The sequence below is a fragment of the Actinokineospora sp. genome, assembly GCF_052390155.1.
Classification (GTDB): domain Bacteria; phylum Actinomycetota; class Actinomycetes; order Mycobacteriales; family Pseudonocardiaceae; genus Actinokineospora.
This window is the reverse complement of the sequence record NZ_JBQTHF010000021.1, coordinates 1-57,472: the sequence shown is the minus strand read 5'-3', so window position 1 is coordinate 57,472 and position 57,472 is coordinate 1. Positions and strand designations below refer to the sequence as shown.

The 57,472-nt window shown below is 72.1% G+C and carries 52 protein-coding genes, 1 tRNA gene and 1 pseudogene (1 of these 54 cut by a window edge); 45 read left to right on the top strand and 9 right to left on the bottom strand.

Translation table 11 applies throughout. From position 1 onward, the window contains the following. From ACT4N7_RS08080 to ACT4N7_RS07980, 21 genes are all read left to right on the top strand, one after another. A protein-coding gene (locus tag ACT4N7_RS08080; protein WP_444827980.1) for an HAD-IIA family hydrolase crosses the window boundary here: on the top strand, positions 1-952 show its 3' portion. It extends 44 nt beyond the left edge of the window; only the last 952 of its 996 coding nucleotides appear in the window; the start codon falls outside the window, past its left edge; its stop codon occupies positions 950-952. A gap of 36 nt (positions 953-988) precedes the next feature. After that, positions 989-1,156, top strand: coding sequence for a hypothetical protein (locus tag ACT4N7_RS08075; protein ID WP_444827979.1), 168 nt, complete (start codon positions 989-991; stop codon positions 1,154-1,156). A 3-nt stretch (positions 1,157-1,159) separates the two neighbouring features. Next, a complete protein-coding gene (locus tag ACT4N7_RS08070; RefSeq protein ID WP_444827978.1) occupies positions 1,160-1,966 on the top strand; it encodes a TlyA family RNA methyltransferase in 807 nt (268 codons plus the stop codon). After that, positions 1,963-2,853 (top strand): NAD kinase, encoded by an 891-nt coding sequence (locus ACT4N7_RS08065; RefSeq protein ID WP_444827977.1) that lies wholly within the window; start codon positions 1,963-1,965, stop codon positions 2,851-2,853. The genes ACT4N7_RS08070 and ACT4N7_RS08065 overlap by 4 nt, the downstream gene beginning before the upstream one ends. A gap of 52 nt (positions 2,854-2,905) precedes the next feature. Continuing rightward, positions 2,906-4,693 (top strand): DNA repair protein RecN, encoded by a 1,788-nt coding sequence (recN, locus tag ACT4N7_RS08060; protein WP_444827976.1) that lies wholly within the window; start codon positions 2,906-2,908, stop codon positions 4,691-4,693. Between the two features lie 179 nt (positions 4,694-4,872). Next, positions 4,873-6,057: a putative cytokinetic ring protein SteA gene (steA, locus tag ACT4N7_RS08055; protein WP_444827975.1), complete on the top strand. Its 1,185-nt coding sequence runs from the start codon at positions 4,873-4,875 to the stop codon at positions 6,055-6,057. Continuing rightward, complete coding sequence (locus tag ACT4N7_RS08050; RefSeq protein ID WP_444827974.1) at positions 6,054-6,995, top strand: copper transporter; 942 nt, start codon at positions 6,054-6,056, stop codon at positions 6,993-6,995. The genes steA and ACT4N7_RS08050 overlap by 4 nt, the downstream gene beginning before the upstream one ends. A 156-nt stretch (positions 6,996-7,151) precedes the next feature. Further along, positions 7,152-7,814, top strand: coding sequence for a hypothetical protein (locus ACT4N7_RS08045; RefSeq protein WP_444827973.1), 663 nt, complete (start codon positions 7,152-7,154; stop codon positions 7,812-7,814). Positions 7,815-7,953: 139 nt separating this feature from the next. Beyond that, on the top strand, positions 7,954-9,657 hold the full coding sequence (locus ACT4N7_RS08040) for a CTP synthase (protein WP_444827984.1): 1,704 nt from the start codon (positions 7,954-7,956) through the stop codon (positions 9,655-9,657). Further along, positions 9,654-10,322 carry an NUDIX domain-containing protein gene (locus ACT4N7_RS08035; RefSeq protein ID WP_444827972.1) on the top strand — a complete coding sequence of 223 codons (669 nt, stop codon included), beginning with the start codon at positions 9,654-9,656 and terminating at the stop codon, positions 10,320-10,322. The genes ACT4N7_RS08040 and ACT4N7_RS08035 overlap by 4 nt, the downstream gene beginning before the upstream one ends. 71 nt (positions 10,323-10,393) lie before the next feature. After that, positions 10,394-11,518, top strand: coding sequence for an alanine dehydrogenase (ald, locus tag ACT4N7_RS08030; RefSeq protein WP_444827971.1), 1,125 nt, complete (start codon positions 10,394-10,396; stop codon positions 11,516-11,518). A gap of 17 nt (positions 11,519-11,535) precedes the next feature. Next, a complete protein-coding gene (gene xerD / locus ACT4N7_RS08025; protein WP_444827970.1) occupies positions 11,536-12,435 on the top strand; it encodes a site-specific tyrosine recombinase XerD in 900 nt (299 codons plus the stop codon). A 9-nt stretch (positions 12,436-12,444) separates the two neighbouring features. After that, positions 12,445-13,446, top strand: coding sequence for a Gfo/Idh/MocA family protein (locus ACT4N7_RS08020; RefSeq protein ID WP_444827969.1), 1,002 nt, complete (start codon positions 12,445-12,447; stop codon positions 13,444-13,446). 52 nt (positions 13,447-13,498) lie between these two features. Next, positions 13,499-13,813 carry an ArsR/SmtB family transcription factor gene (locus ACT4N7_RS08015; RefSeq protein WP_444827968.1) on the top strand — a complete coding sequence of 105 codons (315 nt, stop codon included), beginning with the start codon at positions 13,499-13,501 and terminating at the stop codon, positions 13,811-13,813. Positions 13,814-13,902: 89 nt separating this feature from the next. Further along, positions 13,903-14,841 carry a ParA family protein gene (locus ACT4N7_RS08010; protein ID WP_444827967.1) on the top strand — a complete coding sequence of 313 codons (939 nt, stop codon included), beginning with the start codon at positions 13,903-13,905 and terminating at the stop codon, positions 14,839-14,841. An 11-nt stretch (positions 14,842-14,852) separates the two neighbouring features. Next, positions 14,853-15,146, top strand: a complete 294-nt coding sequence (locus tag ACT4N7_RS08005) for a hypothetical protein (RefSeq protein ID WP_444827983.1) — start codon at positions 14,853-14,855, stop codon at positions 15,144-15,146. After that, positions 15,143-15,973, top strand: coding sequence for a segregation and condensation protein A (locus tag ACT4N7_RS08000; RefSeq protein ID WP_444827966.1), 831 nt, complete (start codon positions 15,143-15,145; stop codon positions 15,971-15,973). The genes ACT4N7_RS08005 and ACT4N7_RS08000 overlap by 4 nt, the downstream gene beginning before the upstream one ends. A gap of 396 nt (positions 15,974-16,369) precedes the next feature. After that, the gene (scpB, locus tag ACT4N7_RS07995; RefSeq protein WP_444827965.1) at positions 16,370-17,017 is read left to right on the top strand and encodes an SMC-Scp complex subunit ScpB; all 648 of its coding nucleotides are present in this window, start codon (positions 16,370-16,372) and stop codon (positions 17,015-17,017) included. Further along, positions 17,007-17,744, top strand: coding sequence for a pseudouridine synthase (locus tag ACT4N7_RS07990; RefSeq protein WP_444827964.1), 738 nt, complete (start codon positions 17,007-17,009; stop codon positions 17,742-17,744). The genes scpB and ACT4N7_RS07990 overlap by 11 nt, the downstream gene beginning before the upstream one ends. Before the next feature lie 2 nt (positions 17,745-17,746). Next, a complete protein-coding gene (locus ACT4N7_RS07985; protein ID WP_444827963.1) occupies positions 17,747-18,187 on the top strand; it encodes a hypothetical protein in 441 nt (146 codons plus the stop codon). After that, positions 18,180-19,376: a DUF1015 family protein gene (locus ACT4N7_RS07980; RefSeq protein WP_444827962.1), complete on the top strand. Its 1,197-nt coding sequence runs from the start codon at positions 18,180-18,182 to the stop codon at positions 19,374-19,376. Before ACT4N7_RS07985 ends, ACT4N7_RS07980 begins: the two co-directional genes overlap by 8 nt. A 15-nt stretch (positions 19,377-19,391) precedes the next feature. On the opposite strand, the gene ACT4N7_RS07975 is transcribed toward ACT4N7_RS07980, so the two are convergent. Together ACT4N7_RS07975 and ACT4N7_RS07970 are read right to left on the bottom strand one after the other, a co-directional pair. Beyond that, entirely contained in the window at positions 19,392-20,576 is a 1,185-nt protein-coding gene (locus ACT4N7_RS07975; protein ID WP_444827961.1) for a cation:proton antiporter, read from the bottom strand. Between the two features lie 10 nt (positions 20,577-20,586). After that, positions 20,587-21,069, bottom strand: a complete 483-nt coding sequence (locus ACT4N7_RS07970) for a cation:proton antiporter regulatory subunit (protein WP_444827960.1) — start codon at positions 21,067-21,069, stop codon at positions 20,587-20,589. Between the two features lie 91 nt (positions 21,070-21,160). Between ACT4N7_RS07970 and ACT4N7_RS07965 the strand changes: the two genes are divergently transcribed. Further along, positions 21,161-22,522, top strand: coding sequence for a TrpB-like pyridoxal phosphate-dependent enzyme (locus ACT4N7_RS07965; protein WP_444827959.1), 1,362 nt, complete (start codon positions 21,161-21,163; stop codon positions 22,520-22,522). Here the strand turns inward: ACT4N7_RS07965 and ACT4N7_RS07960 are convergent. Further along, positions 22,462-23,079, bottom strand: a complete 618-nt coding sequence (locus ACT4N7_RS07960) for a DUF4240 domain-containing protein (protein WP_444827958.1) — start codon at positions 23,077-23,079, stop codon at positions 22,462-22,464. The genes ACT4N7_RS07965 and ACT4N7_RS07960 overlap by 61 nt on opposite strands. Before the next feature lie 113 nt (positions 23,080-23,192). Between ACT4N7_RS07960 and ACT4N7_RS07955 the strand changes: the two genes are divergently transcribed. From ACT4N7_RS07955 to ACT4N7_RS07945, 3 genes and pseudogenes are all read left to right on the top strand, one after another. Further along, entirely contained in the window at positions 23,193-23,996 is an 804-nt protein-coding gene (locus ACT4N7_RS07955; RefSeq protein ID WP_444827957.1) for a tryptophan 2,3-dioxygenase, read from the top strand. Next, positions 23,993-25,150, top strand: a pseudogene (locus ACT4N7_RS07950) (kynureninase); the annotation flags it as partial. The gene ACT4N7_RS07955 and the pseudogene ACT4N7_RS07950, both read left to right, overlap by 4 nt. A 426-nt stretch (positions 25,151-25,576) precedes the next feature. Further along, positions 25,577-25,699, top strand: a complete 123-nt coding sequence (locus ACT4N7_RS07945) for a hypothetical protein (RefSeq protein ID WP_444827956.1) — start codon at positions 25,577-25,579, stop codon at positions 25,697-25,699. A 162-nt stretch (positions 25,700-25,861) separates the two neighbouring features. On the opposite strand, the gene ACT4N7_RS07940 is transcribed toward ACT4N7_RS07945, so the two are convergent. Next, positions 25,862-26,302 carry a nitroreductase family deazaflavin-dependent oxidoreductase gene (locus tag ACT4N7_RS07940; RefSeq protein WP_444827955.1) on the bottom strand — a complete coding sequence of 147 codons (441 nt, stop codon included), beginning with the start codon at positions 26,300-26,302 and terminating at the stop codon, positions 25,862-25,864. 130 nt (positions 26,303-26,432) lie between these two features. Here ACT4N7_RS07940 and cmk point away from each other — a divergent pair, with 130 nt between their 5' ends. The 3 genes from cmk to der are packed head-to-tail and all read left to right on the top strand — an operon-like array spanning position 26,433 to position 29,225. After that, positions 26,433-27,161 (top strand): (d)CMP kinase, encoded by a 729-nt coding sequence (gene cmk / locus ACT4N7_RS07935; protein ID WP_444827954.1) that lies wholly within the window; start codon positions 26,433-26,435, stop codon positions 27,159-27,161. A gap of 4 nt (positions 27,162-27,165) precedes the next feature. Beyond that, entirely contained in the window at positions 27,166-27,819 is a 654-nt protein-coding gene (locus ACT4N7_RS07930) for a lysophospholipid acyltransferase family protein (protein ID WP_444827953.1), read from the top strand. After that, on the top strand, positions 27,816-29,225 hold the full coding sequence (gene der, locus ACT4N7_RS07925) for a ribosome biogenesis GTPase Der (RefSeq protein ID WP_444827952.1): 1,410 nt from the start codon (positions 27,816-27,818) through the stop codon (positions 29,223-29,225). The genes ACT4N7_RS07930 and der overlap by 4 nt, the downstream gene beginning before the upstream one ends. On the opposite strand, the gene ACT4N7_RS07920 is transcribed toward der, so the two are convergent. Continuing rightward, the gene (locus tag ACT4N7_RS07920) at positions 29,222-30,016 is read right to left on the bottom strand and encodes an alpha/beta fold hydrolase (protein ID WP_444827951.1); all 795 of its coding nucleotides are present in this window, start codon (positions 30,014-30,016) and stop codon (positions 29,222-29,224) included. The genes der and ACT4N7_RS07920 overlap by 4 nt on opposite strands. Before the next feature lie 87 nt (positions 30,017-30,103). On the opposite strand from ACT4N7_RS07920, the gene ACT4N7_RS07915 reads away from it, so the two are divergent. The 8 genes from ACT4N7_RS07915 to ACT4N7_RS07880 all read left to right on the top strand — a co-directional run bounded on the left by ACT4N7_RS07915 (position 30,104) and on the right by ACT4N7_RS07880 (position 35,581). Continuing rightward, entirely contained in the window at positions 30,104-30,763 is a 660-nt protein-coding gene (locus ACT4N7_RS07915; RefSeq protein WP_444827950.1) for a response regulator, read from the top strand. A gap of 27 nt (positions 30,764-30,790) precedes the next feature. After that, positions 30,791-31,927, top strand: coding sequence for a sensor histidine kinase (locus ACT4N7_RS07910; RefSeq protein ID WP_444827949.1), 1,137 nt, complete (start codon positions 30,791-30,793; stop codon positions 31,925-31,927). Between the two features lie 146 nt (positions 31,928-32,073). After that, positions 32,074-32,147, top strand: a tRNA-Pro gene (locus ACT4N7_RS07905). 101 nt (positions 32,148-32,248) lie between these two features. Then, complete coding sequence (locus tag ACT4N7_RS07900; RefSeq protein ID WP_444827948.1) at positions 32,249-32,455, top strand: hypothetical protein; 207 nt, start codon at positions 32,249-32,251, stop codon at positions 32,453-32,455. A 71-nt stretch (positions 32,456-32,526) separates the two neighbouring features. After that, entirely contained in the window at positions 32,527-33,288 is a 762-nt protein-coding gene (locus tag ACT4N7_RS07895; protein ID WP_444827947.1) for a helix-turn-helix transcriptional regulator, read from the top strand. A gap of 52 nt (positions 33,289-33,340) precedes the next feature. After that, complete coding sequence (locus tag ACT4N7_RS07890) at positions 33,341-34,285, top strand: sterol desaturase family protein (protein WP_444827946.1); 945 nt, start codon at positions 33,341-33,343, stop codon at positions 34,283-34,285. A gap of 47 nt (positions 34,286-34,332) precedes the next feature. After that, positions 34,333-34,977 carry an alpha/beta hydrolase gene (locus tag ACT4N7_RS07885; protein WP_444827945.1) on the top strand — a complete coding sequence of 215 codons (645 nt, stop codon included), beginning with the start codon at positions 34,333-34,335 and terminating at the stop codon, positions 34,975-34,977. Between the two features lie 223 nt (positions 34,978-35,200). Continuing rightward, complete coding sequence (locus ACT4N7_RS07880) at positions 35,201-35,581, top strand: hypothetical protein (protein ID WP_444827944.1); 381 nt, start codon at positions 35,201-35,203, stop codon at positions 35,579-35,581. Between the two features lie 118 nt (positions 35,582-35,699). Here ACT4N7_RS07880 and ACT4N7_RS07875 read toward each other — a convergent pair whose 3' ends face one another. Beyond that, complete coding sequence (locus ACT4N7_RS07875; RefSeq protein ID WP_444827943.1) at positions 35,700-36,365, bottom strand: TetR/AcrR family transcriptional regulator; 666 nt, start codon at positions 36,363-36,365, stop codon at positions 35,700-35,702. 137 nt (positions 36,366-36,502) lie between these two features. Here ACT4N7_RS07875 and ACT4N7_RS07870 point away from each other — a divergent pair, with 137 nt between their 5' ends. From ACT4N7_RS07870 to ACT4N7_RS07845, 6 genes are all read left to right on the top strand, one after another. Then, the gene (locus ACT4N7_RS07870) at positions 36,503-37,474 is read left to right on the top strand and encodes an NAD(P)-dependent alcohol dehydrogenase (RefSeq protein WP_444827982.1); all 972 of its coding nucleotides are present in this window, start codon (positions 36,503-36,505) and stop codon (positions 37,472-37,474) included. A gap of 37 nt (positions 37,475-37,511) precedes the next feature. After that, entirely contained in the window at positions 37,512-38,120 is a 609-nt protein-coding gene (locus ACT4N7_RS07865; protein ID WP_444827942.1) for a DUF4389 domain-containing protein, read from the top strand. A 444-nt stretch (positions 38,121-38,564) separates the two neighbouring features. Next, complete coding sequence (locus tag ACT4N7_RS07860; protein ID WP_444827941.1) at positions 38,565-39,494, top strand: ATP-grasp domain-containing protein; 930 nt, start codon at positions 38,565-38,567, stop codon at positions 39,492-39,494. Between the two features lie 33 nt (positions 39,495-39,527). Further along, positions 39,528-40,352, top strand: a complete 825-nt coding sequence (locus ACT4N7_RS07855; protein ID WP_444827940.1) for an ABC transporter ATP-binding protein — start codon at positions 39,528-39,530, stop codon at positions 40,350-40,352. Positions 40,353-40,426: 74 nt separating this feature from the next. Then, on the top strand, positions 40,427-41,188 hold the full coding sequence (locus ACT4N7_RS07850; RefSeq protein ID WP_444827939.1) for a TetR/AcrR family transcriptional regulator: 762 nt from the start codon (positions 40,427-40,429) through the stop codon (positions 41,186-41,188). A gap of 112 nt (positions 41,189-41,300) precedes the next feature. Then, complete coding sequence (locus ACT4N7_RS07845) at positions 41,301-42,116, top strand: class I SAM-dependent methyltransferase (RefSeq protein WP_444827938.1); 816 nt, start codon at positions 41,301-41,303, stop codon at positions 42,114-42,116. A gap of 5 nt (positions 42,117-42,121) precedes the next feature. On the opposite strand, the gene ACT4N7_RS07840 is transcribed toward ACT4N7_RS07845, so the two are convergent. Next, entirely contained in the window at positions 42,122-42,316 is a 195-nt protein-coding gene (locus tag ACT4N7_RS07840; RefSeq protein ID WP_444827937.1) for a ferredoxin, read from the bottom strand. 200 nt (positions 42,317-42,516) lie between these two features. On the opposite strand from ACT4N7_RS07840, the gene ACT4N7_RS07835 reads away from it, so the two are divergent. After that, complete coding sequence (locus tag ACT4N7_RS07835) at positions 42,517-43,923, top strand: class I adenylate-forming enzyme family protein (protein ID WP_444827936.1); 1,407 nt, start codon at positions 42,517-42,519, stop codon at positions 43,921-43,923. Next, positions 43,920-44,846, top strand: coding sequence for an ACP S-malonyltransferase (locus ACT4N7_RS07830; RefSeq protein WP_444827935.1), 927 nt, complete (start codon positions 43,920-43,922; stop codon positions 44,844-44,846). Before ACT4N7_RS07835 ends, ACT4N7_RS07830 begins: the two co-directional genes overlap by 4 nt. Before the next feature lie 15 nt (positions 44,847-44,861). Here ACT4N7_RS07830 and ACT4N7_RS07825 read toward each other — a convergent pair whose 3' ends face one another. Beyond that, positions 44,862-46,511 (bottom strand): flavin monoamine oxidase family protein, encoded by a 1,650-nt coding sequence (locus tag ACT4N7_RS07825; RefSeq protein ID WP_444827934.1) that lies wholly within the window; start codon positions 46,509-46,511, stop codon positions 44,862-44,864. Continuing rightward, positions 46,508-47,320, bottom strand: coding sequence for a carbon-nitrogen hydrolase family protein (locus ACT4N7_RS07820; RefSeq protein ID WP_444827933.1), 813 nt, complete (start codon positions 47,318-47,320; stop codon positions 46,508-46,510). Before ACT4N7_RS07820 ends, ACT4N7_RS07825 begins: the two co-directional genes overlap by 4 nt. Before the next feature lie 210 nt (positions 47,321-47,530). Between ACT4N7_RS07820 and ACT4N7_RS07815 the strand changes: the two genes are divergently transcribed. Continuing rightward, the coding region (locus ACT4N7_RS07815) for an SDR family NAD(P)-dependent oxidoreductase (protein ID WP_444827932.1) at positions 47,531-57,472 on the top strand (9,942 nt) is incomplete at its 3' end.

Below are 57,472 nucleotides of genomic sequence, written 5' to 3'. Positions count from 1 at the left end.
CCTCGACGGCACCGTCTACCGGGGTGGTGCGGCCGTCCCGGGTGCCACCGAGGCGATCGCCGCGGCCCGGGAGCACGGGGTGGCGGTCCGCTTCGTCACCAACAACGCGTCCCGTGCGCCCATCGACGTGGCGCGGCAGCTCACCGGGCTCGGTATCGCCGCCGAACCCGGTGACGTGCGCACCAGCGCGCAGGCGGGCGCGGCCGTTCTCGCCGAGCGGCTCGAACCCGGCGGCGAAGTCCTCGTCGTGGGGACGCGGGCGTTGGTTGACGAGGTCCACGCCGTGGGGCTCACGCCGGTCCGCGTCGCCGGGCCGGACACCGTGGCCGTCGTGCAGGGGTTGGCGCCGGAGACGAGTTGGGGCGACCTGGCCGAGGCGTGCGTCGCGATTCGGGCGGGCGCGCTCTGGGTGGCCTGCAACGTCGACCGCACCCTGCCCACCGACCGGGGTCTGCTCCCCGGCAACGGCGCGATGGTCCAGGCACTCCGCGCGGCGACCGACCGGGAACCCGTGGTGGCGGGCAAACCCGCGCTGCCCCTGATGAGGCAGTCCATCGGGTCGGCCAACTCGCCGCTGGTGGTGGGTGATCGGCTCGACACCGACATCGAGGGCGCGGTGGCCGCCGGCATCGGCTCCCTGCTCGTGCTTACCGGCGTCACGACTACGCGGGACGTGCTGGCCGCCGGTCGGCAGGCGCGGCCGACCTACCTTGCCGCCGACCTGTCCGGCGTCACCGAGACTATCCGAACGCTGGAGATCACCGCCAAGGCCGGGTGGGACGTCCGGCTCACCGCCGACGGCATCGAGGCAGGCGGCCACGGCGACCCCCTCGACCTGCTGCGCACCCTGTGCGCGTGCCGCTGGACCACGGCGGGCCCGACCGACGTCCGGCCGACCGACGATGCCGCCGCGGCTGCCCTGACCGCACTCGGACTCACCGACCCGCACTGACGCGGTCCGGCGTCCCCGATCGGATAGCGTGGAGGCGTGCAGGTGGACTTCGACGCAACGGAACCAACACAGGACGCCGCGATCGATGCGGCCCTGGCCGGTCTAGACGGCCTGGCCGGGTTGCCCGTCGGTGCGCATGTGGAGCGGTTCGACACCGTGCACATCGCGTTGACGGCGGCGCTAGCCTGCATCGACAAGGTCTGACCGATGCCCAGAAGGGCGCGGCTCGACGCCGAACTGGTCCGCCGCGGCCTCGCACGCTCCCGTGACCACGCCACCCAGTTGATCGACGACGGCCGCGTCACCGTGCGCGGGACCGTCGCCACCAAGTCCGCCACAGCCGTCGAGGCCGACGCCCCGGTCGTGGTCCGCGACGACACCGACGACCCGAACTGGGCCTCGCGCGGCGCGCACAAGCTCATCGGCGCGCTCGACGCGTTCGGCCTGGACGTCACCGGCAAACGGTGCCTCGACGCGGGCGCGTCCACTGGCGGCTTCACCGACGTGCTGCTGCGCCGCGGCGCCGCGCAGGTGGTCGCGGCCGACGTCGGGCGCGGGCTGCTGGTGTGGCGGTTGCGGACCGACGATCGGGTGCTCGTGCACGACAAGACCAACGTCCGCGCCCTGACGCCGGACCAGATCGGCGGCCCGGTCGACCTCGTCGTCGCCGACCTGTCGTTCATCTCGCTCGGCCTGGTCCTGCCCGCGCTGCTGGCCTGTGCCACCCCCGACGCGGACCTGGTGCCGATGATCAAGCCGCAGTTCGAGGTCGGCAAGGACCGGCTTGGCTCCGGCGGCGTCGTCCGCGATTCCGTACTGCGGGCCGACGCGGTGCTGGAAGTGCTGCGGAGCGCGAGCGAACTCGGGCTGCGCGCCCACGGCGTGGTGGCGAGCCCGCTGCCCGGGCCCGCCGGGAACGTCGAGTACTTCACCTGGCTGCGCCGGGGCGACCCGCGGGCCGACGACGACGTGGCCGCGCTGGTCGAGACCGCCGTGCGAGAGGGACCGCGATGAACTCGGATCGGGAGATCCTGCTGGTCGTCCACACCGGGCGGGTCGAGAATCGGCGTACCGCGGAGAAGGTCGCGGGCTGGTTCGCCGCGGCGGGCGTGCGGCTGCGCGTGCTCGACGACGAGGCGCCCGACCTCGACTCGTCCTGCTACGGCGCCGTCGTGCGGCGCGGGCCCTCGGCCGCGGCGGGCACCGAGCTGGTGTTCGTGCTCGGCGGCGACGGCACCCTGCTGCGGGCGGCCGAGCTGGCCCGGCCCGCGGGCGTGCCGGTGCTCGGGGTGAACCTCGGGCGGGTCGGGTTCCTCGCCGAGGCCGAGTCCGAGGCGCTGGAGGAGGCTGTCGCGCTGGTGGTGAAGCAGGGCTACCGGGTGGAGGAGCGGATGACGGTCGACGTCACCGCCACCCTCGACGGGGTGGTCATCGCGGACACGTGGGCGCTGAACGAGGCGAGTCTGGAGAAGAGCAGCCGCGAGCGCATCCTGGACGTCCTGATCGAGGTCGACGGCCGCCCCGTGTCGTCCTTCGGCTGCGACGGCGTGCTGTGCGCCACCCCGACCGGTTCGACGGCCTACGCCTACTCGGCGGGCGGCCCGATCGTCTGGCCCGACGTGCACGCCATGCTCGTGGTGCCGAGCAACGCGCACGCCATGTTCTCCCGGCCGATGGTGGTCTCGCCGCACTCGGTGGTGTCGGTCGAGGTCGACCCGGACGGCCACCCGGCCGTGCTGTGCTGCGACGGCCGCCGCACCTTCGACGTCCCGCCGGGGTCGCGGGTCGAGATCGTCGGCGGTTCGCTGCCGATCAGGCTGGTCAGACTGCGCGACGAGCCGTTCACCGACCGCCTGGTCGACAAGTTCGACCTGCCGGTGCAGGGCTGGCGATCACGGTGACGCTGTGGACGGCGTCGCCCGAGTGTCGGTGGGAGCCGCTAGGGTTCGCCCTGTGCTAGCCGAGATGCGCATCCAGGACCTCGGCGTCATCGACGAGGCCACCCTTGAGCTCCACGCCGGGTTCACCGTGGTCACCGGCGAGACCGGGGCGGGCAAGACGATGGTCGTCACCGGGTTGCACCTGCTCTCCGGGGGCAGGGGCGAGGCGTCCAGGGTCCGCAGCGGGAGTTCCAAGGCGGTGGTCGAGGGCCGGTTCGAGGGCCTGTCCGGGACCAACGCCGCCGCCGTGGCGACCGAGGCGGGCGCCGAGCCGGACGACGACGGCAGCCTGATCGCGCTGCGCAGCGTGAGCACGGACGGCCGTTCCCGCGCGCACCTGGGCGGGCGGTCGGTGCCGGTCGGTGTGCTGTCCGACCTGGCAGAGCAGTTGATCGCGGTGCACGGGCAGAACGACCAGCTCCGCCTGCTGCGCCCGGCCGAGCAGCGCGGCGTCCTCGACCGGTTCGCGGGCGACACCGTCGCCGACGTCCTGACCCGCTACCGCGAGGTCCGCGACGAATGGATCGCGGTCACCACGGAGCTGACGGATCGGACCCGCCGCGCCAAGGAGATGGCCCGCGAGGCCGACATCCTGCGGATGGGCCTGGATGAGATCAGCGCGGTCGACCCGCGGCCCGGCGAGGACGTCGACCTGGTCGACCGCGCCCGCAGGCTCGCCGACGCCGACCAACTCCGCGAGGCCGCGTCCGGCGCGAGCTACGCCGTCACCGGTTCACCGGACGGCGACGCGGACGCCCCCGGCGCCCTCGGCCTGCTCGGCGAGGCCCAGCGCAGACTCGGCGCCGCCGATGATCCACGGCTGCGCGAACTGGAGCCGAGGCTGGCCGAAGCGGCGGTCTTGCTGACCGACGTCGGCGCCGAACTCAGCGCGTACCTGGATTCGCTCGACGCCGACCCCGCGGTGCTGGAGCAAGTGCTCGCGCGGCAGGCCGAACTGAAGGCGATCACCCGCAAGTACGCCGCCGATGTGGACGGAGTGCTCGTCTGGGCCCGCGCGGCCGTCGACAAGCTCGCGGGCCTCGACACGTCCGAGGAAGCACTGGCCGAGTTGGCCGCCCGCAAGATCGCGCTGGCCGAGCAGCTCGCGGGCATCGCCGTGACGCTCACCGCCGCGCGTGCCGAAGCGGCCGACGAACTGGCCAAAGCCGTCACCGATGAGCTGAGCGGCCTGGCCATGGGTCAGTCCAGCCTGCAGATCACCGTGCGGCCCCGCCCCGCCGAGGCTGATGACGTGGTGGTTCTGGCCGTCGCGGGCCAGTCGCTGCACGCGGGCCCCGACGGCGTCGACGAGGTGGAACTGCTGCTGGTGGCCCATGACGGCGCCCACCCGCTCCCGATCCACAAGGGCGCCTCCGGCGGTGAGCTGTCCCGGGTGATGCTGGCGATCGAGGTCGTCCTCGCGCACTCCGACCCCGTGCCGACCCTGGTATTCGACGAGGTCGACGCGGGGGTGGGCGGCCGCGCGGCCGTGGAGATCGGCCGCCGACTCGCCCGGCTCGCGCGTAGCCACCAGGTCATCGTGGTCACCCACCTCGCCCAGGTGGCCGCCTTCGCCGACCGCCACCTGATAGTCGACAAAAGCGCCCAAGGCGGCGTAACCCGCAGCGACGTACGCACCCTGGACGATGGCGACCGGGTGATCGAGCTGGCCCGGATGCTCGCGGGCATGGACTCCACCGAAACCGGCCGCGCCCACGCTGAGGAACTACTGGCCGTGGTGGAGGGCGAGAAACACGATTGGGAACTGAGCGGCCGCCCCCGCCCGAAACGCCGCCGCTGACGCCCTTGGTGGGAGTGGGGACGAGCAGTGGCGGCCGGTTCGGTAGCCACCACGAGCGCCAGGCAACCACCCTTCGGCTTTACCTGGAACCCCAAAGAGCCAAGATCCACAAGTCCCCGTTCGCACTACTCCGGCGTGGCGAACGGACTACCCGCCGTACTTTTGTCACCATCTCGGCCATGAAGCTTCCCGGTCTGCTCAGCCGATCCCACCACTCCCATCCCGGGGTGACCGGCATCGCCCGGGTCGACCGACGCACCGGCGACCTTCTCCGCCGGGTCTCCCACGGCGACATAGTCGTCCTGGACCAGCTCGACCTGGATCGCGCCACCGCCGACGCGCTGGTCCGCGCCGATGTCGCGGGCGTCATCAACGCCTCCCCTTCGATCTCCGGCCGATTTCCCAACCTCGGCCCCGAAATCCTGGTCGGCGCGGGCATTCCCCTGATCGACGGTGTCGGGCAGGACGCCCTGCGCGGGATCAGGGAAGGCAGCAGGCTGCGCCTCAACGACGGCGCGGTGTTCGTCGGGGAGAAAGCGGTCGCGCAAGGCGTTCGGCAGACGCCGGAGTCCATCGCGGATCAGATGATCGAGGCCAAGGCCGGTATGTCGGCCCAGTTGGAGGCGTTCTCCGCCAACACCATCGAGTTCCTGCGGCGCGAGCGGACGATGATCCTCGACGGCGTCGGCGTGCCCGAGTTGCGCACGCCGATGCGGGGGCGCCAGGTCGTGGTCGTGGCGCCCGGCCATGAGCACGTCGCGGACCTCAAGCGGCTCAAGCGCTACATCGGCGAGCACCGCCCGGTGTTGGTCGGTGTGGAGTCCGGGGCGGACAGTCTGCGCGCGGCGGGCCACAAGCCCGACGTGATCGTCGGCGACCCCGACGGCATCTCCACCGAAACCCTGCGCGGCGGCGCCGAGGTGGTCGTGCCCGCCCAGCACGACGGCCACGCGCCCGGCCTGGAGCGCATCCAGGACCTCGGCATCGGCGCGGTCACCTTCCCGGCGTCGGGCAACGCCGAGGATCTGGCGCTGCTGCTGGCCGACACGCACGAGGCGAGCCTGGTGGTCACCGTCGGGTTCCAGGCCACGCTGCGCGAATTCCTCGACCGCGGCCGATCGGGCTCGAATCCGTCGACCTTCCTCACCCGGCTCAAGCTCGGCAGCAAGCTGGTCGACGGCAAGGCCGTGGCGACGCTGCACCGCAGCCGGGTGTCGGTGTTCGCGGTGGTGCTGCTGGTGGTCGCGGCGATGGCCGCGATCACCGCCGCCATCGCGGTGTCCGGTGTCGGCGGCGTCTACGGCGACTGGGTCGTGGACACCTGGACCTCGTTCGTCGGCTGGCTCAAGGGGTTGTTCGCGTGATCTCGCTGCGCTACCACATCGTTTCGATCGCCGCGGTCTTCCTCGCGCTGGCCGTGGGCGTCGTGCTCGGGTCGACCACGCTGAGCCGCACGCTGCTCTCGGGCCTCAACGACGAGAACAGCGACCTCGGCGGCCAGGTCGCCCAACTCCAGGCGCAGCGCAACGCGCTCGACGCCCGGCTCGCGGCCGCGGACTCGTTCGCCGCGACCATCGGCCCGATGGCCGTCAAGGGCGTGCTCGACAAGCGCACCGTCGTGCTGGTCACCACCGCCGACGCCCGCCCGGCCGACCGGGACGCGCTCAAGGGCCTGATCGCCAACGCGGGCGCCACGGTCACCGGCGAACTCCAGCTCACCGACGCCTTCGCCGACCAGGCCCGCGCCGACCAGCTCAAGGACATCGTCACCCGGCTGCTGCCCGCGGGCGTGCAGCTGCCCACCGTGGCCGATCCCGGCACCCTCGCGGGTGGCCTGCTCGGCCCGCTGCTGCTGATCAACAAGGCCGACAACAAGCCGCAGGCGTCGCCCGAGGAGACCGCGGCCGCGCTGGCCGGGCTCACCGACGGCGGGTTCGTCACAGCGTCCCCGGACCTCAAGCCCGCCCAGCTCGCCATCGTGTTGACCGGCGGTGCGGCCAAGGGTGACGGCGCGGGCGACCGCGCGGCCACCGTCGCCCGGTTCGCCGCGCAGGTCGACCGGTCCGGTGCGGGCACCGTGTTGGCGGGCGGCGCGGGCTCGGCCGACGGCACCGGCGCGGTCGGCGTGGTGCGCGCGGACACCGCCGCAACCTCCATCCTGTCCACTGTGGACAACGCGGACAGCCCGGCAGGGCAGATCGTCACCGTGCTGGCGCTCGTGGAGCAGTTGGAGGGCGCTTCCGGGCGCTACGGCAGCGCCGGCAACGCCCAGGCGCCCGCCCCGGGCGCCCCCGCCGAGTAGCGGTGACACAGCGTGAGTAGGAGACTACCGGATCTCACGGACGGCTGAAAGCCGCCTCCCGGACGGGTGAGAGGCCCGCTGACCTGCTAATTCCCCGCCGCTCCCACCGATGTTGTCGGTGACGGATCACGTCGAGTCCGGCAGAGGGAGCGAGACATGGCACACATCAGGGGCGCGCGGATCGGGTTCTGCGCGGTGGCCGCGGCGGCGGGACTGCTCGTCGGCGCGACGCCCGCGCTGGCGGCCAACCCGCCGGGCGTGGCGGCGCTGGGTTCGGCGAGCTTCGTCAAGGGCGGCGTGACGACCAACGTGCCGATGGCAGCACAGTGCACTGTCGACGGCACGACGACGGCCACGTCGACCGGGATCACCGCGGCCGGGGTGAAGTTCGGCGGCGGCAGGTCGACCTGCGCGACGACCGTGGTCGACCCGGATACCGAGACGACCACCACCAAGTCGGAATCGCTCGGTGAGCGCTTCGAGCTGTCCGCGCTGGTGTCGGCGGGCGGGCCGCGGCTGCGCATCGCGGGCTACCGGGTCACCTGCGCGGCGACCCAGGGCGGCACCAACGCGAGCTGGTCGTTCACCGGGCTCACCGGCATCCCCGCGCTGCCCACCCCGTTGCCTGCCAACTACGTCCACCAGCTCAAGAAGTCGAACGGGACGGTGCTGGCCACCGCGACGTTCAACGAGCTGACCCTGCCCGTCCCGAACGACGGCAGTATCGCGCTCGCCATGCTGCACATCCGGTTCCTGCCCGCGTCCGGCGTCGCCGGTGAGGTGATCGTCGGCGCGACAGCCTGTTCGCCGACGCCTTGACGCCGATGGTCCCGCCGTGTCGCGACACGGCGGGACCGCCGGGGCGCGATGGCCACCTGGTGTTATCGTGAGGTCCCGTGGACCGGCAGGCGGGACTCCCGCCGCCGAAGATTCCAGATCGACCACGGGAGCCTCGTTGGTGTTGCACGCTCGGACGACCAAGCACGTGTTCGTCACGGGAGGCGTCGCCTCCTCACTGGGTAAGGGGCTCACGGCGTCCAGCCTCGGCCAGCTCCTCACCGCCCGCGGCCTGCGGGTCACCATGCAGAAGCTGGACCCGTATCTCAACGTCGATCCCGGCACGATGAACCCGTTCCAGCACGGCGAGGTGTTCGTGACCGAGGACGGCGCCGAGACCGACCTCGACATCGGCCACTACGAGCGGTTCCTCGACCGCAGCCTGTCCGGCACGGCCAACGTGACCACCGGGCAGGTGTACTCGACGGTCATCGCCAAGGAGCGGCGCGGCGAGTACCTGGGCGACACGGTGCAGGTCATCCCGCACATCACCGACGAGATCAAGGCCCGCATCCGCGCCATGGCCGAGCCGGACGAGAGCGGCCGCGCGCCGGACGTGGTGATCACCGAGGTCGGCGGCACGGTCGGCGACATCGAGTCGCTGCCGTTCCTGGAGGCCGCGCGGCAGGTCCGCCACGACGTCGGCCGCGACAACGTGTTCTTCCTGCACGTGTCGCTGGTGCCCTACCTGGCGCCGTCGGGCGAGCTGAAGACCAAGCCGACGCAGCACTCGGTGGCCGCGCTGCGCAACATCGGCATCCAGCCCGACGCGATCGTCTGCCGCGCCGACCGGGAGATCCCGGACGGGCTCAAGCGCAAGATCGCGCTCATGTGCGATGTGGACACCGAAGCGGTGGTGGCCGCGCCGGACGCACCGTCCATCTACGACATCCCGCGCGTGCTGCACGGCGAGGGCCTCGACGCCTATGTCGTGCGCCGCCTCGACCTGCCCTTCCGCGACGTCGACTGGGCGGTGTGGGGCGACTTGCTCGACCGGGTGCACAAGCCCAAGGAGACGGTCCGCATCGCGCTGGTCGGCAAGTACGTCGACCTGCCGGACGCCTACCTCTCGGTCACCGAGGCGCTGCGCGCGGGCGGATTCGCCCACCGCGCCAAGGTCGAGGTCGTCTGGGTGCCGTCGGATGCCTGCGAGACCCCGGCCGGGGCGGCCGCCGCACTGTCCGGTGTGGACGGTGTGCTGGTGCCGGGCGGGTTCGGTGTGCGGGGCATCGAGGGCAAGATCGGCGCGATCGGCCATGCCCGCACCCACGGCATCCCGACGCTGGGGCTGTGCCTCGGCCTGCAGTGCATGGTCATCGAGACCGCCCGCGCCCTGGCAGGCATCGCGGGCGCGAACTCCGCGGAGTTCGACGAGACCACCGAGCACGCGGTCATCAGCACGATGGCCGACCAGCAGGACGTCGTCGCGGGCGAGCGCGACATGGGCGGCACCATGCGCCTGGGCTCCTACCCGGCGCACCTGGCCGCGGGCTCCGTCGTCGCCGGGGTCTACGGCGGGCGCGAGGTGAGCGAGCGCCACCGGCACCGCTACGAGGTCAACAACGCCTACCGCGACCGGCTCACCGCGGCGGGCGTGGTCTTCTCGGGCACGTCGCCGGACGGCCGCCTGGTCGAGTTCGTGGAGCTGCCCGCCAAAGTCCACCCGTTCTTCGTCGGCACCCAGGCCCACCCGGAACTCAAGAGCCGCCCGACCCGGCCGCACCCGCTGTTCGCCGGGTTCGTCAAAGCCGCCATGACCTACCTGCTGGCCGAGCGGCTGCCGGTGGAGTTGGACGAGGAGCCGGTTCCGGTGGCTGTTCCGTGAGCGAGACATCGCCCCGGACTGTCGACCCCGAGCTGGACGACAGCACCCGGCACGCCTTCGACGTGGTGTCCACTCGCGACCTGCACGTGGGCCGCATCCTGGCCCTGCGCCTGGACGAGGTCCTGATGCCCGGCGGGTCGACGGCGTCGCGCGAGGTGGTCGAGCACCTCGGCGCGGTGGGTGTGGCCGCCCTGGACGACGACGGCGACCTGGTGCTGATCCGCCAGTACCGCCACCCGGTCGGCAAGCGCCTGTGGGAACTCCCGGCGGGCCTGATCGACCACGCGGAGGAAGACCCGCTGGCGGCGGCGAAACGGGAACTGGTCGAGGAAGTCGGGCTGGTCGCCGAGGACTGGTCGGTGCTGGTCGACGCCGCCGCGTCGCCGGGCTTCACCGACGAGGTGATCAGGATCTACCTGGCCACCGGCCTGTCCACTGTGGAGCGGGAGACACTGGGCGATGAGGAGGCCGACCTGGTCGCCCGGCGCGTCCCGCTCGCCGAAGCGGTGCGGATGGCGTTGGCGGGGGAGATCGTGAACGCGGCGTCGGTCGCGGGCGTGCTGGCCGCGTACGCGGTCGACTCGGGCGCGGCCCCGGCCAGGGCGGCCGACGCCCCGTGGCCGGACCGGCCGACCCGGTTCGCCGCGCGGCGCGTCGGGCGCTGACCGCGGCGCGTCACCACCGCGCCACCGTCCACTGAGCACTACCCTCGGGACGACCGAGGAAGGGATCGCCAGTGCTGGTAGGCGTGCCGCGCGAGGTGAAGAACCACGAGTACCGGGTGGCCATCACGCCCGCGGGCGTCGGCGAGCTGACCGACCGGGGGCACCGGGTGGTCATCGAGGCGGGCGCGGGCGACGGATCGACGTTCCCCGACGCGGACTTCCGCGCCGCGGGCGCCGAGATCGCGCCAACGGCCGACGACGTGTGGGCCGCGGCCGAGCTGGTGCTCAAGGTCAAGGAGCCCGTCCCCGCGGAGTTCCACCGGCTGCGCCGTGGGCAGATCCTGTTCACCTACCTGCACCTGGCCGCGGACGTGGACTGCACCCGCGCCCTGGTCGACGCGGGCACCACGGCGATCGCCTACGAGACCGTCCAACTCGCCGACGGGTCGCTGCCGCTGCTCGCGCCGATGAGCGAGGTGGCGGGCCGGATGGCGCCGCAGGTCGGCGCGCACTGCCTGGAACGCGCCAACGGTGGGCGCGGCGTGCTGCTCGGCGGCGTGTCCGGGGTCGCGGCTGGCAAGGTCGTGGTGATCGGCGCCGGGGTGTCCGGGATGAACGCGGCGACCATCGCGCTGGGCATGCAGGCCGAGGTCGTGCTGCTCGACACGAACGTCAACCGGCTGCGGCAGATCGACTTCACCTACCGCGGCCACCTGCAGACCATCGCCAGCAACGGCTACGAGATCGACAAGGCGTGCCGCTGGGCCGACCTGGTCATCGGCGCGGTCCTCGTGCCCGGGGCGAAGGCGCCCAAGCTGGTGTCCAACGACCTGGTCGCGCGGATGCGGCCCGGCTCGGTGCTGGTCGACATCGCCATCGACCAGGGTGGTTGCTTCGCGGATTCACGGCCGACCACGCACGCCGACCCGACGTTCACCGTGCACGAGTCCGTCTTCTACTGCGTGGCCAACATGCCCGGCGCGGTGCCGAACACCTCGACCCGCGCGCTGGCCAACGTCACCCTGCCCTACGTGCTGGCCCTGGCCGACCGGGGCGTGGCCGAGGCCGTCGCGGCCGACCCGGCGCTGGCCCGCGGGGTCAACGTCGCGGGCGGCGCGGTGGTGCTGGCCGAGGTCGCCGCGGCGCACGGCCTGGCGCACGTCCCGCTCGCCGACGCGCTGGGAGGTGTGCGCTGACCGCGGTCGCCGACGTCGTGCGCGGCTATCTCGACCATCTTGCCGTCGAGCGGGGCACCTCGCCCAACACCCTCGACGGCTACACCCGCGACCTGCGCCGCTACCTCGATCACCTTGCCGCCCAAGGGATCGGCGACCTGGCCGGGGTGGGGGAGCGGCACGTGTCCTGGTTTCTCGCCGGGCTGCGCGAGGGCGGTGCCGACCACCCGCCGCTGGCCGCGGCGTCGGCCGCGCGGGCGCTGGTCGCGGTGCGGGGTCTGCACCGGTTCGCCGTGCGGGAAGGGCTGATCGACCACGACGCGGCGCGCACGGTGAAGCCGCCGACGCCGCCGCGGCGACTGCCCAAGGCGCTGCCGGTCGACGACGTACTGCGGCTGCTCGACACCCCGACCGGCGAGGGCCCCGGCGTGCTGCGCGACCGCGCGCTGCTGGAGGTGCTCTACTCGACCGGCGCCCGCATCTCCGAGGCTGTCGGCCTGGACTTGGACGACATCGACGCGGTCGACCGCACGGTGCTGCTCGACGGCAAGGGCGGCAAGCAGCGGCTGGTCCCGATCGGCAGGCCCGCGCTCGACGCCCTCGACGCCTACCTCGTGCGCGCCCGGCCCGGGCTCGCCGCCCGCGGGCGCGGCACCCCGGCGGTGTTCCTCAACGTGCGCGGCGGCAGGCTCTCGCGGCAGAGCGCGTGGAACGCGCTCAAGGTTGCCGCCGAGGTGGCAGGCATCGGCGTCCCGGTGTCGCCGCACACCCTGCGGCACTCGTTCGCCACGCACCTGCTCGAAGGCGGCGCGGACGTGCGCGTCGTGCAGGAACTGCTCGGGCACGCGTCGGTGACCACCACGCAGATCTACACCCTGGTCACGGTGAACACGCTGCGCGAGGTCTACGCCACCGCTCACCCGCGGGCCCTGGGCTAGGGTCGTCGGGTGCCGGCCGCTCTCCCCGTCGATCGGCCCGTGCGCTGGGGAATCCTTGGTGCGGGCCGGATCGCGGCCGTGGTCGGCGCCGACATCCAGGCGTCCCCCGACAGCGAGGTGGTGGCCGTCGGCGCCCGTGACGCCGGTCGCGCTCGCGTGTTCGCCGACGCGCTGGGCGTGCCGCGGTCGTACGGCTCCTACGCCGACCTCGTCGCCGACCCGGACCTCGACGTCGTCTACATCGCCACCACCCACGCCCAGCACCACGAGCACGCCCTGCTCGCGATCGAGGCGGGCAAGGCGGTGCTGGTGGAGAAGGCGTTCACGCTGACCGCCGCGCAGGCCCGCGAGGTGGTGGCCGCCGCGGCCGCGCGGGACGTGTTCTGCATGGAGGCCATGTGGATGCGGATGAACCCGCTGGTCCGGCGCGGTCTGGAGATCGCGGCGGGCGGGCGGATCGGCACGGTGCGCAGTGTGACCGCCGACCTCGGCGCCCGGTTCCCGTTCGACCCGGGCCACCGGCTGTTCGACCTCGCCGCGGGCGGCGGCGCGCTGCTCGACCTCGGCGTCTACCCGGCGACCTTCGCGTGGCTGTTCCTCGGCGCACCCCAGGGCGTCGCCACCACCGGGACGCTCTCGCCCACCGGTTCGGACGCGACGCTCGCCATGCAGTGGTCCTACCCCGACGACCGCTTCGCCCACGTCTCCTGCACCACGGAGGCGACGACGCCGCGCACCGCGCTGGTCGTCGGCAGCGCGGGCTGGCTGGCGTTCGCCACGCCGCTCTACCAGCCGCGCACGCTCACCGTATGGACCCCGGAGGGCACCGATACGCACGACGGAGCGCTCGCGGGCAACGGCTACGGCCCGCAGGTCGCCGAGGTCGAGCGGTGCCTGCGCGCGGGTCTGGCGCAGAGCCCGCTCGTCCCGCTCGCCGACACCGTGGCGATCATGGCGCTGATGGACGGCGCCCGGCACGCGCTCGGGGTGCGCTACCCGGCGGACGGATGAGTACCGCCAACCGGACACTCTGGCCTACCCTGTGCGCCCGGGAGGTGCGCCGATGGGCGAACTGGACGAACCGACCACCGCGGAGCTGACCTTGCCCGCGGTGCTGCACGCCCTCAGCGACCCCACCCGGCTCGCCGTGGTCGGCCAGCTCGCCGCCGCGGGCGAGCTGGCCTGCGGAAACCTGGCCGTCTCGGTCGCCAAGTCGACGTTGTCGCAGCATCTGCGCGTGCTGCGCGAGTCCGGTGTCACCCACACCCGTCCCGACGGCAACCAGCGCTGGCTGTCGGTCCGCCGCGACGACCTCGACCTGGCCTTCCCCGGTCTGCTGGACTCCGTGCTCGGCGCGGCGACCCGCGCGCAGACCTGAGCGCGCTGCGGCGAGCCGCGTTGGTGGGCGCGGCGGCCCCCCTTACGCTGCGCTTGTCAGGATCGCAGGCGACAAGGAGCTAGATCGCCATGTCGACACTCCCGCCCTCGGAGCAGCGGCGCGGCGGTGCGGTGGAGTTGAGCATCGCACCGCCCACCAGGGCCGCCGACGACGACCAGTCCGACGACGTGACCGGCAACGGTGTCGGTCCCGGCGGCCGGGCGCGGCGGCACATCCCCGAGCCCGCGCTGCTCAGCACGCACGGGCCCGCGCGGGTGCTGGCCATCTGCAACCAGAAGGGCGGCGTGGGCAAGACCACCTCGACCATCAACCTGGGCGCCGCGCTCACCGAGTTCGGCAGGCGCGTGCTGCTGGTGGACTTCGACCCGCAGGGCGCGCTGTCGGTCGGCCTGGGCATCCCCGCGCACCAGCTCGACCGCACCATCTACAACGTGCTCATCGAGCGGTCGGTCAGCATCGGCGACGTCGTCATCCGCACGTGCGTGGACAACATGGACCTGCTGCCGAGCAACATCGACCTGTCGGCGGCCGAGGTGCAACTCGTCACCGAGGTCGGCCGCGAGCACACCCTGCTGCGCACGCTGCGCCCGATGCTCGCCGAGTACGACTTCATCCTGGTCGACTGCCAGCCCTCGCTCGGCCTGCTCACCGTCAACGCGCTCGCCGCCGCCGACGGGGTGCTCATCCCGCTGGAGTGCGAGTTCTTCAGCCTGCGCGGGGTGGCGCTGCTGATCGACACCATCGAGAAGGTGCGCGAGCGGCTCAACCCGAAGCTGGAGATCACCGGCATCCTGGCCACCATGTTCGACCCGCGCACCCTGCACTCGCGCGAGGTCATGGCCCGCGTGGTCGAGGCGTTCGGCGAGACCGTCTTCGACGCGGTGATCAACCGCACGGTCCGGTTCCCGGAGACCACGGTCGCGGGTGAGCCGATCACCACCTGGGCGCCGCGCTCGACCGGCGCGAAGGCGTACCGCCAGCTCGCCCGTGAGGTGATCGCCCGGTGACCTCGCCGGAGCTGTTCCGCCCGCAGGCGGGGGCCGACTGGTTCGATCCGGGTGCGGCCCCGCGCCGCCCGGCGCCGCCGCCCACGCCCCGGCAGAAGCACAGTGCCAAGATCACCGTCTATGTCTCCGACGAGGAACTGCTCGCCCTCGAACACGCCCGCCTCGACCTGCGGGCCAGCCACGGCCTCGCCGTCGACCGCGGCCGCGTCGTGCGGGAGGCGGTCGCGGTGATCCTGGCCGACCTGGCGGCGCACGGCGAGGAGTCCGTGCTGGTGCGGCGGCTGCGCCAGGACAGCGGGCCGTGACCGCGGTGGCCGACCTGCCCGTGGGCGCGGAGCCGGTGCCGGGCGGGCGGTTCACCGTCCGGCTGGCCAACTTCGAGGGCCCGTTCGACCTGCTGCTGCAGTTGATCTCGCAGCACCAGATGGACGTCACCGAGGTGGCACTGCACCGCGTCACGGACGACTTCATCGCCCACATCCGCTCCCTCGGCGACGACTGGAACCTGGACGAGACCACCGAGTTCCTCGTCGTCGCCGCGACCCTGCTCGACCTCAAAGCCGCCAGACTGCTCCCCGCGGGCGACGTCGAGGACGAGGACGACCTCGCGCTGCTGGAGGCCAAGGACCTGCTGTTCGCCCGGTTGCTGCAGTATCGGGCGTACAAGCAGGTCGCGGCGCTGTTCGCGGAACTGGAGGCGGTGGCGCTGCGGCGCTACCCGCGGTCGGTGGCCCTGGAGGACCGCTTCGCCGACCTGCTCCCCGAAGTCATGCTCGGCGTCGACCCGCAACGCTTCGCCGAGATCGCCGCCGCCGTGTTCCGGCCGAAGCCGCCGCCGTCGGTGTCGCTGGACCACCTGCACATGGGCGCGGTGTCGATCCGCGAGACCGCAGCCTTGCTGCGCGTGAAGCTCGCGGAGGCGGGCCGGGCCAGTTTCGGTGAGCTGATCGCGGGCTGCGAGCACACGTACGAGGTGGTGGCGCGGTTCCTCGCGTTGTTGGAGCTGTATCGCGAGGACACGGTCCTGTTCGAACAGCCCGAACCGCTGGGCGAACTGCTTGTGGAGTGGACTGGCGGCGCGGTCGAGGCCGCCGCGGTGCCCGCGGCTGCCGAGGATGAGGACTACGGGTGACCCCACGCACACGGACCAACGCCCGGAAGGACGTCCCGGATGAGATCGGCGCGCCCCGATCGGTGGCCACACCCGACCCCACCATGAGCCACCCCGGATGGCCCCGTCCCCGAACCGGACCACCAGAACCGCCCGAAAACAACACTCTTGGCCCAAAACGACCCCGTGACACGTCCCCGCCCACCCTAGGGGGCCTGCCCTGCTCCAGTCTATCGGTAGTGGGGGCGGGATGGGGTGGGGTCGGTTTGGCTGTGGATGGATGAGGTGCATGTGGACAGTGACGTGAGTGGGTCCGGGTCGGTGCCGGGTGCGGCTGGGCGGGAACCGGGTGGGTCCGCGTCGATGGAGTGGGGTGTCGACCAGGAGTCCGTGGAGCGTGGGGGTGCCCAGCAGGAGATGGGTTTCGCAGGGGAGGTGGAGTGCAGCGGTGCGGCCGACCAGCCCGACACCGACGACTTGGTGGTCGAGGAGGGTGACGGAAGTACTCGGTTTCCCGATCTCACCGACGACGCCGATCTCGACTCGGCGCTGGAGGCGGTGCTGCTCGTGGTCGACGCGCCCGCCGAAGACGAGGTGCTGGCCACCGCCGTCGACCAGAGTGTCGCGCGGGTGCGGTCGGCGCTGCGCAGGCTCGCGGCCCGCTACACCGAGCAGGGCAGCGGAATCGACCTGCGTCGCGCGGGTGACGGGTGGCGGTTCTACACTCGGGACCGGTACGCGCCGGTCGTCGAGAAGTTGTTGCTCGACGGGCAGCGGGCGAAGCTCACCCGGGCGGCGCTGGAAACCCTCGCGGTCATCGCCTACCGGCAGCCGGTCACCCGGTCGCGGGTGGCGGCGGTGCGCGGTGTGAACGTCGACGGCGTGATTCGGACCCTCGTGGTCCGCGGTCTCATCGAGGAGACCGGCACCGACACCGAGACGGGTGGGATCCTGTACCGGACCACCGAGTTGTTCCTGGAGCGGTTGGGACTGTCCGCGTTGACGGACCTGCCCCCGATCGCTCCGCTGTTGCCAGAAGTGGATGCGATTGACGATGTCCAGTAGCCCGGAAGGCATCCGGCTGCAAAAGGTCCTCTCCAGTGCGGGAGTGGCCTCGCGGCGGGCGGCCGAGGATCTGATCGATCAAGGCCGGGTGAGTGTCGACGGCGAGGTCGTGCGCGAGCAAGGCAAGCGCGTCGATCCCGAGAACGCGGTCATTCACGTCGACGGGGTTCGCGTGGTGGTCCGCGAGGACCGCGTGTACCTCGCGTTGAACAAGCCTCGCGGCGTGCACAGCACCATGGACGACGACCGCGGCCGCCCCTGCGTGGGCGACTACGTGCGCGACCGCGCCGACCGGCTCTTCCACGTCGGCCGCCTCGACGCCGAGACCGAGGGCCTGCTGTTGCTCACCAACGACGGCGACCTGGCCCACCGGCTCATGCACCCGTCCTACGGCGTGCTCAAGACCTACCTGGCCGAGGTGTCCGGCCCGGTCGCCCGCGACGTCGGCCGCAGGCTCCGCGACGGCGTCGAACTCGAAGACGGCCCCGCCCGGGCCGACTCGTTCAAGCTGGTCGACAACTACGCGGGCAAGGCGCTGGTCGAGATCGTGCTGCACGAGGGCCGCAAGCACATCGTGCGGCGCCTGCTGGAGGAAGTCGGCCACCCGGTGCTCAAACTGGTGCGCACCCAGATCGGCGAGGTCCGGCTCGGCAACCAGCGGCCCGGCTCGATTCGCGCGCTCAACCGGCCGGAGGTCGGCACCCTCTACGGCGCCGTGGGTCTGTAGCCGTGCGCGCGTTGCTCGTGGTGGTGGTGGCGCTGCTGCTCGCGGGGTGCGCGCCCCCCGGCCAGCCCGTCACCCTGGGTGACCGGCCGCGCGAGGTGTCGCTGGTCGAGGTGGGCAAGGTCGCCGACCTGACCTTCCCGCCGGAGGCCGAGCTGCTGGCGGGCTGGTACTCGTACTTCCAGGAGTGGCACCTCGCCGCCCGGGTCCGGTTGCCCCGCGCCGCGCTGCCCGCGTTCCGCACGACCAACGGACTGCCCGAACCGACACGGGCGAGCGGCGAGTTCCGCAACCCGGCGAGCGACGCCGACCAGGGTTGGCGCCCCGCCGACGGCGAGGTCACCGGCGTGCCCAAAGCCACGCTCCCCGACGCCACCCGGTCGCTGCGCTTCCAGCCGGGGGACGGCGACACGGTCGTCGTCTACCTGCTGGCAGCCGATGTCTGACCGCGGTGCCGCGGGGTGGGTGCGGCCGATCAGCCGCGGGTGGGTCGTCCGCACCGAGGTGCCGGGCCCCGACGTCGACGAGTTCGCCGAACCCCGGCAGGTGACCGACGCGCTGGCCCGCCCCGGCGCGGCCCGCGAGACGCTGCTGGCCGTGCAACACCCGCATCGCACGCCCGCCGCGCTGGCCGACGGACTCAGCCTCACCGACGCGCTGCCCGCCGCCCGCCGCACCCTGCTCGACCTGGTGCGGGTGGCATACCGGCCGGTCGCCGACATCGTCGCACCGTACGAAGTGGACGGTCCAGACGGCGCGGCGACCGGGCTGCTGTGCATGGTCGACCCGGCCGCGGTCGGCGCCGACGGGCGCAACCGCGTCCGGCACAGCGAACAGGTCTACCCCGACGTGGTCGCCGAACGGGCCAGGGTGCTGGCCGGACTCGGCTGCGCCACCAGCGCGGCGCTGCTGGTCCCGGTCGCAGGCGGGGACCGGCTGACCGACGCGGTCCGCGAGGCCATCGCGGGCGCCGGCGCACCCGCGGTGTCCACTGTGGACTCCTCGGGCAGGCGGCACCGCGTGTGGCTGCTCGGCCCGGGCTTGGTGCGCGACACCCTGCTGACCGTCGCGGCGGCCCATCCGCTGCTGGTCGCGGACGGCAACCACCGGGTCGCGGCCGCCGCCGAGGCCGATCTCGACGGACTGCTCGCGCTGATCACCGCCGGACCGGGCCTGCGCATCGGTGCTTTCCACCGCGTGCTCACCGGCACCGGCCTGGACGCCAACGCACTGCGCGCGGCGTGGCACCGCGTCGGCCTCGACATCCGCGACGCGCCGGACACGACCGCGCCCACGGTGCCCGGCTCGGTCGTCGTTGAGTGCGGGGCGCGGCGGTTCGCGGTGGTGCTGCCGCCGCCGGATGATCACGAATCGCGGCCCCGGATCGATCACGCCGTGGTGGAGAACCTGTTGCTGCACAAGGCACTCGGGCTCGACCCGGAGGGCCCCCAGGTGCGCGCCCTGCCCGATGGCCGCGACCCGGGCGCCGGCGCGGACGCGGTCCTGCGGCTCGCCCCGGTGCCGCTCGCGGACGTCTTGGCGGTCCATGCGGCGGGCAGGCGGATGCCGCGCAAGAGCACGTACTTCACGCCGAAACCGCGCAGTGGGCTGCTACTGGCCGACCTCGGTAGTTGACTTCCGGCGCCGGAGTCAGGTCGCTGACTCCGCGGGCCGGACCTTGCGTTGCAGCGCCCGGGCCACCGGCTCGACCACGCGGGCCGCGACCGGGCCGAGGATGGCCATCAGCAGCACATAGGCGGTGGCCAGCGCCGCGAGTTGGCTGTCGACCGCACCCGCGCCGACCGCGAGGCCCGCGATGACGATGGAGAACTCGCCGCGGGCCACCAGGGCGGCGCCCGCGCGGGCCCGGCCCATCCGGGCGATGCCCTGCTGTCGCGCGGCCCACCAGCCGGTCGCGACCTTGGTGATCGTGGTGACGACAGCCAGTGCGATCGCATAGCCGAGCACCGACGGGATCGTCGACGGATCGGTGTTCAGCCCGAACACCACGAAGAACATCGCCGCGAACAGGTCGCGTAGCGGCTCCAGCAGCTTGGTCGCGTTCTCCGCGGTGGACCCGGAGATCGCGATGCCGAGCAGGAACGCGCCGACCGCCGCGGACACCTGCAACTGCGAGGCGACCCCGGCCACCAGCAGCGCCGCGCCGAGCACGCGCAGCAGGAACACCTCCGGCTCCGGGCTGTCCACCACCATCGACACGAACCGGCCGAACCGCAGCGCCACCACCAGCACCACCGTGATCACGACCATCGAGATGCCCACCGCGGTAAGCCCGCCGAGCAGTGTCGCGCCCGCCAGCAGCGCGGTGAGGATCGGCAGGTAGACCGCCATCGCCAAGTCCTCGAACACCAGGATCGACAGCACCACCGGGGTCTCCCGGTTGCCCAGCCTGCCCAGGTCGCCGAGGACTTTCGCGATGATGCCGGACGACGAGATGTAGGTGACCCCGGCCATGGCGAGCGCGCCGACCGGGCCCCAGCCCAGGATCAGCGCCACCGCCGCGCCCGGCAGGGCGTTGAGCACGAGGTCCAGCAGCCCGGCCATCCACGACCGGCGCAGGCCGGTGACCAGCTCGGCGGCCGAGTACTCCAGGCCGAGCAGCAGGAGCAGCAGGACGACGCCGATCTCACCCGCGATCTCGGTGAACCCCTCGATTCCCGCCAGCGGGATGACACCGCCCGCGCCGAACGCGAGTCCGCCCACCAGGTACAGCGGGATGGGGGAGATGCCGATCCGCCACGCGAGCCTGCCGAGCAGGCCGAGACCGAAGAAGACCGCTCCCAGCTCGATGAGAGCGACCGCCGTGGTGTGCACGCGCGCGGACTCAGCCGTGTTCGAGGACGTCGACGGCGCGCGCCAAACCGTCCGCCGTGCCGACCGTGACCAGCATGTCGCCGCCGCTCAGCGCGAAGTCCGGGCGGGGCGAGGGATGCACGGTGCCACCGCGCACCACCGCGACGACCGACACCGCCGTGCGCGTGCGCAGCGCCGTGTCGCCCAGCGTGCGTCCGTCGAACGGCGAGCGCGGGGCGAGCGGGAGCTGCCGGGTGGTCACGCCCGTGACCTCGCGGTGCGCCTCCTCCAACTGGGCGACGAGGTGGGGGGCCCCGAGCAGGTTGGCCAGCGCGCCGGACTCCTCGACCGTCAGCGGGATCGACGCCACGCACGAATCCGGGTCGTCCGGTTTCGACACGATCAGGTCGAAGTGCCCATCGCGGTAGGTGATCACCCCGATCCGCCGCCCCGACCGCGAGACGAAGTCCTGGCGCGTGCCGATCCCGGGCAGTGGGGTCACCTCGACGTTCACCCCACCACCGTAACAACCTGCCCACTGGCCGCGTGGGTCCCGCGGTCCTAGCGTTGCTGGCGTCGCGCCCACTGCTGCTCGGGAGGCCGCCATGGCCGGTCGGACCAAGTTCCTGCTCGACGAGTCGGACATGCCGACCCAGTGGTACAACGTCATTCCCGACCTGCCCGAGCCGCCGCCCCCGCCGCTGCACCCCGGCACCGGGCAGCCCATCGGGCCGAGCGACCTGGCGCCGCTGTTCCCGCAGGCGCTGATCGCCCAGGAGGTGTCCGGGGAGAGCTACATCGACATCCCCGACGAGGTGCTCGACGTCTACCGGCTGTGGCGCCCGTCGCCGCTGTTCCGCGCGCACCGGCTGGAGCGCGCGCTCGGCACGCCCGCGCGGATCTACTACAAGTACGAGGGCGTCAGCCCGGTCGGCTCGCACAAGCCGAACACCGCGGTGCCGCAAGCGTTCTACAACGCGCGCGAGGGCGTCACGAAGCTGACGACCGAGACCGGCGCGGGCCAGTGGGGCAGCGCGATCGCGTTCGCCTGCTCGGTGTTCGGCCTGGAGTGCGAGGTCTGGCAGGTGCGGGCGTCGTTCGACCAGAAGCCGTACCGGAAGCTGATGATGGAGACCTACGGGGCCACCGTGCATCCGAGCCCGTCGGAGCTGACCGCCGCGGGCCGCGCCGTGCTCGCCGAGCACCCCGACTCCACCGGCAGCCTCGGCATCGCGATCAGCGAGGCCGTCGAGATGGCCGCCGCCGACCCGGACGCGAAGTACGCGCTGGGCAGCGTGCTCAACCACGTGCTGCTGCACCAGACCGTGATCGGCGAGGAGGCCATCAAGCAGTTCGCCCTGGCGGGGGACGCCCCGGACGTGATCGTCGGCTGCACGGGCGGCGGCTCCAACTTCGGCGGCCTCGTCTTCCCGTTCCTGCGGGAGAAGCTGGCGGGCCGGATGGCGCCCGCGATCCGCGCGGTCGAGCCCGCCGCCTGCCCGTCGCTCACCCGCGGCGTCTACGCCTACGACTTCGGCGACACCGCCGGGCTCACGCCACTGCTCAAGATGCACACCCTGGGACACGGGTTCATCCCCGACCCGATCCACGCGGGCGGACTGCGCTACCACGGCATGTCGCCGCTGCTCTCGCACATCTACGAACTCGGCCTGATCGACGCGGTCGCGATCGGACAGTCGGAGTGCTTCGCCGCGGGAGTGCGGTTCGCGCGGGCGGAGGGGATCATCCCGGCGCCGGAGCCGACCCACGCGTTGGCGGAATGCGTGCGGGAAGCGTTGCGGTGCAAGGAATCGGGGGAGGAGAAGGTGATCCTGACCGCGCTGTGCGGGCACGCGCACCTGGACCTGCCCGCTTACGGCGCCTACCTGGCGGGGGAGATGGTGGATCACGAGCCCGCCGACAGCGAGATCGAGAGGGCACTGTCCGAACTGCCGTCACTCACCTGACGGCCGGAGAACAGCGCGGTCAACCGGGGCAGGCGGCGCGCGACCTCCTCCGGGTCTGCCGCGTCCCAGTCCTCGCCTGCTGGGTCCGGGGCGACCGGGAGTTCCGCGCCCAGCGCCTCGTCCAGGCCGCAGTCGCGCCCGGTGACCTCCTGGTGTGCCTCGTGCGCGGCGAAGTCGAGGCTTTCCCACTCGGGCCAGTCCTGGTCCGACCAGGCGTTCATCGGCTTGCGCGCGAGCGCCCGCACCGCATCGACCTCGGCGAGGGCGTCCGGCTCGGCCACGACGCGCTCGAAGGTGGCCCGGCCCAGGCTCAGCAGCCAGAGCTGGAAGTACCAGAAGCCGTCGTCCGAGCAGCCGTCCTGGATCAGCCCGGCCGCGGCCCACAGGGTCCAGGTGTCGGCGCGCAGCCGCACACTCGACAGCTTGCGGGCGAAGTCGACGATCTGCGGCACCGGCAGCCGCGTCAGCTCCTCGGCGAGCCACTCGGTGCGCTCGTCGAGGTCGCCAGGCTGCTCGGCGGCTCGCTCGATCAGCCGCCAGAAGGCTTCGTCGGTCATGGCGGGGATCTTCGCAGCGACCACCGACAATTCTCGGCCGCGCAGTAGGCTCGTCCGCGTCACATACACTTCGCCGCGCGTGCGATCCCGTAGTCCAACGGAGTGATGATTCTGTGACCGAGCCATCGGCGGACACCACCGCCGCGCTGACCTACACCTCATACCTCGCCCTCGACGACGTGCTCGACGCCCAGCACCCTCGCTCCGACGAGCACGACGAACTGCTGTTCATCGTCATCCACCAGGTCTACGAGTTGTGGTTCAAGCAGCTCCTGCACGAACTGGCGCACCTGCAGGTCAAGCTGGTCGACGGCGACACCGCGCACGCCGTGCGCACGCTGCGCCGGGTGCTGACGATCTTCAAGGTCGTGGTCGCGCAGATCGACGTGCTGGAGACCATGACCCCGCGCCAGTTCACCAGCTTCCGGCTCCGGCTGGAGGCGTCCAGCGGCTTCCAGTCCGCGCAGTTCCGCGAGCTGGAGGCGGTGCTCGGCAGGCGCGACGAGCACGCGTTCGCGCACTACCCCGAAGGCGGCGAGCAGCGGACCCGGATCGCGGGCGCCATGGCCCGCCCCTCGGTGTTCGATGCCTTCCTCGCCTATCTCGCCGTGCACGGCTATGCCGTCCCGACAGCCCTGCTGGAGCGCGATGTGACCAAGCCCGCCGAACCCTCCCTCGAACTGCAGCGAGTGCTGCTCGCCGTCTACGCCGACGACTCCGGCCCGTCCACGGTCGTCGAGCACCTGGTCGACCTGGACGAGGGCCTGCAGGAGTGGCGCTACCGACACGTGAAGATGGTGGAGCGCACCATCGGCGCCAAGATCGGCACCGGCGGCTCGCCGGGCGCGGCCTACCTGCGCGGCACGCTGTTCACGCCTGCCTTCCCCGACCTGTGGGCCGTGCGGGGCGAGCTGTGAGGCCCGCGGAGCTGGCCCAGCACTACACGCGGTTCCGGGTGGCCGAGCGGCTGCTGCTGACCGGGCACTCCCACCAGGCGTGGCCGGACGTCGCCAGGGAAGGCCAGGTCGAGGCGTTCGACGACGCCGCGGCCACCGTGGACGAGAAGTGGGAGCGCGCGTTCGCCAAGGCCGACCGGGTGCGCTCGGCCTACCGCGCGCTGCTCGGCGACCGGGACGGCGACATCGCCCTGGGAGCCAACACCCACGAGCTGGTGATCCGCTTCCTGTCCGCTGTGGACCTCGCCGCCCGGCCCCGGCTGGTGACCACCGACGGCGAATTCCACACCCTACGCAGGCAACTCGCCCGACTCGCCGAGGACGTGGTCGAGGTCGTGCGGGTGCCCGCGCTGCCCGCGGCCACCCTCGCCGAGCGGCTCGCGTCCGAAGTGGACGACCGCACGGCCGCGGTACTGGTGTCGTCGGTGCTGTTCGAGACGTCGTGGATCGTGCCGAATCTCGGTGAGCTGGCCGCCGCGTGCGCCCGCGCGGGCACGGAACTGCTGGTCGACGCCTACCACGCGCTCGGCGTCGTTCCCGTGTCGCTGTCGGACTCGGGTCTGGCCGACGCTTGGGTCGTCGGCGGCGGGTACAAGTATCTGCAGCTCGGCGAGGGCAACTGCTTCCTGCGGCTGCCCCCGCACGCCCAGCGGATGCGGCCGGTCATCACGGGGTGGTTCGCCGAATTCGCCGCCCTCGCCGACGAGAAGGACCCCGATCTCGTCGCCTACGGTCCCGGCGCAACCCGGTTCGCGGGCGCCACCTACGACCCGGCCAGCCACTACCGCGCCGCGCGGGTGATCGACTTCTTCGCCGAACACGGGCTCACGCCCGCAGTGCTCCGTGCGACCTCCCTGCACCAGAACGACGTCCTGCTCGCCGCGTTCGACGACCTCGACCTGCCCCCGGCGGTCGTCACCCGCGACCGCGGCGTCACCCGCACGGCTTTCGGCGGCTTCCTGTCGCTGCGCTCGCCCCGGGCGGCCGAGTTCCAGCGCGCCCTCGCCGACCGCGGCGTCTCGACCGACAGCCGAGGCGAGTACCTGCGCTTCGGCCCCGCGCCTTACCTGAGCGATGACCAGCTTCGCGCGGCGATCGCGGCGCTCGGGGAGGTGGCAGTGGCGGCCACTCCCGCCAGTGTCGCGGTGCAGGCCGAGCCTGGCGGCGTTGCCGCGCTCGGCGAAGTTGCAGAGTCTGGCGACGTTGCCGAGGTCGGCGACGTTGCTGGGTCTGGCGGTGTTGCCGAGGTCGGCGAAGTTGCTGGGTCTGGCGGTGTTGCCGAGCTTGACGACGACATTGCCGAGCCCGGCCGGTTTGCCGTGCCTGGCGAGCCCGCAGAGTCTGGCGAGCCTGCCGAGACCGTGGTGCCTGGCGGGCCTACGCGGCGTGGCGGTCCCAGTGTGCCAGCCGAGGTCGCGGTGTCCGGCGAACCCGGTCACTGATCGAGTCGCCGTCGGGCGGGTGTGGGCGCATGTTCCTCGTGTGACCCGTCCGGCGGAGGGAGCCGCGATGACGAGAGCCTGTTCGTCACCGCGCGCACGATGCGCGACGTCGACCTCGACCTCGGCTCGCTGCCCATCCGCGGCAACGACAACCGGCCGCGCGGCGTCATCACCGACCCGCGTGACGTGATCGGATCGCGTGACCGTGGCTGGATCCCGTGATTCGGCGGCACCGCCGACCTAGGTGGATCGCCCGCCCGACCGGGTTGGATCGCCGACCGGGTTGGATCGCCCGACCAGGTTGGACCGCCGACCGGTTGGATCGCCCGATCCGGCTGCTCCGATTCGACGCAGCCGCCTAGTCGAGCAAACAGCAGCGCCTGATCATCTCGACGAGTTGGCGGAGCGGGTCAGCACCACCACCGGGATCTCGCGGTCCGCTTTGCGCTGGTAGGAGGCATAGGTCGGGAACACCCGCACCATCTCCGCCCACAGCGCGGGCTTCGCCGCCTGCTCCGCCGTCACCGCTCGCGCGGTGAACACGTCCCCGAGGACCTGGACGCCCACCCGCGGCTCGGCGAGCAGGTTCAGGTACCACGCCGGATGCGCGGCCGCACCGCCGTTCGACGCGACCAGCAGGTAGTCCTCGCCGCTGCGGCCGTAGATCAGTGGCGTGCACCGCCGCACGCCCGAGCGCCTGCCCAGCGTGGTCAACAGCAGCGTCGGATAGCCGTTGAACAGGTGGCCATCCGCGCCGTCGGAGGCCAGGTAGCGGGCGGTGTGGTGGGCTACCCAGTCGGTGGGGCTGTGGGCGATCTCGGTCATGCCGCGACGGTAGCCGCACCCACCGACAGAAAGTGGCGCCCGTCACCGACGTCGGCCGGCCGGAGGTCCGCGGAGGCCGCCAGGCAGAATGGACCGCTGGTACAGGCATCCGCAAGAGGAGGCAGTCGCGGTGGGACAGGGTGAGCTTCGTGGTGTCGTCGCGCTGGACGGACCCTCGGGCACCGGCAAGTCCACCGTCGCCCGCAGGCTCGCGGCCACGCTGCGCTCCGGCTACCTCGACACGGGCGCGATGTACCGCGCGATCACCCTCGCCGTACTGCGGGACGGCGTCGACCCGGCCGACGGCGCGGCCGTGCTCCGGGTCGCCGAGCAGGCCGAGTTGCACATCGGGACCGACCCGAACCACGCGGACGTGCGCCTGGCCGGGGAGGACGTCGCCGCGGAGATTCGGGGGCGGAAGGTGACGCTCGCGGTGTCCGCGGTGTCGGCCGTGCCGCGGGTGCGCGAGCTGCTGGTGGCCCGCCAGCGGCAGCTCATCAGCGAGGCCAGGGCCCGGATCGGCGGCATCGTGGTCGAGGGCCGCGACATCGGCACCGTCGTGGTGCCCGACGCGGGCCTCAAGGTCTACCTCACCGCATCGGCCGACGCCCGCGCGTCGCGGCGGACCAAACAGGACAGTCGCGAAGGCCGTACGTCCACAGTGGACGCCACGCTGGCCGACGTGGAACGTCGTGACCGGCTCGACTCCACCCGCGCGGCCTCGCCGCTGCGCCCGGCCGTCGACGCGGTGGAGATCGACACCACCGACCTGGACATCCGGGCCGTGCTCGACCGGCTGCTCGACATCGTCCGCGACCGGGGACTGCGCGGCACCGCCGCGCGGTCGGCGGGACGGTGAGCGCGTGACCGGTCTGCCCGAGGGCGCCCTGCCCTGGCTGCACGACACGTGCCGGGTCATCGGCCGCTGGTGCTTCCGCCCCGCGTACCGGGTCCGGGTGCGCGGACTGCACCACGTGCCCCGCACCGGCCCGGTGGTGCTCGTGGCCAACCACAGCTCGATGATCGAGCCGCAGCTCATCTTCGGAATGCTGCCGCGCCGCTCGGTGTTCCTGGTCAAGCGGGAGATGTTCCGCGGCCTCGCGGGCCGGGGCCTGCGCGCCATCGGGCAGATCGGCGTCCGGCGCGGCGAGCCCGACCGCACGCCGCTGCTCGCCGCGGTGGGCGTGCTGCGCGACGGCGGTCTCGTCAGCGTGTTTCCCGAGGGCACGCGCGGTACGGGCGACGTCGCCGCGGCCGAGCCGGGCGCGGCCTGGCTGGTCCGCTCGTCCGGCGCGCTGGTGCTGCCCGTCGCCACCCGCGGCACGCGGCGGCCCGACGGCAGCGGCAGGCGCTGGCGTCCCGTCGTCGACGTGCTTGTCGGCGAGCCGTTCGAGCTGCGGGTCGGCCGCGGCCGACCCGGCCTCGCGGACGCCACCGAACAGATCCGGGTCCGGCTCGCCGACCTGGTCCACGAACTCGACGAGCAGCGTGCGCTGCACACGAAAGCGGAGTCATGACTGAGCTGGATGGCACTTGGGCCGACGAGTCCGAGTGGGACGCGATCGCCGACGGATTCGGCGACGACGATGACGGCGGCGCCACACCGCAACCGGTGCTGGCCATCGTCGGCAGGCCCAACGTGGGCAAGTCGACGCTGGTCAACCGCATCCTGGGCCGCCGCGAGGCGGTCGTGCAGGACATCCCCGGCGTCACCCGCGACCGCGTCGCCTACGACGCGCTGTGGAACGGCCGCCGGTTCACCGTGCTCGACACCGGCGGCTGGGAGCCCGGCCTGGACGGCCTGGCGGGCGCCGTCGCCGCGCAGGCCGAGTACGCGATGGCGCACGCGGACGCCGTGGTCGTCGTGGTGGACGCCACCGTCGGCGCCACGGCCACCGACGAGGCCGTCGCGAAGGTGCTGCGCCGCTCGAAGAGTCCGGTGATCCTGGTCGCGAACAAGGTCGACGACGAGCGCCTGCTCGCCGACACCGCCGCGCTCTGGTCGCTCGGCCTCGGCGAGCCGTTCCCGGTCAGCGCGCTGCACGGCCGCAACTCCGGCGACCTGCTCGACGCCATCCTCGCCGCGCTGCCCGCGACCCCGAAGGAGACCTTCGGCGCCAAGGGCGGCCCCCGCCGAGTCGCGCTGATCGGCAAGCCCAACGTCGGCAAGTCGAGCCTGCTCAACCGGCTCAGCGGCGAGGACCGCGCGGTGGTCGACGCGGTCGCGGGCACCACCGTCGACCCGGTCGACTCGCTGGTCGAGCTGGACGGGCAGGTGTGGCGCTTCGTCGACACCGCGGGTCTGCGCAAGCGGGTCAACTTCGCCAGCGGCACCGAGTACTACGCCTCGCTGCGCACCAAGGCGGCCATCGAGTCCGCCGAGGTCGCCATCGTCCTGCTCGACGCCAGCGAGCCGATCGCCGAGCAGGACCTGCGGGTGCTCACCATGGTCGTGGAGTCCGGGCGCGCCTGCGTGCTCGCGTTCAACAAGTGGGACCTGGTCGACGAGGACCGCAGGCACCAGTTGGAACGCGAACTCGACCGCGGCCTGGTCCGCGTGCCGTGGGCGGAGAAGGTCAACGTCTCCGCGCTCACCGGCCGCGCCGTGCGCAAGCTCGCGCCCGCCCTGCGCACCGCGCTCGACTCCTGGGACCAGCGGGTGTCCACCGGCCAGCTCAACGGCTGGCTGGCCGACCTCGTCGCCGCGACACCCCCGCCGGTGCGCGGCGGCAAGCAGCCGAAGATCCTCTTCGCCACCCAGGCGCAGACCCGCCCGCCGACAATCGTGCTGTTCACCAGCGGGTTCCTGGAGGCGGGCTACCGGCGGTTCGTCGAGCGCAAGTTCCGCGAGCAGTTCGGCTTCACCGGCAGCCCGGTGCGGATCTCGGTCCGCGTGCGGGAGAAGAAACAGCGCAAGAGCTAGCCGAGGGCGTGCTCGCGCACCAGCTTCGCGCTGAGTTCGGGCCGCTCCCACCAGAACAGGTGCCCGACGCCGTCGAGCATCTCCAGGCGCGCGCCGGGCACCAGCCCGGCGATGTGCGCGCCGTTCATCGGCGTGATCATCTCGTCCTCGGTGCCGTGTACGACGAGCGTGGGGATGGCCAGTTTCCGCAGCCCGCGCACCGCGTCGTGCGCCAGGGCGGCCTGGAACTGCAGCAGCACCACCGGCCCCGGCACCCGCTCGGCCAGCGTCACGTCCAGGAACTCGGCGTAGCGGGACTCGTCGGCGCGGAAGCCGGGGGAGAGGTTCGCCTCGTAGCCCGCGCGCAGCGACTTCCGGGCGTCGCCGGTGTTCATCGCGGCCAGCATGCGGGCGGGTCCGGGCGCGTCGAGGGCGCCGCCGTCCGGGCCCGCGTAGGTGCAGCCGAGGACGAGCGTGCGGACCTGGTCGGGGTGGGCCACCGCCAGCTCCTGCGCCACCATCCCGCCCAGTGAGATCCCCAGCACGTGCGCGTCCGACCAGCCCACCGCCCCGAGTACGCGCGCCGCGTCGTCGGCCAGCCCGGCCACGGTGAACGGGCCCTCCGCCCAACTGCTCTCGCCGATGCCGCGGTGGTTGTACGCGACCACGTCGAAATCGCGTTCCAGCAGGGCGAGGAACGGCTCGCCCCAGAGCCGGTCGTGGCCCGCCATGCCCTGGATGAGCAGCAGCGGGGCGCCCTGGCCGCGGCGGACGTAGTGCAGTCGACGGTCACCAAGGTCGGCGATCGGCACAGTTGGCTCTCCTGTCGGGGGCGCGGCTCTGACCAGGCCAAGGTTAGGCTTGCGCAACGGGAGCCGGGAGGTCGGGCGTTGGGGATCATGCCTGTACGCGTCGTGCTGGCGGACGACGAGGCGCTGCTGCGCCACGGTCTGAGCGTGTTGCTGCAGGCGGGCGGCCACATCGAGGTCGTCGCCGAGGCCGCGGACGGCGCCTCCGCCGTCGACGCCGTCCGCCGCCACCGCCCCGACGTCGTGCTGTTGGACGTCCAGATGCCCGGCGTCGACGGTCTGGCGGCGCTGCGGATGCTGGCGGCGATGCCGAACGCCCCAGCCGCCGCCGTGCTCACCACCTTCGACCTGGACGACTACGTCGCCCGCGCGCTCGAACTCGGCGCCCAGGGATTCCTGCTCAAGGACGCGGAGCCGGACATGCTTGTCCGCGCTGTCCTCGACCTGGCCGCGGGCGGCGCCGTCCTCGACCCGCGGATCACCGCCCGCCTCCTGCCCCGCCTGCGCGGCGCGGGCGTCGCCCTGCACCGGGCCCAGGCCATCGCCACGCTGAGCGCCCGCGAACGCCAGGTCCTCGACCTGCTCGCCGACGGCAGGCCGAATGCGGCCATCGGCTCCGCCCTGGGTCTTACCGAGGCCACGGTGAAGAGCTATGTGTCCGCGCTGATGACCAAGCTTGGTGTGCAGAACCGGGTGCAGGCCGCGCTGCTCCTGCATGGGGTGGACGTGGTGTCCGAGGGCAGGTCGTGACCGTGTTCCCGATCGGAGGTGTCCGGTATGCCGCGTCTCGCGCGCGTCCTGGGAGGTGAACTGCTCGTGGTCGGCATCCCGCTGGCAGCGGTGCTGCTGTCGCATCCGACCGCCTTCGCCTTCGCCGTACCCACCGCCGTGATCGCCTGCCTGGCGCTGCCGCTACGGCTGCGCCTGCCGTGGCTCGTGATGCTGGTGTGCCTGCCCGCGCTCGTCGGCGGCCTGGGCTGGCCGCCCGCGATCGTCGCCCTGTTCCGCATCGGGCGAACGGCACCCCGCATCCGCGCCGCCGCCGTGTGGGTGGTGGTCGGGTTCCTCGCGATCGCGATCCCGGTCCAGTTCAGCGTGGTCATGCCGGTGGCGGATCGAATCATGAGCCTCATGTTCGCGCTGGTCGCGATCGGCTGCCCGGCGGCGCTGGGTGTCCTCGTCCGCCTCCGCGGCGACCTCGCCGCCAGCCTGGCCGAGGTCGAGCGCGCCCGAAAGGCCGAGCTGGAGGCGCGCCTCGACCGCGCCCGCGCCGAGGAACGCAACCGCATCGCCCGCGAGATCCACGATGCCGTCGGCCATCACGCCACCCTCATCGCCGTCCAGGCCGCGGCGCTGTCCGCGACCACCGACGATCCGCGTGCCAAGGAGACCGCCGACCGGCTGCGTGAACTCGCCAAACAGTCCCTCGCCGAGATGCGCGCCGCCCTCGGCCTCGCCGCCGTCGACCAGCGCGGCATCGCCGACCTCCCCGACCTCGTCACCCGTGCCCGAGGCGCGGGCCTCGCCGTCACCTTCGCCGAAGAGCCCGCCGCCGACTCCAGCACCCCGGCAGTCGGCCGCGCCGTCTACCGCGTGGTCCAGGAAGCCCTCACGAACACCGTCAAACATGCCCCCGGCGCCCCCGTGGACATCCGCCTGGTCCGCGATGCGCAGCGGATCATCGTCTCCGTGGTCAACGGCGCTCCCCGCCACCCCGCCGATACCGTCGATTCCGGCGGCACCGGCCTCGAAGGACTCATCGAACGCGTCCACAACGTCGGCGGCACCTTCCGCGCCGAACCACTCCCGAACGGCGGCTTCTCCGTCCTGGCCGACCTTCCGGCACTACCGACGAAAGTCGGTCCGAACCCCTCGACTTCCGGCGGTGGCAGCCCACTGCGCGCCGGGCGATAGTCGACCTGGTGCCGGCGCCGTTGGGGAATGGTGAAGGACCGAGGGGATCACGCGGGGACTCGCCACTGGCGGGTCCCCGCACCCGTGTCCGGGTGTTGGGCGGCCGTGCGCTAGGCTTGCGCAGCACTCGTGAGAGCGGATGTGGCCGGGCTGTGGCGCAGTTTGGTAGCGCACTTGACTGGGGGTCAAGGGGTCGCAGGTTCGAATCCTGTCAGCCCGACAGGTGATCAAAGCCCTCTGAACTGGTTGTTTGCCCAGTTCAGAGGGCTTTGGGTTGCTTCGACGCTGACGGGTGAGGTGGAGTCGGCCTACCCTGCGTCCATGGGAACCCTCCTGGACGGCGACGTCCGCGCGGAGACTGTCGAACGTTGCCTGCTGGTTCGCCGCGCGGGCGCGCGTCGGTTCGGCAGGCGCGGCGTGGCCACCACCGCGAGTTTCCTTCGCGATGTCCGAGACCACCCGATGTTGCGCAGCGGAAAGCACAGCACCTTGCTTGTCGACGTGATGCGCGAGCAGGACTCCGCCTGAGCGAGTGTCGGTTCAGCCCACCCCGCCACGTGATCACCAACACCGCCCGACCGTCCACACAGGAGTTGACGATGTGGCAGGGAACAGTGGCTCTCCAGCCCGGGCGGTTGATCTACGCCGGTCAGCTGGGCGTCGCGCATCGGCACCGGCATGCCGCGGTGCAACTCGTGCTCGCCATTGCCGAGCCGGTGCGGCTGCGCGACGAGTCCGGCACTGAATGGCAGGGCCGCGCGGCGGTCATTCCGCCTGGCGCGGAACACGAACTGGCAGGCGGCTCGGCGGGGCTCATGGCGTGGATCGACGCCGACGGACTGTTCGGTCAGGCATTGACCGCGCGGGTGCGGCGCACGCGACTGCCCGTCGATTCCGTCGCCGCGTGGGCCGCGGCGGCGCGGCCGCTGCTCGACGACATCCTGGACGGCAACCTGGACCACATCCCAAGCGCCTGCCAGGTTCTCGGCAAGCTCGCCGACGCAGGCCCGCCCAACGAGACGCCGTTGCACCCTGCGCTGCGGCGGGCGGTCGCCGTGCTGCCCGCCATGCTGGACCACACTGTCCACCTGGGACAGCTCGCGGCGGCGGCCGGAATCTCGGCCAGCAGGCTCGGTCACCTGTTCGCCGACGAACTCGGTCTACCGTTCCGTGCCTACGTGCGGTGGGCGCGTCTGCGGCGCGCGATCGACCACGCTCGGCACGGCGGGACCCTCACCGATGCGGCGCACGCCGCCGGGTTCGCCGACAGCGCGCACCTCACCCGCGTCTGCCACGAGATGTTCGGTCTCGCCCCTTCGCTGCTGGCACGCGCCGTGGACTGGCACGAACCGGTGCCATGAGTCAGCGAGTCTGTTCAAGCCCGAACGCTGGTCGACCCGCAGGCTCAAGGACATGCGCACACTCGTCCGGTACGGCTACGCGCCGTTCATGCTCTTGGCCATCAACGGCACCGGGATCGCCATCGTCGCCGCAGGCGGCGCCAAGCTCTGGTTGCTCACCCTGCTGCTGCTCGCCATCGCGGCGTCGTTCGCCGCCGAACGCGTCCTGCCTTACCGAGAGGAGTGGAACACCCCGCGCGATGACGATCGGCGCGACGCCGCCCACGCCGCGGTGAACGAGACCCTCACCCTTGCCTGCGTCGCCGCGCTGCCCGTGCTCACCGCCGTCGCTTCGATCGACGGCGTCTGGCCCCATGGCTGGCCGTTCGTGCTCCAGGTGCTCGCCGCGGTGCTCGTGGCCGACCTCGGCATCACGCTGGTCCACCTGGCCAGCCACCGAGTCCCGGCGCTGTGGCGGCTGCACGCGGTGCACCACAGCGTCACCCGCGCCTACGGCTTCAACGGCCTGATGAAGCACCCGCTCCATCAGACCCTGGAAACCGCGGGCGGGGTCGCACCCCTGGTGCTGCTCGGCTTGCCGACCAGCGTGGCCTACGCACTCGCCCTCTGCGTCGCCGTCCAACTCCTTCTCCAGCATTCCAATGTGGACTATCGGGTGGGGCGGCTGCGCGCTGTGCTAGCGCTCAACCAGGCCCACCGGTTCCACCACCTGAAGTGGGCCGGTATCGGGGATGTCAACTTCGGACTGTTCACCCTGATCTGGGACCATCTTCTCGGCACCTACACCTACGATCCCAACCGTCGGTTCGACAGCGGCGACCTCGGGATGGCAGCCAAACCCCATTACCCCAACGGGTATCTCGCCCAGCTCGCCGAGCCCTTCCGACCCAGCGGTGCCTGCGCAGCGGACGAACGAGCGTCCCGCCGCGTGCGCCAGGATGTCCGGCCGCCTGATCAGCAGCCGCGTGTGGCGGACGCCCGCCGTGTGGATCCCTGAAGTCGGATAGTGATGATCTTCGCTTTCAGCGCAAGGGAGTCCATGGCTTGACGACACTGCTGCTCATCCACGGCGGCCTCTGGGAACAGATGGACGCCGAGCGGTTCTGGCACCAACCGGGCGTCGTGACCGGCCTGCAACAGCGTGGCTTCGGTGTGCTGGCCCCCAATCGACCGGTTCGACCATCCACCTGGACCGCCGAAGTCGACCACCTCGCGGCGGCACTACCCAATCAGCCGATCACCGTCATGGCAGGCTCGAATGGCTGTTCCCCGGCGGTTCGGCTCGCCTTGACCTTTCCGCACTTCGTCGCACGGCTGGTGCTGGCCTGGCCTGCGACCGCCTGCGATCCCGATATCGATGCCCGTGCCCGCCACCGCCTCACCGAGCAAGGCGCCTCACCCACGGCCATCAATGCACTGCTGGCCGGCAGAACACTGCGCGGCGTCACCGACGACGAGATCTCCGCCCTGCGCACACCGGTCGGAGTGCTCCCCTCGGTTCCAGACAATCCGACCCACCAGCGCCACACCGTCGACGCGTTGCTCAGCCTGCTGCCACAAGCCGAAGAGTTGCCCGGCTGCCCCGAGCCACCCCATCCCGACTTCCACCACCACGCGACACGGTTCCTGGACACGATCACCCTTTTCGCGAAGTGGTCACCGACTCCTTCAGGTAGATGCGATGTCTGACGTCGCCGGAGGCCGTGCACCACGAGGACGTCCTGCGCTACCGGGTGGCGGCGAGCGGGCTTCCCGGCGTGACCAAGGGCATGACCAACGCGAAGTGCGGCAGGCATACCGCCCGAAGCCCGCTCGACACGTGTCTTGGTCGACTTGTTTGCGTGAGCAATGCCGTTCTCCGGTCGTGCACGGGTTGGGGTCCGGCGGTCGGGCCGGGCTGCACGCTGGGGCAGTGGTGAATCAACGACGGACCTGGCGGCCGGAGCCGCTGGGGCGCGGCATTGTCCGGGTCGGCGCGGAGTTGGCTGTCCCCGCGGCCGGGATCGTGGTCTTCGTGCTGGGGCGCGTCTTCGGGGAGGACACGGTGGGGCGGGATTTCTGGGCGGGCGTGCTCGCCATGGCGGGCACGTTGGGGCTGCTGCATCCCCGCGTGCTCTTCGGCTGGGAAACGCCGCGGTGGCGGTTTGCCGGAAGTCGGCCGGAGCCGTCGGCGGCTTGCCTGTGGTCCACGCGGATCGGGGGCGCGGTGGCGCTGGTGGCAAGCATTCTGGTCGTGCTGTTCGTGTCCGAGCCGGTCGATCCGGTGGTGCCCGCACCGTACTCGTCCTGGTGACTCGGATTGCCGCTGGACGAAGCGACGTCGGGCAGGATCACCAGTCTCGTTGCCGTGGCAGACTTCGGCTTGGTTGCGGAGCCGGGGTGGCTGGTGTCCTTCGCGCCCGGAAAGCGGGTCACACGGGGTGGCGGGCCCGTTCGAGGCCGTCGAGGATCAGGTCGAGGCCGAACTCGAACTCGTCGCCGTAGTTGTAGCCGGGTTGCATGACGTGCTCGACGGCCATCTCGGTGAGGTGCGGATACTCGCCGGAGGCGAATCGGGCCATGATCATCTGGGTGACCTGGCTCGTCTCGTCCGCGTTGTCGAACGGCAGGCTCGCCTCCTGCAGGGCGAATCCGTAGATATAGCTGTCCAGGGCGGAGTACGCGTGGGCGGCCAACTCCACCGTGAAGCCCGCTGTCCGCAGTATTCCGAGCACCGCGTCGTGGTGTCGCAACGTCGCGGGACCGGGTGAGGTCCGCGACTCCATCAGCCCCGTCGCCCATCGGTGCCGCGACAGGACCTCGCGGGCCGACGTCGCGCGCCTGTGCATGGTCGATCGCCAGTCGGTTTCACCGGAGGGCAAGACGATCTCGCCGAAGACGCTGTCGATCATGCCGTCGAGGAGGTCGCTCTTGTTGGCCACGTGCCGGTACAGCGACATCGCCTCGACGCCGAGTTCCACGCCGAGTTTGCGCATGGTGAGCGACTCGATCCCGCCCGCGTCGGCGAGCGCGACGGCGGTCCGCAGCACCAGGTCGCGGTTCAGTCGGCCGCGTGGCTCGCCACTCGGGTCGGTCATTCTCACCCTCCTGTCTCCCAGCCTTGACAAGCTTACGACGTAAGCGTACTGCTTACAACATAAGCTTACAACGTAGGGAGTATGCGGTGGGAACCGAGCGGACGGCAGCGCGGCAGACGAAGGCCGAGTCGACGACGATGAAGGCGATCGTGCAGGACGTGTACGGCGAGGCGGACGTCCTGCGGCTGGCGGAGATCGACCGGCCCGAGATCGGCGACGGCGAGGTGCTGCTGCGGGTGCACGCGGCCGGCGTGGATCGCGGGGTCTGGCACCTCATGGCGGGCCTGCCCTACCCGGTGCGCCTCGCGGGCTACGGGGTGTGCGCACCCAAGGACCGCGTGCGGGGTCGGGAGGTCGCCGGACGCGTCGAGGCCGTCGGCAAGGACGTGACCACGCTGCGGCCCGGCGACGAGGTGTACGGCATCGGCGAGGGCACCTTCGCCGAGTACGCCCGGGCCGACCAGGGCAAACTCGCGCCCAAGCCGAAGAATCTCACCTTCGGGCAGGCGGCCGCGGCAGGCGTCTCCGGTCTCACCGCGCTGCAGGCCGTGCGCGATCGGGGACAGGTGCGGCCCGGGCAGCGGGTACTGGTCATCGGCGCGTCCGGCGGCGTCGGGACCTTCGCCGTGCAGATCGCCAAGGCGTTCGGCGCCGAGGTCACCGGGGTGTGCGGCCCGACGAAGGTGGACCTGGTCCGGTCCATCGGCGCCGACCACGTCCTCGACTACACGCGCGACGACATCGCGGCGGGCGGGCAGCGCTACGACGTCGTCCTCGACTGCGGCGGCAATCGCTCCCTGACCCAACTGCGGCGCGCGCTCACCCCGCGGGGGACGCTCGTCATCGTCGGCGGCGAGACGGGCGGCCGGTGGCTCGGCGGCTTCGACCGCTCGCTGCGGGCGCCCGTGATGTCGCTGTTCGTCGGCCAGACGCTGGGCGCGGTCATCAACTCGGAGAACGCGCGGGACCTCGCCGTGCTCACCGAACTGATCGAGTCGGGCGCGGTGACACCGGCTATCGACAAGACATACCCATTGGGCGAAGCCCCCGCGGCCATCCAGTACATGGTCGATGGCCATGCCCGCGGAAAAGTCGTCGTCACCATCTGACGCTCGACCACCACCGAATTGTCCAAGGAGGACACCCATGTCCATTGCCGCCCCCTGTCCCACCCAAGTCGACTTTCGCGGCACGCGCGAGATCGCCCGCTGGCGACCGCTAGTGCAGTGGTTTCTCGCGATTCCGCAATTGTTCATCGCCTACGCGCTGACCATGGTGCGGGCCGTGCTGACGCTCGTCTCCTTCCTCACCGTCGTGTGCACCGGACGCATTCCCCGCCCGCTCTTCGACACGATCGCCATGACGTTTCGCTATGAATGGCGTGCCGCGAGCTACGCGCTATTCCTGCACGCGGACTATCCACCCTACGACTTCGCGCCGACCGCCGCGGACGACGGCGTCGATCCGCACACCGTGGTCACCTTCACCTATCCCGACCGAATGTCGCGGTGGCAGCCGCTGGTCAAGTGGCTGCTCGCCGTCCCGCATTACCTGGTGCTGGCCGCGTTGGGCATCGCGGCGATGGCCGTGGTGATCGCCGGGTTCTTCGCCGTGCTGGTGACCGGCGAATATCCGCGGCGGCTTCGCGATTTCCTGGTGGGTGTCTATCGCTACAACGTGCGTGTGCAGGCTTACGCCGGTCTGCTCACCGACCAGTATCCGCCGTTCGGTCTGCAAGCGGGTTCCTCTTACTGAAGCACCGGGCCCGCGTGGGTTTCACTGTACGCGGGCCTCGGTGCTCGGGGTGGCATCGCACTGTCCACTGTGGACTCCGTGGTGGGCGATCGACGTCGGTGTGTGTGGGTGTCGGGCGGGGTGACGCCGTCAGGCGGGGCGGCAGGCCGCCGCCGCGCGGTCGTCGGCTGGAATTCCCCGTACGCTGGGGTGGTGACCGCGATCTGTGATCGTCGTGGTCGTGGACTCGCTACGGCTGTCAGGCGGGCGGGTCCGAGCGGCGGGGCGGGTGGGCGGACCGGGTCACGGTGCCGTGCCCGCAACTTCGAGGAGGGCGTGCCGCCGCGCCGTTTCGGTCAGCATCGTTCCTTTCGCATCCGGAGACGTCGGGGCCGTGGCCTCGGACGGTCTGCCGGCGTGCCTCCACGTCGTGACACCACTGCCCCAGGAGGCGAGATCCGACCCATGGACACCAGCCGCATCGTGTTGATGACCGATCACAGTTCGACCGAGGGGGCGCGGGCCACCCTGGCCAGCGCCGTCGAGATGCTCACCGGGCGCCCGCCCGTCCACGTCGACGCGCGGCACTTCATGGTCGGCGGGTCCGGGCGGGCCGTCGCGGTGGATGGCGTGCTCCGCCTCGAAGTTCCGGCCGACGACCTGGTTGTCACCCCCTCTGTCCTGCTGGTCTACGAGATCCAGCCGCCCGATCGGTGGTCGTTCGCGCCGGTTCAGCGGCGGCTGCGCGCGCTCGGGGCGGTCTCCCTCGGCCTCGACGCCGACGCGTGGCGGACGGCGACCGAGAAGGACCGCACGGTCGAGCAGTTCCTCCTCGACGACATCCCGCACATGGAGACCGTCGCCCTGTCCGACCCGCGCCCGGAGTCGGCCGACGAGACCTTCGAACGGCTCGGCGGGGACGTCTGGGCGCGGCCGTCGGTCGGCACGGGCGGCAACGACGTCTTCCACGTCACCACCCGCGGCCAACTCCACGATGTCGCCCGCGGCTACGCCGCGGCCGGGCTCGACTGGCTGATGGCGCGGGACGCAAACAACGTCAACGCGGCCGGACTGCGCCACCAGTTCCGCGTGGTGGTGCTCGACGGGCGCGTCGTGCGGGTGTGCGAGCACGTGCAGTCCGACCCGGACGCGCCCTGCAACGAGGGGCAGGGCGCGGTCTCGACCGTGGTGCCGATCGACGAACTGCCCGACGACGTCCACCAGTTGGCGGTGCGCGCCACGAAGTCGCTCGGGCTGACCTTCGGCGGCGTCGACCTCGCCGTCGAGAACGGGGGAGTGGTGTTCGAGGTCAACGTGCACCCGGTGTTCGGCGCGGTGGACGGCCCGGACTCGGCGGCGGTCCCGTACGTGCGCGCCCACCTCGCGATGCTGTAGCGCTGGCGTACGTCATACGGAGTGCTGTACCGTATGACGTACGGCCAGGGACTCCGCAAGCGCTACGGGGACAAGGACGCGCTGGACGGGTTCGACCTCCGGGTTCCACGAGGAACGGTGTGCGGGCTGCTCGGTCCGAACTGCGCGGGCAAGACCACGTCGGTCCGCATCCTCGCCACCCTGCGGCGGTTCGACAGCGGGCGCGCGGAGCTCGCCGGGTGCGACGTGGCGCGTCAGGCGGCCCAGGTGCGCGGGCGGATCGGCCTGGTCGGGCAGCACACGGCCGTGGACGTGATCCTCGGCGGTCGCCAGAACCTGGTCATGTTCGGCAGGCTCTGCCACCTCGGCGCCCGGCAGGCCCAGGTGCGGGCGGACGAGCTGCTGGCGCGATTCGGTCTCGCCGACACCGGTTCGAAGCCGGTCAAGGCGTACTCCGGCGGCATGCGCAGGCGGCTGGACCTGGCGGCGGGCATGATCCTGGCGCCCTCGGTGCTGTTCCTCGACGAGCCCACCGCAGGCTTGGACCCGCGCGGCCGAAACGAGGTGTGGGAAGCGGTGCGCGCGCTGGTGCGCGGCGGAACCACGGTGCTGCTCACCACCCAGTACCTGGACGAGGCCGACCAACTCGCCGACCGGATCTCGGTGATCGACACCGGCAAGGTCATCGCCGAGGGCACCCGGACGACCTCAAGTCCACGATCGGCGGGACGGATCGACGTGGTCGTGCACAACCCCGGCTGGGGCGGCGATTCGTGGATCGCCCAGAACCCAGCGCTGATGGCGGTGGTCTGGCCGCTCGTGCTGACGCTGGTCTTTCTGCCGCTCGCGGTCAACCGTTATCGGGCCTTGCGTGACTGATCGCTTGTCAGACCCGCGAGCGTACGACGTACGGGCTATATCATCGCCGGACCATGACCAAGGAAACCCGGGGCATGTCCGATCCAGCGCGCAGCCTGGCGCTGCTGTGGCGGACGAAGGAGCCCGTGAGCCGCGAGGGCAGATCCGATCTCAGCGTGGACCGGATCGCCCAGGCGGCCATTCGGATCGCCGACACCGAGGGCATCGGCGCGCTGACCATGCGCCGGGTGAGCGAGGCGCTGGGGGTCGGCACCATGTCGCCGTACACCTATGTGCCAGGTAAGGCCGAACTGCTCGACGTCATGATGGACACGGTGTACGGCGAGATCGCGCGCCCGGATGACGTCGAGGGCGGTTGGCGGACCAGGCTGGAGCTGATCGCGCGCGAGAACTGGGCGCTCTACCGCAGGCACCCGTGGCTCACCTACGTCGAGACAAGCAGGCCGGTGTTGGGGCCGAACCTGCTGGCGAAGTACGACTACGAGCTGCGCGCGCTCGCGGGCGTCGGCCTCTCCGGCGTCGAGATGGACTCGGTGCTCACCCTGGTGCTCGGCCACGTCAAGAGCGCGGCGCGCGCGGCGGCGGATGTCGCCGAGCTGGAGCGCGGGTCGGGGATGACCGACAGCCAGTGGTGGCAGGCCCACGCGCCGTGGCTGGCGAAGTTCGCGGAATCGGACAGCTTCCCGACGGCCAACCAGGTCGGCACGGCCGCGGGGGAGGAACACGGCGCCGCGTACGACCCGGCGCACGCCTTCGAGTTCGGCCTGCGCAGGCTGTTCGACGGCATCGCGGTGCTTGTCGAGGAGCGGTCGGCGCAGGCTGAACCGGGGGCGTGAGACCACCGGCGGACGGCGACGGGACTGGCGGACCATTGACCAGCAATTTCCCCAGTGTCGCCGTCGTAGCATCGCGGTGCCCGCTTGGTCGACCTGCGAGGAGACGCCGACGATGCAGCGGAAGTTCGAGGACTTCGACATCACGGTGACCATGAAGCGCGCCGACTTCCTGCGGACCAAGGGAAACGGGCAGCGCAACCTGCTGCTCAACCGCGCCGTGCGGGAGTTGGCGAGCGACCTCGCGCACCTCGACGCCATCCAGCAGGAGTTCGTCGACGGCTCCCAGCGCCCGCTGATCCGCACCGGTTGGCAGGGCAGCACGGCCGACTACAGCGACCCCAGCCAACTCCTCATCCAAGGCCAGCAGGTGATGCAGGACTGGGAGCACCCGCTGATGAAGGTGCTCGCCGACAACGCGGCGGCCGCGGGCGGCGCGTTGCTGGAGGTCGGGTTCGGCATGGGCATCTCGGCCACCTACGTGCAGGAGGCCGGGGTCGACTCGCACACGATCATCGAGATCAACGAGGACGTGGCCAAGCGGTTCGAACAGTGGCGCGGGCAGTGGCCCGACCGCGACATCGAGCTGGTGCTGGGTTCCTGGCAGGACGTGCTCGGCGACCTCGGCCAGTTCGACGCGATCCTCTACGACACCTACCCCACCAACGAGAAGGAGTTCGTCGAGACGCTGGGCCCGAAGGCCATCGTGCTCGCGGCGAACTTCTTCGAGCACGCCGCCGCGCACCTGCGGCCGGGCGGCATCTTCTCCTACTACACCAACGAGATCGACTCGCTGAGCCGGGTGCACCAACGGGCACTGCTCGCGCACTTCAGGTCGTTCTCGGTGGAACTGGTGACCGGGCTGCGGCCGCCGCCGGACTGCAACTACTGGTGGGCGGGGACGATGGCGGCGGTGACCGCCTACAAGTGACCGGGTCAGTCCCGGACGGAGATGCTCTGCGAAGGGCAGATCAGGGCCGCCTCGCGCACAGTGTCCATCATGGACTCCGCGGGCTCCGCGACGAGCACCGTGACGATGCCCAGGTCGTCTTGGTCGAACACCTGGGGTGCCGACACGACGCACTGTCCCGCCCCGATGCAACTGCGGCTGTCCACCTCGATGCGCGCCATGGCCGCAGACGGTAGCCGCCGGTCCGCTCCGCGACGCGCTACGCACAACTCTCCCAGGAGAATCCCCAGTCTTGCCGTCCCGGTGATTGTCGGACGCCTACAGAGTTTGGGGGTTTCCCTTAGCGCGAGTGGCCAAAATCGTGAACAGGCACGTCGCGCTGGGCTAGCGACTCGCGTAGTCGAGGGAATGAGGTTCGACGATGGCGATGATCTGCGGCACCGATTGCGTTCGGACACTGGTGGAACTCGAACGGGACGCGGTGCGGATGGCCGATGTCCTGCGCGGGCGCGGCATCCGCGTCGGCGACCGGGTGTTGCTCAAGGCGGGCAACTCCGTGGGGTACGTGGCCGCGCTGCTCGCGCTCATGCACGCGGGCGCCTCGATCACGTTGCTCGACCACCAGGAGCGTCCCGAGGCGACCGCCCAGGTGATCAAGCAGGCCGGGATCGTGCTCTGCGTGGTCGACGGCGAGGCACTGATGCCCGAGACCTCCGTGGCGTGCGTGTCGGTCTACGAACTGCAGTTGGCCGCGGTGCGCTCGACCGCGACCGAGCCGCTGGCGGCGGACACCTGGCGCGCGCTGCCCGACGGGCTGCTGATGTTCTCCTCTGGCTCGACCGGCTCGCCGAAGGTCATTGTCAAGACCGGCGAGTCGTTCCTGCGCAACCTCAAGCGCAACATCGACCTGGTCGGGCACGTCGAGACCGACGTGCTGGTGCCGCTGCTGCCGTTCTCCCACCAGTACGGGCTGTCCATGGTGCTCATCGCCTGGCTGTCCCGCTGCTCTTTGGTCGTGGCCGCGTATCGCAGGCTCGACCACGCGCTGGTGATGGCGGATCTGTGTGGTGCCACAGTTTTCGACGCCACCCCCGCGACGTACCGCAGCATGATGAACATCGTCGGCCGCCGCCCGGCACTGGGCTCGGCGCTCACCTCGGCCCGGATGCTGTGCGTGGGCGCCGCCCCGCTCGACGCTGGCCTGGTCACCCGGTGCGAGCAGGAGTTCGGCCACACCCTGCTGGACAGCTACGGCAGCACCGAGATGGGCAACGTCTCCTTCGCCACCCTGGACAACCCGGCGGCCTGCGGCCAGGCGGTCGCGGGCGTCGATCTGTCCGTTGTGGACGATGACGGCACCGCGCTCCCGGCAGGCACGGTCGGCGAGATCATGGTGCGCACCCCGGATGTGATGTCGGGCTATCTGGACGAGTTCGGCTTCCTGATGCCGGTCGTCGGCGAGTGGTTCCCCAGCGGCGACTTCGGTTTCCTGGACGACTACGACAATCTGCACGTGCTCGGCCGCAAGCGCGCGGTGGACCGGCTGGGCTACACACTCTACCCCGACATCATCGAGCGCAAGATCGCCAAGGTCGTCGGCTCCTCGGCGAAGATCGTCGCGCTGCCCGACGAGCGGACGGGCACCCAGCTCGTGGTGTTCATCGAGGACAACGGCGGCCGGTCCGCCACGTTCTGGCGCGAGCGGATCGCCGCGGCGCTGCCCGCCTACGAGGTGCCCAACCGGGTCGTCGTGATCGACAACTTCCCGCTCAACAACAACGGGAAGCCCGACAGCAAGCGGCTTGAGGAGTTGGCGGTGTCCGCGTGAGTCTGACCGCGGTCGTTTTTCCCGGCATGGGCGCGACCACGTTCGCCGACGTCGGCCGGTACATGGTGCTCGACCGCTACGCGCGGGCCAGGGTCGCGGCCGCCGACGAGGTGCTCGGCGAGTCGCTGCTCGCCGGGTTCCGCGCCGAGCGCGACGGCTACGGCGTGCTGTCGCAGGTGGCGTTCATGGTCAACTCGCTCGCCCTGGCCGACCGGGCTGAACAGGAACTGGGCCTGCGGCCGGACATCTGCGCCGGCCCGTGCTTCGGCCAGCGCGCCCTCACCGCGTATGTGGGCGCGCTGGACTTCGCCGACGCCATCCGGTTGACCGTGGAGCTGTCCGGCGTCGAGGACGACTATTTCGCCGCGGAGCCCGAAGACCTGGTAACCCAGTGCTTCGTGCGGGTGCCGGACGAGCCGTTCCGCGCCATGGTCGAGGGGTTCGTCGCGGGCGGGGAGTGGCTGGAGATCTCCGGGCACCTCGACCGCGGCGCCTACCTGGTGTCGATGCGCGCCGCCCTGCTGGACACCGTGATCCGCGGCGTCCGCGACCTCGGCGGCTACACCATGCAGACGATGCGCCCCCCGGTGCACGCGAGCCGCTTCGGCGCGCTGCGCCGCCGCGCGGAGGCCGAAGTGCTGTCCCGCTACCGGCTCGCGGACCCGCGGCTGCCGGTGATCGCCGACCAGGACGGCAGGCTCGTCCGCACGGCCGACGAGCTGCGCACCATGCTCCTGGACACCTTCGACCGGCCGATCGACTGGCCCGCCGCGGTGTCCACTTTGGCCGGTCACGGCGTGCGGACGGCCTACTTCACCGGCCCGGACATGATGTTCCACCGGCTGGACTGCAGCGCGGCGGCGTTCCGCGTCGTCCCGGTGACCCCGAAGACCGTGTCCCGCCCGGTGGCAGTCCGCCGCTGAGTCCCTTGTGGACGGTCAGGGGGCCAGGTCGACCGGCGCGAAGTCGTGGAACAGGTCGCCCGGGCCCGGGTTGTCCGGGTCCGTCCGGCCGCCGAGGTGGTTCAGCACGCCCCACACCGCGTTCAGCGCCGTCGTCACCGCGCCCTCGGCGAAGCCCGCCGTCCAGGAGATGTCGTCGCCGCAGAGGAAGAAGCCGCGCTGTGCCGGGGGGCAGCGGTCCTGCATGAACTGGGTGAACAGCCTGCGCTGGTAGCGGTAGTGGCCGGGCAGGTTGGCCTTGAAGGCGCCCATGAAGTGCGGCTCGCACTCCCAGGTGATGGTGATCGGCCGGGAGATCAGGTGTCCGGCGATGTCCACGTCCGGGTAGATGGTGGCCAACTGTCGCAACAGGACGGTCAGGCGCTGGTCGTCGTCGAGGGTGCGGAGCTTGGCCGAGTCGTCGTTCCAGGTGTAGGACAGGCACATCACGCCCGGCTGGTCGGGCCCGGAGTCGAACAGGTAGACCCCGCGCGGGAACCGGTCGGTGAGCGTCATGCCCATCAGCTCGCGCCCGTCGCGCGGGTCGATGTCGCGCCAGAACGGGCGGTCGGCGAGCACGAACAGCTTGGAGGCACTCATGTAGTGGGTGCGCTCCACCGCGGTCCACTGGTCCGCGCTGAGCAGCTCGGGGTCGCAGTCGACGTTGCCCAGCAGCGTCCACACGTGGGGGGTGAACACGACCGCCGGGAACGCTCGGGTGAACCCGGCGGTGTCCGCGAGGTGGATCAGGTCGCCCGCGCGGTCCATCCGCACGACGCCGGGGTGCGGGGCGCCGTCGTGCAGGCTCGCCAGCGAGGTGCCCGCGGGCCAGTGGGCCATGTCCGGCGGACTGGCCCGCCAGAGTCCGTCAGGAACCTGTTGCGCGCCACCGACGATGCTCAGGTGGTCCTCGTCGGCGTGGGTATAGACCACCCGCAGGATCTCCAGGATGGAGTTGGGGAAGTCGGTGTCCCAGCCGCCGGTGCCGAAGCCGACCTGGCCGAAGATCTCCCGGTGCCGGAACGTGCCGAACGCCGAGGACTCGGCGAGGAAGCCGGAGAACGACTGGTCGTCCAGCTCGGCGACCAGCCGGTTCCAGATTCCCTTGACCAGCGGGATGTCCCGCCTGCGGATCGCGTCGACCATTGTGGACAGTTCGGCGCGGTCCTGCAGGGTCTTGTCCCAGGCGTCGGCGACCTCCTGGTAGATCCCGGGCAGCTCCTCGGGGGTGCGCGCGCGGTGCACGACGCCGCCGAGGTCGATGACCGTGTTCGGGGTGGACCGCGCCAGCGGGTTGGGAAAAGGGCGGGTGGGCAGCTCCAGGGTGTCGATGTAGTGGAACAGCGTGCGCGCCGCGGGCGGGAACCGCATGGCGCCCAGCTCCGCGACGCACGCCGGGTGCTCGGGGAAGGGCACCGACCGCATCCGCCCGCCCAGGTCGCCCGCCTCGTACACCACCGGCCGCAACCCCAGGCGCAGCAACTCGTACGCGGTCACCAGCCCGGACATGCCCGCCCCGACCACGGCGACCGGCGTGCCGTGCGCCTGCCGCGGCAGGTGGCCCAGTCCGGCGGGGTGGCGCACCCACTCGTCGTAGCCGAACGGGAAGTCGGGGATGAGCATCGTGACCGGTCCGGCCGAGGTCATCTCGGTCCCCTCCCCGGCGCGGCCACGTCCTGGTACAGGCTCGGGCGGCGGTCGGCCAGATAGGGCGTGGCCGCCCGGGCCGCGTCGGCCTCGGCCGCGTCGAGGTCCGCGACCAGCAGTTCCTCGCCTGCCGCCGGCGCGCCCGCGCGGACCCGCCCGTAGGGGTCCACGACGCGGCTCAGGCCGCAGTAGTCGACTTTGCCGTCGGGGCCCGCCCAGTTCGAGTAGACGACGGACAGTCCGTTCTCGAACGCCCGCGCGGGCACCAGGGTCTCGGCCACGAACTCCCACGGGCAGGCCAGCGCGGACGGCACCACGAGCACCCGGGTCCCGCGCAGCCCGTGCGCGCGAACCAGTTCCGGGAACTCGACGTCGTAGCAGACCAGCAGGCCCACCGTGGTTCCCTCGACCTCGGCCTGCACGACGGCGACCTCGCCCGGGGTGAACGCCGACTGCTCGGCCGGGCCGTACAGGTGGGTCTTGCGGTAGGTCGCGGCGGGCGATCCGGCGGCGTCGACCAGGTGCACGGTGTTGAACAGCGCGGACCCGACCCGCTCCGGGCACCCGTACACCAGCGCGATCCCGTTCGCCGCGGCGATCCGCGCGACCCGGTCGGCCAACTCGGCCGCCCCGTCCGCGAGCGCGCGGATCTCCGGTACGGTCGTGCGGTAGCCGGTGAGCGACATCTCCGGGGTGACGAGCAGTCCCGCGCCGAGGTCCCGGGCGTGCGCGGCGACCTCGGCGAGCCGCGCGAGGCGCCGCTCCCCGTCCTCGGCCCGGACGGCGGCCTGCCAGCATGCGAGCCTCACGGGCGGTCCTTCCCGTCGAACCGGTCCGGCACGGCAGCCGATCGGCCCTCCGCGGCCCATCCTGCTGCCGTTCGGTCTCCTGAAATCCCCAGACTCGGCCGCGCCGCCCGCACCAGGCAGGCGGGCTCTAGGGGAATCTCCAGCGCCACCGCTCTTACAGTCCGAACGACCTTGCGCGCACGCCTGCTCTGTTAAGGGTGGACCACTGTCATGACGAGTCATGCCGACCCCACGTCCGGCGCGGGCGGTGCGGTCGGCGGGTCCGCTGACCTGCGCGCGAGCCTCGCGGCGGGCGCCCCGGCCGACGCCGCGCGGCTGCTGTTCGAGCTGGTCCGCACGCACGCCGCCGCCGCGTTGCGGGTCGAGCCGTCCGAACTGGACGATCCCGGCCGCGGCTTCGCCGACCTCGGGTTCGGCTCGCTGGCCGCGGTCGAGCTGCACCGGCGGCTGCGGACGGCGACCGGCCTGTCGCTCCCGGTGTCGATCGCCTTCGACCACCCGACGCCGCGCGCCCTGGCCACCCACCTCGCCGCGGAGCTGCTCGGCGCCACCCTCGCGGCAGGCCCTGTTCGGGTAGCGGCGGGCGACGACGACCCGGTGGTCATCGTCGGCACCGCGTGCAGGCTGCCCGGCGGGATCACCTCGCCGGAGGAGTTCTGGCGCTTCCTGCTCGACGGCGGCGACGCCGTGGGGCCCTTCCCCACCGACCGCGGCTGGGACATCGCGGGCAGCTACGACCCCGACCCCGACCGCGCCGGGCACACCTACGTCCAGCAGGGCGGTTTCCTCGCCGGGGCCACCGAGTTCGACGCGCCGTTCTTCGGCATCTCGCCGCGCGAGGCGCGCGCGATGGACCCGCAGCAGCGGCTGCTGCTGGAAACCGCGTGGGAGGTGCTGGAGCGCGCCGGGATCGATCCGACGTCGGTGCGCGGCTCGGCCACCGGGGTGTTCGTCGGCGCCGAGAACCACGAGTACGGCCCGGGGCTCGACCGCGCCCGCGACGGCGCCGAGGCCCACCTCATCACCGGCACCGCGGGCAGCATCGCCTCCGGGCGCATCGCCTACCACCTCGACCTGCACGGGCCCGCGCTGACGGTGGACACCGCGTGCTCGGCGTCGCTGGTCGCGCTGCACCTGGCCGCGCAGTCGCTGCGCCGCGGCGAGTGCGACCTCGCGCTGGTCGGCGGCGTCGCGGTGATGGCCACGCCGGGCTCGTTCCTGGCGTTCAGCAGGCAGCGCGGGCTCGCCGCGGACGGCCGGTGCAAGGCGTTCGGCGCGGCCGCCGACGGCACCGGCTGGAGCGAGGGCGTGGCGATGGTGCTGGTGGAGCGCCTCTCGGTCGCCCGCGAGCGCGGCCACAGGGTGCTCGCGGTCGTGCGCGGCTCGGCGATCAACCAGGACGGTGCCAGCGCCGGGCTGACCGCGCCCAACGGTGTCGCGCAGCGGCGGGTGATCCTCGACGCGCTCGCCGACGCCGGGCTGCGACCGTCCGATGTGGACGCGGTGGAGGCGCACGGCACCGGCACCGCGCTGGGCGACCCGATCGAGGTCTCGGCGCTGCAGGCCGCCTACGGCCGCGCGCGCACCGCGGCCGCCCCGGTGTGGCTGGGGTCGGCGAAGTCCAATGTAGGCCACACGCAGGCCGCCGCGGGCGTTGTCGGCGTGGTCAAGATGGTGGAGTCGCTGCGCCACGGCGTGCTGTCGCGGACCCTGCACGCGGACCCGCCCAACCCGCACGTCGACTGGTCGGCGGGCGCCGTGGCGCTGCTGCACGAGCAACGCGACTGGCCGCACACCGACGCGCCCCGGCGGTGTGCGGTGTCCTCGTTCGGCTTCAGCGGCACCAACGCGCACGTCATCCTGGAGCAGGCCCCGGCGCAGGCGCCCGCGGAGTCCACTTCGGACCGTCCGGCGCTGCCGGTGCCGGTGCTGCTGGCCGCCCGCGGCCCCGCCGCGCTGGCGGCGCAGGCGCGGCGGCTGCGCGGCGTGCTCGACGCGGGCGTGGACCTGCTGGACGTGGCGTACTCGGCCGCCACCGGCCGGGCGGCGCTGGAACACCGCGCGGTGGTCGTGGGCGAGTCGCCCGCGCAGGTGCTGGCCGGGCTCGACGCCGTGGCCGCCGGGGCGGCCGATCCGGCCGTGGTCACCGGGGTGGCCGGGCACGGCGGGCTGGCGTTCGTCTTTCCCGGGCAGGGCGCGCAGCGCGCGGGTATGGGCCGCGGTCTGCACGCGCGGTTCCCGGTGTTCGCGGCCGCCCTCGACGCCGCGTGCGCCGAACTCGACCTGCACCTCGACCGGCCGCTGCGCCCGGTGCTGTTCGCCGAGCCCGGCACGGCCGATGCGGCGCTGCTGGACCAGACCGCGTACACCCAGCCCGCGCTGTTCGCCTTCCAGGTGGCGCTGTTCCGGCTGCTGGAGTCCTGGGGCCTGCGGCCGGACGCGGTGGTCGGCCATTCGATCGGCGAGGTGGCCGCGGCGCACGTGGCCGGGGTGTGGTCGCTGGCCGACGCCGCCGCGTTCGCCGCGCACCGGGGCAGGCTCATGCAGGACCTGCCCGCCGGCGGGGCGATGGTGGCCGTGCGGGCGGACGAGAGCGAGATCGGTGACCTCGTGGACGGGGTTGTCGTCGCCGCGGTCAACGCGCCCGGGTCGGTCGTGCTGTCCGGTGTGGAGTCCGCGGTGCTCGCCGCCGCCGCCGCGCTCGGTGAGCGCGGCCACCGCTGGACCCGGCTGGCCGTCAGCCACGCGTTCCACTCCGCGCTGATGGAGCCCGCGCTCGACGAGCTGCGCTGGGTCGCGGAAGTGCTGGACTACCGCGAGATCAAGGTGCCCGTGGTGTCCACCCGCACCGGGGCGCGGGCGGGTGCCGAATTGTCCACACCGGACTATTGGGTCGGCCAGGCGCGCGAGCCGGTGCGCTTCGCGGCCGCGGTGGGCGTGCTGCGGTCGATGGGAATCACCGCGGTGCTGGAACTCGGCGCCGACGCGGTGCTCTCCGCGATGGTCGCCGATTGCTTCGCCGACGCCCCCGCCACGGCGATCGCGCTGCCCGCGCTGCGTGCCGAGCAGGACGAGGCCCGGGCCGTCACCGCCGCCGTCGGCGCGCTGCACGTGCACGGCGCGAGCCCGGACTGGTCGGCGTACTTCGCCGGTCGCGGGGCGCGTCGGGTGGATCTGCCGACTTATCCCTTCCAGCGCGCCGTGTTCTGGCTTGAGTCTGGAGTGGACCGAACGCGGTCCGACCTGGACCACCCCGTGCTCACCGCCGCGCTGGACGTCGCGGGCGAGGACGAGGTCGTGTTCACCGGGATGCTCTCCCCGCGCACCCACGGCTGGCTCGGCGACCACAGGATCGCCGAAACGGTGCTCGTGCCCGGCACCGCGTTCCTGGACCTGGCCATCCGCGCGGGCGACGAGGTCGGCTGCGACCGGGTGGTCGAGCTGGTGATCGAGGCGCCGCTGGCGTTCCCCGGCATCGACCCCGACGAGACCGCGCGCGTGCAGGTCGTCGTCGGGGCGCCGGACGAGGCGGGCGGGCGTGCCATCGCGATCCATTCCCGCCGGGGGAGCGGGGACTGGACCCGGCACGCCACGGGTGCGCTGGCCGCGGGTGCGCCCGCGGTCGCCGACGAGGCGCAATGGCCGCCCGCCGGGGCCGTCGCCGTCGACCTGATCGGCTGCTACGAGCGGTTCGCCGAGGCGGGATACCAGTACGGACCGGCATTCCAGGGCCTCGCCGCGGTGTGGCGGCTCGGCGACGAGGTCTTCGCCGAGGTCCGGCTGCCCGAGTCCGCGCCGTCCGACGAGGCGGCCTTCGGACTGCACCCGGCGCTCCTGGACGCCTGCCTGCACGCGCACCCGTTCCTCGCGGGCACCGACCCGGACCGGCTCACGCTGCCGTTCTCCTGGACCGATGTCGCGCTGCACGCCGTGGGCGCGAGCGCGCTGCGGGTGCGCCTCACGCCGCTCGGCCCGGACGCGCTTGCCTTGCGCGCCACCGACTCCACGGGGAAGCCGGTGCTGTCGGTCGGCGCGCTGGTGCTGCGGCCCGCGGCCATCGACCTCGGCCGCGCGGACACCCGCGACAGCCTGTGGCGGCTCGACTGGGTGGCCGCGCCCGCCGATTCCGCCGCCCCGCCGACGATCACCGTGCTGGGTCGGGAAACCGACCCGCTGGCGACGGAACTGCGCTTCGCCTGCCAGTGCGGGATGGCCACCGACCTGGCCGACGTGGCGGTGCCCGGCGTGGTCGTGGTGCCCGTCGTCGGCGCGGGCCCGGTCCCCGAGTCCGCGCTGGCGCTGACCACGCGGGTGCTCGACCTGGTGCAGCGGTGGCTGGCCGACGACCGGTTCGCCGGGTCGCGGCTGGTGTTCGCGACCCGGGGCGCGGTGTCCGGTGTGGACGTTGCCGCCGCCGCGGTGTGGGGGCTGGTGCGGACGGCCGAGGCGGAGAACCCGGGCTGTTTCGGGTTGCTGGACCTGGACGACGACGCGGCGCCGTTCGCCGCGGTGGCCTCGGCGGTAGGCGAGCCGGAGTCCGCGGTGCGGGCTGGCGAGGTACTGGTTCCGCGGCTGGCACGGGCGGTGCCCGGTGATCCGGTGTCGTGGGCGGGCCGGGTGCTGATCACGGGCGGCACCGGCGGTCTTGGCGCGGTGATCGCCCGGCATCTCGTCGCCGAGCACGGCGTGCGGGACCTGCTGCTGGTGAGCCGCGGCGGTGCGGCTGCCCCGGGTGCGGCGGATCTGGTCACCGCGCTGGACGAGCACGGTGCGCGGGTGGCGGTGGTGGCCTGTGACGTGGCGGATCGGGCCGCGGTGGCCGGGCTGCTGGCGCGATACCCGGTGTCCGCGGTCGTGCACGCGGCCGGTGTGCTCGACGACGGAGTCATCGGATCGCTGACGCCGCAGCGGATCGAGGCCGTGCTGGCACCGAAGGCGGCCGCCGCGTGGCACCTGCACGAGCTGACCGGGGACCTGTCGGCGTTCGTGGTGTTCTCGTCGCTGGCGGGGACGTTCGCGGGCGCGGGCCAGGGAAACTACGCGGCGGCGAACGCCTTCCTCGACGGCCTGGCCGCGCATCGGCACGCACTCGGCCTGCCCGCGACCTCGCTGGCGTGGGGGGCGTGGACGCCGTCGGTCGGCATGATGAGCGGTCTCGGCGAGTCCGATGTGGACAGAATGGTGCGCTCGGGTCTGCCGCCACTGTCCGAGGCGCAGGGCGTGGCGCTGTTCGACGCCGCCCTGGCTGTCGGGGAACCGGTGGTGTTTCCCGCCCGCCTCGACCTGCCCAGGCTACGGACGCTCGGCGAGGTTTCCCCGCTGCTGCAAGGGCTTGTGCGCGCCCCGGTCCGTCGAGCGGCGGTCGCACCGGGTTCGGTGGCCGCCGATGTGGTGGCGCGGCTGGTCGGGCTGGCCGCGGCCGAGCGGCGCGACGCGCTGCTGGAGGTGGTGCTGGCGGAGGTCGCGGCCGTGCTGGGCCACGCCGGGGCGGCCGGGATCGAGTCGGCCAAGGCGTTCCGCGACCTCGGGTTCGACTCGCTGACGTCGGTGGAACTGCGCAACCGACTCAGCGCGGCCACCGGGCTGCGGCTGCCCGCGACCCTGGTGTTCGACTACCCGACCGCGCACGTGCTCGCCGGATACCTGATCGACGAACTGCTGGGCGCCGACGATGTCGCGGACGCACCGGTGCCGGGTCTCGCGGTGGCCGCCGCGGACCCGATCGTCGTGGTGGGAATGGCTTGTCGCTACCCGGGCGGGGTGGGCTCGCCGGAAGACCTGTGGCAGTTGGTGAGCGACGGCAGCGACGCGGTCACCGGTTTCCCCACCGACCGCGGCTGGGACCTCGACGGGCTCTACGACCCGGACCCGGAGCGGCTGGGCACCACCTACACCCGCAGCGGCGGGTTCCTGCACGAGGCGGCCGAGTTCGACTCGGAGTTCTTCGGGATGAGCCCGCGAGAGGCGGTGTCGACCGACTCCCAGCAGCGGCTGCTGCTGGAGGTGTCCTGGGAGGCGGTCGAGCGGGCCGGGATCGACCCGGAGTCGTTGCGTGGCAGCCGAACCGGGGTGTTCGCCGGGGTGATGTACAACGACTACGCGATGCTGCTGGGCGATGAGGTCTTCGAGGGCTTCCGGTCCACCGGCAGTTCCCCGAGTATGGCGTCGGGCCGGGTCTCCTATGCCCTCGGGTTCGAGGGTCCCTCGGTCACGGTGGACACCGCGTGCTCGTCGTCGCTGGTCGCGGTGCACCAGGCGGCGCAGGCACTGCGCGCGGGGGAGTGCACCTTGGCGTTGGCAGGCGGGATCACCGTGATGTCCACTCCAGACACATTCATCGACTTCGCGCGGCTGCGCGGGCTGGCCGCGGACGGCCGGTGCAAGTCGTTCGCGGAGTCTGCCGACGGCGTGGGGTGGTCCGAGGGAATCGGCGTCCTGGTGTTGTCACGGCTGTCCGACGCCCGACGAGCGGGCTACCGGGTGCTGGCGGTGGTGCGGGGATCCGCGGTGAACTCCGACGGTGCGTCGAATGGGCTGACCGCGCCGAACGGCCCGTCTCAGCAGCGGGTGATCCGGCAGGCGTTGTCGAGCGCCGGTCTGTCCACTTCGGACGTCGATGTGGTGGACGGACACGGCACCGGGACGATGCTGGGCGATCCGATCGAGGCGCAGGCGCTGCTGGCGACCTACGGCCAGGACCGCGCGCACCCGCTGCTGCTGGGGTCGGTCAAGTCGAACATCGGGCACACCCAGGCCGCGGCGGGCGTCGCCGGGATGATCAAGATGATCATGGCGATGCGGCACGGGCTGCTGCCGAAGACCCTGCACGTCGACACGCCGTCGTCGCATGTGGACTGGTCGACTGGCGCGGTGGAGCTGGTGCTGGAGAACACCCCGTGGCCCGCGGCGGACCGGCCGCGGCGGGCGGGGGTGTCGTCGTTCGGGGTGAGCGGCACGAACGCGCACGTGATCATCGAGCACGTGCCCGAGGTCGCGGACCCCGGCGCGCGGACGGTGCCCGCGGTGGTGCCGTGGGTGGTGTCGGCGAAGTCGGTCGAGGCGCTGGACGCGCAGATCGGCCGATTAACGTCTACTGTGGACTCGAACCTGTCCCGAGTGGACATCGGACTTTCACTGTTGGCCGGGCGATCGGTGTTCGGACACCGGGCGGTGCTGCTCGCGGGTGACGAGGGTGTGGTCGAGGCCGCGCGGGGCGAGGCGGGCGACGGTCGGCTGGCGGTGCTGTTCGCGGGCCAGGGTTCCCAGCGACTCGGCATGGGACGGGCACTCTACGAGCGGTTCCCGGTGTTCGCCGACGCGTGGGACGCGGTGACGGCCGAGTTGGACCCGCTGCTCGACCGTCCGCTGCGCGAGGTGGTGTGGGGCACCGACCCCGCGCCGCTGGACCGCACCGGCCACACCCAGCCCGCGCTGTTCGCCGTCGAGGTGGCGCTGTTCGGACTGGTGCGGTCCTTCGGGATTCGGCCCGCTTTCGTCGCGGGACACTCGATCGGCGAGATCAGCGCCGCCCACGTCGCCGGGGTGCTGTCGCTGCCGGACGCCTGCAGGCTGGTGGCCGCGCGGGCCGGGCTGATGCAGGCGCTGCCCACTGGCGGTGCGATGGTCGCGGTGCGGGCCACCGAGAAGCAGGTGACCCCGCTGCTGACTCCGGGGGTGTCGATCGCGGCGATCAACGGGCCGTCCTCGGTGGTTGTCGCGGGCGAAGAGGACGCCGTGCTGGACCTCGCCGCCCACTTCGCGGCGTTGGGACACAAGACATCGCGGCTGGCGGTCAGCCATGCGTTCCACTCCCCGCTGATGGAGCCGATGTTGGCCGAGTTCCGTGCCGTGCTGGCCGGGCTGTCGTTCGCCGAGCCGACGATCCCGGTCGTCGCCAACCTCACCGGCCGGATCGCCGCGCCCGGGGAGCTGTGCTCGCCCGAGTACTGGGTGCGCCATGTGCGCGAGACCGTGCGGTTCGCCGACGGGATCACCACCCTGCACGAGGCCGGGATCACCACGCTGCTCGAACTCGGGCCGGACGGCGTGCTGTCGGCGATGGCGCGGGAGTCCCTGCCGGACGACGCCGTGGTGGTCCCCGTGTCCAGAAAGGACCGCAGCGCGGAGGTCGCCGCGGTCACCGCGCTGGCCCGCCTGCACGTGGCCGGGGTGCGTGTCGACTGGGCGCCGGTGTTCGCCGACACCGGCGCCCGCCTGGTCGACCTGCCGACGTATGCCTTCCAGCACCAGCGGTTCTGGCCGAGCGGCGTGGTCGGCGTCGGCGACGTGACCGCCGCCGGACTCACCCCGACCGGGCACCCGCTGCTCGGTGCCGCCGCGCTGTTGGCCGACGGCACCGGCATGCTGTTCACCGGCAGCCTCTCGCTCGTCGCGCAGCCGTGGCTGGCCGATCACGTGGTCGCGGGTTCGGTACTGTTTCCTGGCACGGCATTGCTCGATCTCGCGATCCGCGCCGGGGACGAGGTTGGCTGCAACCGGGTCGATGAGCTGACCCTCGCCGAGCCGCTCGTGCTGCCCGCCGTCGGCGCCGTGCAGGTGCAGCTTCGGGTCGCCGCGCCGGACGACCGGGGACGGCATGCCATCACCATCCACAGTAGACAAATAGACGGACCCTGGGTCGCCCACGCCACCGGCCTGCTCGGCCCGGAAACGGCCCCGGTCGAGTTCGATTCGAAGGTCTGGCCCCCCGCAGGCGCCGAGCCGGTGGACGTGACCGGATGCTACGACGGGTTCACCGAGGCCGGGTTCGGCTATGGGCCGGTGTTCCAGGGGTTGCGGGCGGTGTGGGTTCGCGGGGACGAGGTGTTCGCGGAGGTGGCGCTGCCCGAGCAGGTGCACGACGCGGACGCGTTCGGGCTGCACCCGGCGCTGCTCGACGCCTGCCTGCACGCCGCGCTGCTGACCGACCGCGGCGAGGGACTCCCGTTCTCCTGGGAAGGTGTTTCCCTGCACGCTTCCGGGGCGGACGCGGTCCGGGTGCGGCTCTCGCCCGGGCCGGGCGATGCCCTGGCGATCGCGGTGGCGGACCTGACGGGCGAGCCGGTTGCCTCGATCGAGGCGCTGGTGGCGCGCCCGCGGCAGACCATGCGGGTGAGTCCGGCGCCGGTCGGGAACGAGTCGCTGTTCCGGCTCGACTGGGTGGCGCGGCAGGCGGAGCACCCCGCGGAGTCCGTGCGGTGGATCGCCCTCTGCGACGGTTCCGCGCTGGGCGGCCCGGGAATCGGGTCGCTCGCGGAACTGGATGCCGTGCCGGATTTCGTGGTACTCCCGGTCGCGGGCAACGGCGCGGCGCCGGAGTCGGTGCACGCCGTGGCGGCGCACGTGCTCGACACCGTTCGGCAGTGGCTGGTCGACGACCGGTTCTCCGGCTCCTGCCTGGTGATCGCCACCCGCGGCGCGGTCGCCGTCGGCGAAGAGGATGTGCGGGATCTGGCGGCCGCGGCGGCCTGGGGTCTGGTGCGCTCGGCCGACCTGGAGAACCCGGGCAGGCTGCTGCTGGTCGACCTGGACGAGTGGGGTGCGTGGCCGGTCGCCGTGTCCGCGCTGGCGGGGCTGCGCGCGGCGGGAGAACCGCAGGCCGTGGTGCGCGGCGAGACAGTCCACAGTGGACGACTTGCGCGACTCGGGTCCGGTCCTGCCCTGGTGCCGCCGTCGGGCACGCCGTGGCGACTGGACACCCGGCGCAGGGGGAGTCTCGGCGAACTGACCCTCGTGCCGTGCCCGGACGTGCTGGCTCCGTTGACCGGCAGGCAGATTCGGGTCCGGGTCGCGGCTGCCGGGGTGAACTTCCGCGATGTGCTCAGTGCGCTGGGCATGTATCCGGGCGCGGTGGTGTCCCTTGGTGCCGAAGCCGCCGGTGTGGTTGTCGGGATCGGGCCCGAGGTTACCCGCCTGCGGTTGGGCGACCGGGTCATGGGGGTGGTGGGGGACGGTTTCGGCACCGTGCTCGTGGCCGACGACGAGCGGACCTTCATCCGGGTGCCGCAGGGGTGGTCGTGGGACGTGGCGGCGTCGGTGCCGGTGGTGTTCTTGACTGCCTACTTCGGACTCGTTGACTTGGCGGGGTTGCGGCCGGGGGAGAAGGTGTTGATTCACGCGGGTGCTGGTGGGGTGGGGATGGCGGCGATCCAG

Excerpts from the sequence above, each read along its gene's own strand:
- ACT4N7_RS08070 (WP_444827978.1), top strand. The coding sequence starts at position 1,160 with ATGCCCAGAAGGGCGCGGCTCGACGCCGAACTGGTCCGCCGCGGCCTC.
- ACT4N7_RS08065 (WP_444827977.1), top strand. The coding sequence starts at position 1,963 with ATGAACTCGGATCGGGAGATCCTGCTGGTCGTCCACACCGGGCGGGTC.
- steA (WP_444827975.1), top strand. The coding sequence starts at position 4,873 with ATGAAGCTTCCCGGTCTGCTCAGCCGATCCCACCACTCCCATCCCGGG.
- ACT4N7_RS08045 (WP_444827973.1), top strand. The coding sequence starts at position 7,152 with ATGGCACACATCAGGGGCGCGCGGATCGGGTTCTGCGCGGTGGCCGCG.
- ACT4N7_RS08015 (WP_444827968.1), top strand. The coding sequence starts at position 13,499 with ATGGGCGAACTGGACGAACCGACCACCGCGGAGCTGACCTTGCCCGCG.
- ACT4N7_RS08010 (WP_444827967.1), top strand. The coding sequence starts at position 13,903 with ATGTCGACACTCCCGCCCTCGGAGCAGCGGCGCGGCGGTGCGGTGGAG.
- scpB (WP_444827965.1), top strand. The coding sequence starts at position 16,370 with ATGGGTTTCGCAGGGGAGGTGGAGTGCAGCGGTGCGGCCGACCAGCCC.
- ACT4N7_RS07990 (WP_444827964.1), top strand. The coding sequence starts at position 17,007 with ATGTCCAGTAGCCCGGAAGGCATCCGGCTGCAAAAGGTCCTCTCCAGT.
- ACT4N7_RS07980 (WP_444827962.1), top strand. The coding sequence starts at position 18,180 with ATGTCTGACCGCGGTGCCGCGGGGTGGGTGCGGCCGATCAGCCGCGGG.
- ACT4N7_RS07965 (WP_444827959.1), top strand. The coding sequence starts at position 21,161 with ATGGCCGGTCGGACCAAGTTCCTGCTCGACGAGTCGGACATGCCGACC.
- ACT4N7_RS07960 (WP_444827958.1), bottom strand. The coding sequence starts at position 23,079 with ATGACCGACGAAGCCTTCTGGCGGCTGATCGAGCGAGCCGCCGAGCAG.
- ACT4N7_RS07945 (WP_444827956.1), top strand. The coding sequence starts at position 25,577 with ATGCGCGACGTCGACCTCGACCTCGGCTCGCTGCCCATCCGCGGCAAC.
- ACT4N7_RS07940 (WP_444827955.1), bottom strand. The coding sequence starts at position 26,302 with ATGACCGAGATCGCCCACAGCCCCACCGACTGGGTAGCCCACCACACC.
- der (WP_444827952.1), top strand. The coding sequence starts at position 27,816 with ATGACTGAGCTGGATGGCACTTGGGCCGACGAGTCCGAGTGGGACGCG.
- ACT4N7_RS07915 (WP_444827950.1), top strand. The coding sequence starts at position 30,104 with ATGCCTGTACGCGTCGTGCTGGCGGACGACGAGGCGCTGCTGCGCCAC.
- ACT4N7_RS07910 (WP_444827949.1), top strand. The coding sequence starts at position 30,791 with ATGCCGCGTCTCGCGCGCGTCCTGGGAGGTGAACTGCTCGTGGTCGGC.
- ACT4N7_RS07900 (WP_444827948.1), top strand. The coding sequence starts at position 32,249 with ATGGGAACCCTCCTGGACGGCGACGTCCGCGCGGAGACTGTCGAACGT.
- ACT4N7_RS07895 (WP_444827947.1), top strand. The coding sequence starts at position 32,527 with ATGTGGCAGGGAACAGTGGCTCTCCAGCCCGGGCGGTTGATCTACGCC.
- ACT4N7_RS07890 (WP_444827946.1), top strand. The coding sequence starts at position 33,341 with ATGCGCACACTCGTCCGGTACGGCTACGCGCCGTTCATGCTCTTGGCC.
- ACT4N7_RS07875 (WP_444827943.1), bottom strand. The coding sequence starts at position 36,365 with ATGACCGACCCGAGTGGCGAGCCACGCGGCCGACTGAACCGCGACCTG.
- ACT4N7_RS07870 (WP_444827982.1), top strand. The coding sequence starts at position 36,503 with ATGAAGGCGATCGTGCAGGACGTGTACGGCGAGGCGGACGTCCTGCGG.
- ACT4N7_RS07865 (WP_444827942.1), top strand. The coding sequence starts at position 37,512 with ATGTCCATTGCCGCCCCCTGTCCCACCCAAGTCGACTTTCGCGGCACG.
- ACT4N7_RS07860 (WP_444827941.1), top strand. The coding sequence starts at position 38,565 with ATGGACACCAGCCGCATCGTGTTGATGACCGATCACAGTTCGACCGAG.
- ACT4N7_RS07855 (WP_444827940.1), top strand. The coding sequence starts at position 39,528 with ATGACGTACGGCCAGGGACTCCGCAAGCGCTACGGGGACAAGGACGCG.
- ACT4N7_RS07850 (WP_444827939.1), top strand. The coding sequence starts at position 40,427 with ATGTCCGATCCAGCGCGCAGCCTGGCGCTGCTGTGGCGGACGAAGGAG.
- ACT4N7_RS07845 (WP_444827938.1), top strand. The coding sequence starts at position 41,301 with ATGCAGCGGAAGTTCGAGGACTTCGACATCACGGTGACCATGAAGCGC.
- ACT4N7_RS07840 (WP_444827937.1), bottom strand. The coding sequence starts at position 42,316 with ATGGCGCGCATCGAGGTGGACAGCCGCAGTTGCATCGGGGCGGGACAG.
- ACT4N7_RS07835 (WP_444827936.1), top strand. The coding sequence starts at position 42,517 with ATGGCGATGATCTGCGGCACCGATTGCGTTCGGACACTGGTGGAACTC.
- ACT4N7_RS07825 (WP_444827934.1), bottom strand. The coding sequence starts at position 46,511 with ATGACCTCGGCCGGACCGGTCACGATGCTCATCCCCGACTTCCCGTTC.